This window comes from Acidovorax sp. PRC11 (assembly GCF_031844105.1).
Classification (GTDB): domain Bacteria; phylum Pseudomonadota; class Gammaproteobacteria; order Burkholderiales; family Burkholderiaceae_C; genus Paracidovorax.
The window spans coordinates 1-55,214 of the sequence record NZ_JAUZUQ010000005.1; the positions used below are offsets into that span (position 1 = coordinate 1).

50 protein-coding genes, 1 other RNA gene, 2 pseudogenes and 1 riboswitch (1 of these 54 running past the window's edge) are annotated in these 55,214 nt (G+C 70.1%); of the genes and pseudogenes, 43 read left to right on the forward strand and 10 right to left on the reverse strand.

Going from position 1 to position 55,214, the window contains the following annotated elements; translation table 11 throughout:
- The 7 genes from Q9R47_RS07005 to rnpB form a co-directional block, all read left to right on the forward strand.
- The coding region (locus Q9R47_RS07005; protein WP_311232488.1) for a hypothetical protein at positions 1-552 on the forward strand (552 nt) is incomplete at its 5' end.
- A complete protein-coding gene (locus Q9R47_RS07010; RefSeq protein ID WP_311232489.1) occupies positions 536-754 on the forward strand; it encodes a hypothetical protein in 219 nt (72 codons plus the stop codon). The genes Q9R47_RS07005 and Q9R47_RS07010, both read left to right, overlap by 17 nt.
- Before the next feature lies 1 nt (position 755).
- The gene (locus Q9R47_RS07015; RefSeq protein ID WP_311232490.1) at positions 756-1,181 is read left to right on the forward strand and encodes a hypothetical protein; all 426 of its coding nucleotides are present in this window, start codon (positions 756-758) and stop codon (positions 1,179-1,181) included.
- 46 nt (positions 1,182-1,227) lie between these two features.
- Positions 1,228-1,659: a hypothetical protein gene (locus Q9R47_RS07020; RefSeq protein WP_311232491.1), complete on the forward strand. Its 432-nt coding sequence runs from the start codon at positions 1,228-1,230 to the stop codon at positions 1,657-1,659.
- Entirely contained in the window at positions 1,640-2,386 is a 747-nt protein-coding gene (locus Q9R47_RS07025) for a hypothetical protein (RefSeq protein WP_311232492.1), read from the forward strand. The genes Q9R47_RS07020 and Q9R47_RS07025 overlap by 20 nt, the downstream gene beginning before the upstream one ends.
- A 143-nt stretch (positions 2,387-2,529) precedes the next feature.
- Complete coding sequence (locus tag Q9R47_RS07030; protein ID WP_311232493.1) at positions 2,530-2,931, forward strand: hypothetical protein; 402 nt, start codon at positions 2,530-2,532, stop codon at positions 2,929-2,931.
- 9 nt (positions 2,932-2,940) lie between these two features.
- Positions 2,941-3,278: RNase P RNA component class A (gene rnpB, locus Q9R47_RS07035), an RNA gene on the forward strand.
- Between the two features lie 84 nt (positions 3,279-3,362).
- On the opposite strand, the gene Q9R47_RS07040 is transcribed toward rnpB, so the two are convergent.
- From Q9R47_RS07040 to Q9R47_RS07060, 5 genes are all read right to left on the reverse strand, one after another.
- Entirely contained in the window at positions 3,363-4,712 is a 1,350-nt protein-coding gene (locus Q9R47_RS07040; protein WP_311232494.1) for a M48 family metallopeptidase, read from the reverse strand.
- Between the two features lie 16 nt (positions 4,713-4,728).
- Positions 4,729-5,970, reverse strand: a complete 1,242-nt coding sequence (locus Q9R47_RS07045; RefSeq protein WP_311232495.1) for a YjgN family protein — start codon at positions 5,968-5,970, stop codon at positions 4,729-4,731.
- Positions 5,971-6,148: 178 nt separating this feature from the next.
- On the reverse strand, positions 6,149-6,949 hold the full coding sequence (locus Q9R47_RS07050; protein ID WP_311232496.1) for an rRNA pseudouridine synthase: 801 nt from the start codon (positions 6,947-6,949) through the stop codon (positions 6,149-6,151).
- A complete protein-coding gene (locus Q9R47_RS07055) occupies positions 6,942-8,615 on the reverse strand; it encodes an MBL fold metallo-hydrolase (protein ID WP_311232497.1) in 1,674 nt (557 codons plus the stop codon). The genes Q9R47_RS07050 and Q9R47_RS07055 overlap by 8 nt, the downstream gene beginning before the upstream one ends.
- A gap of 79 nt (positions 8,616-8,694) precedes the next feature.
- Positions 8,695-10,020, reverse strand: a complete 1,326-nt coding sequence (locus tag Q9R47_RS07060) for a flavin-dependent oxidoreductase (protein ID WP_311232498.1) — start codon at positions 10,018-10,020, stop codon at positions 8,695-8,697.
- A gap of 63 nt (positions 10,021-10,083) precedes the next feature.
- On the opposite strand from Q9R47_RS07060, the gene Q9R47_RS07065 reads away from it, so the two are divergent.
- The 3 genes from Q9R47_RS07065 to chrA all read left to right on the forward strand — a co-directional run bounded on the left by Q9R47_RS07065 (position 10,084) and on the right by chrA (position 13,234).
- Positions 10,084-10,665: a MarR family transcriptional regulator gene (locus Q9R47_RS07065; protein WP_311232499.1), complete on the forward strand. Its 582-nt coding sequence runs from the start codon at positions 10,084-10,086 to the stop codon at positions 10,663-10,665.
- A gap of 72 nt (positions 10,666-10,737) precedes the next feature.
- Positions 10,738-11,760, forward strand: coding sequence for a Bug family tripartite tricarboxylate transporter substrate binding protein (locus tag Q9R47_RS07070; protein ID WP_311232500.1), 1,023 nt, complete (start codon positions 10,738-10,740; stop codon positions 11,758-11,760).
- A gap of 115 nt (positions 11,761-11,875) precedes the next feature.
- Positions 11,876-13,234: a chromate efflux transporter gene (chrA, locus tag Q9R47_RS07075; protein ID WP_311232501.1), complete on the forward strand. Its 1,359-nt coding sequence runs from the start codon at positions 11,876-11,878 to the stop codon at positions 13,232-13,234.
- 22 nt (positions 13,235-13,256) lie between these two features.
- On the opposite strand, the gene Q9R47_RS07080 is transcribed toward chrA, so the two are convergent.
- Positions 13,257-13,970 (reverse strand): glutathione S-transferase N-terminal domain-containing protein, encoded by a 714-nt coding sequence (locus Q9R47_RS07080; protein WP_311232502.1) that lies wholly within the window; start codon positions 13,968-13,970, stop codon positions 13,257-13,259.
- 113 nt (positions 13,971-14,083) lie between these two features.
- Here Q9R47_RS07080 and dapF point away from each other — a divergent pair, with 113 nt between their 5' ends.
- From dapF to Q9R47_RS07100, 4 genes are read left to right on the forward strand one after another with little or no spacing between them, the layout of a single operon-like run.
- Entirely contained in the window at positions 14,084-14,962 is an 879-nt protein-coding gene (gene dapF / locus Q9R47_RS07085) for a diaminopimelate epimerase (RefSeq protein WP_311232503.1), read from the forward strand.
- A complete protein-coding gene (locus tag Q9R47_RS07090; protein ID WP_311232504.1) occupies positions 14,959-15,660 on the forward strand; it encodes a DUF484 family protein in 702 nt (233 codons plus the stop codon). Before dapF ends, Q9R47_RS07090 begins: the two co-directional genes overlap by 4 nt.
- A gap of 19 nt (positions 15,661-15,679) precedes the next feature.
- A complete protein-coding gene (locus Q9R47_RS07095) occupies positions 15,680-16,699 on the forward strand; it encodes a tyrosine recombinase XerC (protein WP_311232505.1) in 1,020 nt (339 codons plus the stop codon).
- 47 nt (positions 16,700-16,746) lie between these two features.
- Positions 16,747-17,934 carry a class I SAM-dependent methyltransferase gene (locus Q9R47_RS07100; protein WP_311232506.1) on the forward strand — a complete coding sequence of 396 codons (1,188 nt, stop codon included), beginning with the start codon at positions 16,747-16,749 and terminating at the stop codon, positions 17,932-17,934.
- Here the strand turns inward: Q9R47_RS07100 and Q9R47_RS07105 are convergent.
- Positions 17,900-19,297: a diguanylate cyclase domain-containing protein gene (locus tag Q9R47_RS07105; protein WP_311232507.1), complete on the reverse strand. Its 1,398-nt coding sequence runs from the start codon at positions 19,295-19,297 to the stop codon at positions 17,900-17,902. The two genes, Q9R47_RS07100 and Q9R47_RS07105, sit on opposite strands and share 35 nt — an antisense overlap.
- A 197-nt stretch (positions 19,298-19,494) precedes the next feature.
- On the opposite strand from Q9R47_RS07105, the gene Q9R47_RS07110 reads away from it, so the two are divergent.
- The 25 genes and pseudogenes from Q9R47_RS07110 (at position 19,495) to Q9R47_RS07230 (ending at position 49,894) form a co-directional block, all read left to right on the forward strand.
- Positions 19,495-20,574, forward strand: coding sequence for a GTP-binding protein (locus Q9R47_RS07110; RefSeq protein WP_311232508.1), 1,080 nt, complete (start codon positions 19,495-19,497; stop codon positions 20,572-20,574).
- Positions 20,575-20,871: 297 nt separating this feature from the next.
- Positions 20,872-21,369, forward strand: a complete 498-nt coding sequence (gene dksA, locus Q9R47_RS07115) for an RNA polymerase-binding protein DksA (protein WP_311232509.1) — start codon at positions 20,872-20,874, stop codon at positions 21,367-21,369.
- Positions 21,370-21,494: 125 nt separating this feature from the next.
- Complete coding sequence (locus tag Q9R47_RS07120) at positions 21,495-23,321, forward strand: STAS domain-containing protein (RefSeq protein ID WP_311232510.1); 1,827 nt, start codon at positions 21,495-21,497, stop codon at positions 23,319-23,321.
- A gap of 127 nt (positions 23,322-23,448) precedes the next feature.
- On the forward strand, positions 23,449-23,997 hold the full coding sequence (gene hslV / locus Q9R47_RS07125; protein ID WP_311232511.1) for an ATP-dependent protease subunit HslV: 549 nt from the start codon (positions 23,449-23,451) through the stop codon (positions 23,995-23,997).
- Positions 23,998-24,112: 115 nt separating this feature from the next.
- Positions 24,113-25,429, forward strand: a complete 1,317-nt coding sequence (gene hslU, locus Q9R47_RS07130) for an ATP-dependent protease ATPase subunit HslU (RefSeq protein ID WP_311232512.1) — start codon at positions 24,113-24,115, stop codon at positions 25,427-25,429.
- Positions 25,430-25,837: 408 nt separating this feature from the next.
- Complete coding sequence (mraZ, locus tag Q9R47_RS07135; protein ID WP_311232513.1) at positions 25,838-26,266, forward strand: division/cell wall cluster transcriptional repressor MraZ; 429 nt, start codon at positions 25,838-25,840, stop codon at positions 26,264-26,266.
- Between the two features lie 5 nt (positions 26,267-26,271).
- Positions 26,272-27,204 (forward strand): 16S rRNA (cytosine(1402)-N(4))-methyltransferase RsmH, encoded by a 933-nt coding sequence (gene rsmH, locus Q9R47_RS07140; RefSeq protein WP_311232514.1) that lies wholly within the window; start codon positions 26,272-26,274, stop codon positions 27,202-27,204.
- The gene (ftsL, locus tag Q9R47_RS07145) at positions 27,201-27,542 is read left to right on the forward strand and encodes a cell division protein FtsL (protein WP_311232515.1); all 342 of its coding nucleotides are present in this window, start codon (positions 27,201-27,203) and stop codon (positions 27,540-27,542) included. The genes rsmH and ftsL overlap by 4 nt, the downstream gene beginning before the upstream one ends.
- Positions 27,539-29,284, forward strand: a complete 1,746-nt coding sequence (locus Q9R47_RS07150; protein WP_311232516.1) for a penicillin-binding protein 2 — start codon at positions 27,539-27,541, stop codon at positions 29,282-29,284. The genes ftsL and Q9R47_RS07150 overlap by 4 nt, the downstream gene beginning before the upstream one ends.
- Positions 29,281-30,873 carry a UDP-N-acetylmuramoyl-L-alanyl-D-glutamate--2,6-diaminopimelate ligase gene (locus Q9R47_RS07155; protein WP_311232517.1) on the forward strand — a complete coding sequence of 531 codons (1,593 nt, stop codon included), beginning with the start codon at positions 29,281-29,283 and terminating at the stop codon, positions 30,871-30,873. The genes Q9R47_RS07150 and Q9R47_RS07155 overlap by 4 nt, the downstream gene beginning before the upstream one ends.
- Positions 30,870-32,354 carry a UDP-N-acetylmuramoyl-tripeptide--D-alanyl-D-alanine ligase gene (murF, locus tag Q9R47_RS07160; RefSeq protein WP_311232518.1) on the forward strand — a complete coding sequence of 495 codons (1,485 nt, stop codon included), beginning with the start codon at positions 30,870-30,872 and terminating at the stop codon, positions 32,352-32,354. Before Q9R47_RS07155 ends, murF begins: the two co-directional genes overlap by 4 nt.
- Positions 32,345-33,523, forward strand: coding sequence for a phospho-N-acetylmuramoyl-pentapeptide-transferase (gene mraY, locus Q9R47_RS07165; protein ID WP_311232519.1), 1,179 nt, complete (start codon positions 32,345-32,347; stop codon positions 33,521-33,523). Before murF ends, mraY begins: the two co-directional genes overlap by 10 nt.
- Positions 33,520-35,538, forward strand: coding sequence for a UDP-N-acetylmuramoyl-L-alanine--D-glutamate ligase (gene murD, locus Q9R47_RS07170; RefSeq protein ID WP_404977113.1), 2,019 nt, complete (start codon positions 33,520-33,522; stop codon positions 35,536-35,538). The genes mraY and murD overlap by 4 nt, the downstream gene beginning before the upstream one ends.
- Positions 35,539-35,741: 203 nt before the next feature.
- Positions 35,742-36,725 (forward strand): annotated as a pseudogene (ftsW, locus tag Q9R47_RS07175) (putative lipid II flippase FtsW); the annotation flags it as partial.
- Positions 36,710-37,959: pseudogene (gene murG / locus Q9R47_RS07180) on the forward strand (undecaprenyldiphospho-muramoylpentapeptide beta-N-acetylglucosaminyltransferase); the annotation flags it as partial. The pseudogenes ftsW and murG, both read left to right, overlap by 16 nt.
- Positions 37,956-39,383, forward strand: a complete 1,428-nt coding sequence (gene murC, locus Q9R47_RS07185; protein WP_311232522.1) for a UDP-N-acetylmuramate--L-alanine ligase — start codon at positions 37,956-37,958, stop codon at positions 39,381-39,383. The pseudogene murG and the gene murC, both read left to right, overlap by 4 nt.
- On the forward strand, positions 39,383-40,387 hold the full coding sequence (locus Q9R47_RS07190; RefSeq protein ID WP_311232523.1) for a D-alanine--D-alanine ligase: 1,005 nt from the start codon (positions 39,383-39,385) through the stop codon (positions 40,385-40,387). Before murC ends, Q9R47_RS07190 begins: the two co-directional genes overlap by 1 nt.
- Entirely contained in the window at positions 40,384-41,256 is an 873-nt protein-coding gene (locus tag Q9R47_RS07195; RefSeq protein ID WP_311232524.1) for a cell division protein FtsQ/DivIB, read from the forward strand. The genes Q9R47_RS07190 and Q9R47_RS07195 overlap by 4 nt, the downstream gene beginning before the upstream one ends.
- Before the next feature lie 22 nt (positions 41,257-41,278).
- Positions 41,279-42,508 carry a cell division protein FtsA gene (ftsA, locus tag Q9R47_RS07200; RefSeq protein ID WP_311232525.1) on the forward strand — a complete coding sequence of 410 codons (1,230 nt, stop codon included), beginning with the start codon at positions 41,279-41,281 and terminating at the stop codon, positions 42,506-42,508.
- A gap of 185 nt (positions 42,509-42,693) precedes the next feature.
- Positions 42,694-43,929 (forward strand): cell division protein FtsZ, encoded by a 1,236-nt coding sequence (gene ftsZ, locus Q9R47_RS07205; RefSeq protein ID WP_311232526.1) that lies wholly within the window; start codon positions 42,694-42,696, stop codon positions 43,927-43,929.
- 156 nt (positions 43,930-44,085) lie between these two features.
- The gene (lpxC, locus tag Q9R47_RS07210; protein ID WP_311232527.1) at positions 44,086-45,009 is read left to right on the forward strand and encodes a UDP-3-O-acyl-N-acetylglucosamine deacetylase; all 924 of its coding nucleotides are present in this window, start codon (positions 44,086-44,088) and stop codon (positions 45,007-45,009) included.
- A gap of 10 nt (positions 45,010-45,019) precedes the next feature.
- Entirely contained in the window at positions 45,020-45,196 is a 177-nt protein-coding gene (locus Q9R47_RS07215; RefSeq protein ID WP_311232528.1) for a hypothetical protein, read from the forward strand.
- A 61-nt stretch (positions 45,197-45,257) separates the two neighbouring features.
- Positions 45,258-45,366, forward strand: a riboswitch (TPP riboswitch).
- 171 nt (positions 45,367-45,537) lie between these two features.
- Positions 45,538-47,379 carry a phosphomethylpyrimidine synthase ThiC gene (thiC, locus tag Q9R47_RS07220; RefSeq protein WP_311232529.1) on the forward strand — a complete coding sequence of 614 codons (1,842 nt, stop codon included), beginning with the start codon at positions 45,538-45,540 and terminating at the stop codon, positions 47,377-47,379.
- A gap of 217 nt (positions 47,380-47,596) precedes the next feature.
- Positions 47,597-49,228 carry a methyl-accepting chemotaxis protein gene (locus tag Q9R47_RS07225; protein WP_311232530.1) on the forward strand — a complete coding sequence of 544 codons (1,632 nt, stop codon included), beginning with the start codon at positions 47,597-47,599 and terminating at the stop codon, positions 49,226-49,228.
- Positions 49,229-49,327: 99 nt separating this feature from the next.
- The gene (locus tag Q9R47_RS07230; RefSeq protein ID WP_311232531.1) at positions 49,328-49,894 is read left to right on the forward strand and encodes an RcnB family protein; all 567 of its coding nucleotides are present in this window, start codon (positions 49,328-49,330) and stop codon (positions 49,892-49,894) included.
- A 7-nt stretch (positions 49,895-49,901) separates the two neighbouring features.
- Here the strand turns inward: Q9R47_RS07230 and ruvC are convergent, their stop codons facing one another.
- From ruvC to Q9R47_RS07245, 3 genes are read right to left on the reverse strand one after another with little or no spacing between them, the layout of a single operon-like run.
- Positions 49,902-50,450 carry a crossover junction endodeoxyribonuclease RuvC gene (gene ruvC, locus Q9R47_RS07235; protein ID WP_311232532.1) on the reverse strand — a complete coding sequence of 183 codons (549 nt, stop codon included), beginning with the start codon at positions 50,448-50,450 and terminating at the stop codon, positions 49,902-49,904.
- Positions 50,451-50,460: 10 nt separating this feature from the next.
- Positions 50,461-51,465: a phosphatidate cytidylyltransferase gene (locus tag Q9R47_RS07240; protein ID WP_311232533.1), complete on the reverse strand. Its 1,005-nt coding sequence runs from the start codon at positions 51,463-51,465 to the stop codon at positions 50,461-50,463.
- Between the two features lie 3 nt (positions 51,466-51,468).
- Entirely contained in the window at positions 51,469-52,182 is a 714-nt protein-coding gene (locus Q9R47_RS07245; RefSeq protein WP_311232534.1) for a lysophospholipid acyltransferase family protein, read from the reverse strand.
- Between the two features lie 372 nt (positions 52,183-52,554).
- On the opposite strand from Q9R47_RS07245, the gene Q9R47_RS07250 reads away from it, so the two are divergent.
- The 4 genes in view from Q9R47_RS07250 to Q9R47_RS07265 are tightly spaced (at most 55 nt apart) and all read left to right on the forward strand, a layout consistent with a single transcriptional unit that may run on beyond the window.
- Positions 52,555-53,454 carry a tripartite tricarboxylate transporter substrate-binding protein gene (locus Q9R47_RS07250; RefSeq protein ID WP_311232535.1) on the forward strand — a complete coding sequence of 300 codons (900 nt, stop codon included), beginning with the start codon at positions 52,555-52,557 and terminating at the stop codon, positions 53,452-53,454.
- Positions 53,451-53,828: a cupin domain-containing protein gene (locus tag Q9R47_RS07255; RefSeq protein WP_311232536.1), complete on the forward strand. Its 378-nt coding sequence runs from the start codon at positions 53,451-53,453 to the stop codon at positions 53,826-53,828. The genes Q9R47_RS07250 and Q9R47_RS07255 overlap by 4 nt, the downstream gene beginning before the upstream one ends.
- On the forward strand, positions 53,825-54,634 hold the full coding sequence (locus Q9R47_RS07260; RefSeq protein WP_311232537.1) for an aldolase/citrate lyase family protein: 810 nt from the start codon (positions 53,825-53,827) through the stop codon (positions 54,632-54,634). Before Q9R47_RS07255 ends, Q9R47_RS07260 begins: the two co-directional genes overlap by 4 nt.
- Before the next feature lie 55 nt (positions 54,635-54,689).
- On the forward strand, positions 54,690-55,214 hold the 5' portion of the coding sequence (locus tag Q9R47_RS07265) for an IclR family transcriptional regulator C-terminal domain-containing protein (protein WP_311232538.1). 354 nt of this gene lie beyond the right edge of the window; the window shows 525 of its 879 coding nt (coding positions 1-525); it begins with the start codon at positions 54,690-54,692; its stop codon lies beyond the right edge, outside the window.

The window sequence follows — 55,214 nt, forward strand, 5'->3', positions numbered from 1 at the left end:
AGGTTTACGGTGATCGAGGAGGGGACGGGGGCGGGGGGGTATACGATTGAAGGAGGTAGTAATGGAGGATACCGCGAGCATCTGACGAGTGAGCCTGGCGTGCGCCTACTTAATGTTTACGGGGTAGGCTCACCACCGTCGACATATGAAGCACCTTTGCTGGCCAATATCTATGAAATAACTGTTTTGGCTATCTATTCCGCTGTTAATACAGTGGCGGAAGTGATCGATTGTTATAAATCGCAAATTGTTGAAGCGTTTCTTTTTATCCTGCTGGTTTTGGCTGTTGCTATATTGGTTACAGCACTCACGGCAGGATTCGGTCTTGGGCCAGCGGTAGTGGCGGTAACGGCAACCATGGCGACTACTATCGCCAACGCATCTTCAAAGAAGGGCCCCGGCTGTGAGTTGCCGAAAATGCGGCTAGCTTCAGGTAAGTCCAAGAGAATCTGGGGAAATCACCTTTCAGACGTTGGGGTATCCGATGGAAGGCCAAGCTGGAGTTGGTGTGACTACACGGCAGGTAAGGGGCGGAATGACGTATTTTTTTGAAAATCGACCAAGCTGGTTTGTCGCCGGGATTGATTTGAGGGGGGTGATTATTTCTATGAGTATTTGCATAAAAAAATATCCACCCTTTGGAACAAATGGTGAGCCCAGGCAGCAGATTTGCTCGCCGCAGCAAATGGAGTACAACGGTCGATATTATCGACTTGATCTTGAAAACATCCGCGGTATTAATCTGAAGGAATGAAATGGGTGCACTGGAATATTATAAGAAAATTTTTATGGAAATGAATGATGGAGACGCGACATCCGTTGCTGATTTTGTCGATAAAGTTCGACTTGGGAGTATTTCACGATCCGAGGTCGATGAGGTGGTCGATTATATTGTGGCGAGTTATGAAGATGTTGACGACGGTTTGAAAGCAGCTGTGCTTCTAACTTTGTTCCAGATGAATTCCGAATTTGGATATAAATTGTCAACAAAGGAGTTGCCAGAAGCGATCGATAGATTTTCTATCGATTCGGAGTATCTTTATTTGGTCGTTTCTGTGATTGTGAAGTGTAAAGGGTTGTCCATCACTTTGACTCAAGATGGTTTTGATAGAAATATGAAAATTGCATTTGCCTTGATAAATGGGGTAAATGTTTGTGATTTTCTTAAAAAATATAATTAAATTATTTAATTTAGAGTTAAATGTGGTTTGATGATTTGAGGTGTGAATGAATATATTTGAAAATTATGATGCGGCGATCGAACTAGCTACAAAAAAAGATTTTTTTCAAATAGATCTGGTTTTAGAGCATTTCGAAAGGAATTACCTTAAATCGAAAGAGGCTGAGCAATTTATAGATTACGTGCTTGAGAAATATGTTGCTCTTGATGCCTCTGTGAAAAAACATCTGTTGAATGCGTTTTTGAGGATAGATATGAAGGCTGCCTGCAGGCTTGCAGAGAAAGATTTGGCAACTGCTTATCGGCAATTCAGGTGGAGTGGCGAGAGCATCCATCAAATTCTTTCCATCATGGCCCAGATGGAAGGAGTCAAACTTCCTACCATTTCCCTTGATTACAACCAGAACATGGCGATGGCTTCGGCCGTGCTGGGCGGTGCGAGCCTGAAACGGGTGTTGCATGACCAAGCCCAGCGCTAGCCCGAACGAAGCCATTGCCGCCGCCCGTGCCAAGCTCGCGGAGGCCGACAAAATGGCCATACTCGCGTTCGGCCATGTTTCACAGCGGCTGTTCGCCATTCACAACCTCTACCCTTTCGCCGAAGGGCTCAGCGCGTTCCCGTCCGATGAGAACCTGGAATGGGCTAGGGCCATCGCGGCACTTCCGGCTGACGGGTTGGAGGTGTGGGTCCGGCAACAAGGCGGATGCCGTCTTCTCGCAGCCGATGCCGAGCATCTTGCAGATCCAGATGAGCACCCTGGCGGGCCAGTGCATGACGGTGCGCCGTGCTCCTGCATCGCGGAATTCCAGGCCATCATGGAGCCTGAGCTTCTGGACGGCTCCATGCCAGGCGGGCTCGATGAATGGATCGAGCAGGCCTGCGAGGGCCGTTTTGTTCCCGGAGCGGAAGCCGTGGCGTTGGCGCGGCATATCGCCCGGAACTTCGACCGTTATGGATGGGAAGTGCAATCGAGCGTGCTTTTCTTTCTCGGCAAGATCGCCCCGTCCGTGGCGTGCGAGGTGGCGCTCGAGGGCTTGGGGCGCGTGCATGTGCGCGCCTTCTCCTGCTTCGAGGAGCTCAAACGCCTCGTCGATCTGATGTTTCTCCACGGGGAAGCGACTGGCCGCGAGGCGCCAGTGGATGTCGATGGGTACTTCCAGGCTGCCTACCTGCTGCTGCATCCGCCCCGGCAGCCGGCGCCATGAATCTGCTGCGGTTCCTGCTGCAGGCGGGCGGCGAAGGCTTCAAGGCCGTGGAGTTTTCGTCTGCGGCGGTAAATGCCGGTATTCCCATGGGAGCCGTTGCCCACGTCCGGAAGCCGCCGGTTGGGCCGGCCATGGATTCCGGTGTGCCGGGCACTGGGGGCGATGCCTTCCTGCTGTGGCGATCCACCAAGGTGGACTATGCGGTATCCAGGCAACAGTATCGGGCGCAGCAGGCGTTCGGCGCGCCGGAATTCCTGCAGTCCTGGAAGAGGGAGGAAGAGGCCATCCTGGACCACCTGGGCTGGATGGCGGACCGGCTGCCGCGCGTGTCCGATTACTGCGACGGCGCATCCTTCCTGCTGCTGAAACTGATCTACGGCGAGGAAGAGGGCGGTGCCGGCACCACGGGGTGGTTGTATTCGGCCGCGCTCATGCAGATGCTGGCCCGCATGGGTGCGGGGATGGAGGCGGACCAGGAACTGGTGGACGTCCATTTCGCCCGCGTGGAATCGGGCTCGTCCTCTTGCTCCTCCTCTCGGCGATAATCCCCCCGTGAAGCGCGCCAGACCGCCGCTGGTGCACGTGCCGAAAGGCCGCACTGGAGGAACGTCCGGACTGCACAGGACGGCGTAGCAGCTAACGGCTGCCCACCGCGAGGTGAGGATCAGAGCAACAGAGACGAGTCCGGAAGGAGTGCCGCAAGGCAGACCAGCCGGGGTGAAACGGGCAATCTCTACGCGCAGCAATACCAAGTAGGCCAGCGTTGACGTGGTTCCGCGGAGCTGGCGGGTAGGTAGCATCGAGCCGGGTGGGCGACCCCCGGCCCAGAGTAATGGCGGTCACATGCGGGCAACCGCATGCACAGAATCCGGCTTATCGGCGCGCTTCACACTTTTGGCTTCCCCGCGCGCCTGTGCCCTGCAGGCGCCGCCGCGCGCCGGGCGGCACCCACTTCCCCCATTCCATTTCCGTCCATTCAGGGCCGTGCGCAATGCGGCGCATGGCCGGCGCGCAGTTCGGCGGCGCGCTGCTCGGTGCCCGGATGGGTGGCGAGCAGGCCCATCCAGGCGCTGTCGCCGCTCTCCTCGCGCGCGGGCTCCTGGCGCGTGGCCGGACTGCTGCCCGCGTCGCGCGGGGGTGCTGCGGCCACGTCGGCGGCCTCGCCGGTGGCACCTGCCGGGCCGTCCTTCCGCGCTTTTTTCTCCGTATCGGAGTCGGCGGCACCGTTCTTTTTCTCTTTCGACTCCTTCCGCTGCTCCTGCGCGATGGCCAGCAGAAGATCCGCCATGGGCGCGGTGGGCAGGCGCGCGCGGTCCATCAGCGCAAGGGCGTAGCAGTCGGCCTCGCGCTCATGCGCGCGGCTGTAGGCCAGGCCGGTGACGAGGGCGCCGCCGGTGGACAGCAGGCTGGACACGTCCCCCAGCGCCAGGCCCAGGCCGATGTTGAGCACGCCCTGTTCGACGACGGTGCGCGTGGTGTGACGGTGCACGACGTGGCCGATCTCGTGGGCGAGCACGCCGGCCACGGCATCGTCGCCCAGGCCCCGGCGGGAGGCGGTTTCCGCGAGGCCGTCGGTGACGACGACGGTGCCGCCGGGCAGGGCGAAGGCATTGGCGCCCAGGCCGCGGCGGAACTCCAGGCGCAGCACGGGCGCGTAGCCGGCATAGCGCTGCGGGGCCGTCGGCACGTCCCGCGCGAGCGCGTCGAAGCGGGCGCGCAGCGCCTGCTGGCGCTCCGGGGCGAGGCGGGAGGGCTTCAGCAGATCGCCGTCCATGCGCTCCAGGGTTTCGCGGGCCAGGGCGGTTTCCCAGCCCAGGGGCACGGCCCGCGTGAGCTGGGTGGCGAGCCACGGCGTGCCGTAGCGGTAGAAGAGCACCAGCAGCAGCACGGAGGCGAGCAGCACCACGGCCAGCACGCCCCAGCGGGCCTGCATGCGCTGGGCGATGCCCGCGCGGTGGCCGGCGGCCTGCAGCGCCGCATGCCAGCGCGCGATGCCGTCGCCCGCGATCTCCAGGCTGCCGCGTTCGCCCAGGTCCACCGCCAGGCGCGGCGGCGGGCGGCGCGGGTTCCAGGCCTCGGGCCAGTCCACCGCATCGGGGGCGAAGTATTCCGTCGCGCCGCCCTCGGCACCCACGGGGTGCAGCGTGAGTTCGGGGCCGCGCGGCCCGGGGGCGATGGCAGCGAGCACGGCGCGGCCCTGGCTGCTGCGGCCGTCGAACCAGCGCGCGGGCACGGGCTGCGGCGCCCCGCTGGAGGCCGGCGCTGCGGGGCCTGCGGCCTGGGCGGAAGCGCTCCCGGAGTCTGGCGGCGGCGCGGCAGCGGTCATGGCGGGCAGGGGCCGTTCAGCCGATCAGGTCCAGGCCGGCGGCATCGGCCAGCGCATCGCCCACGCCGTTCTGCTGTTGCCGCTGGAGTTGACCCGCCAGCTGGTCCACGCCGCCCTTGACGTGCAGCGTGACGGATTCGAGCTTCATGCGGTATTCGCTCACGCGCGCGAACGGGCGGTAGAAGCCCAGGGTGAGCAGCGTGAGCACCAGGTTCTTGATGCGCAGCGCGACGAAACTGCGCGCCCGCAGGCGGCATTTGAAGCGGGCCATGTGGCTCACGCCGATCTGGTTCCAGGTGATCTGGAACATCCGCGCCTCGCGGTAGGCGCGCGCCGGCGCGGAGACCAGCAGCGCCATGAAGGTGAAGAAGACGATGCCGAAGAGGATGAGCAGGAACAGCCACGGTCCCATTCCCCGGGTCTTGCCGGACAGCAGTGCCAGCGAGCCGCCGAAGGCGGCGCCCACGGTGGCGCCCATGACCGCCACGGTGAGCAGGAATACGCCCAGGGTGGCGAGCCAGACCTTCACGAAGTCCATGTAGACCGGCTTCCAGCGGCCGGGTTCGGTGCCCAGGCGCGACTGCAGCACCAGCATGCTGCGGTAGTTGTATTCGAGCCGGATGGCGCACAGCACGGTGAGTACCAGGGTCAGTGCGAGCAGTCCCCACATGGCACCCGTCACCTGCGGCAGCTTGCGGCCGGAGGCGCCTGCCACGGGTTCCGGCGCGAGCGCATGCAGCCCGTAGAACAAGGTCAGCCACAGGGCAGCGATGGCGAACACCGGCCAGCTCGCGGTATAGACCTGTCGCCACCCGGCGTTGAACTGCAGGCGCAGGCCGCGCCAGCGCGTGTTGCCGAGGCGGAAGCGCATGGCGCTGCCCCAGATCAGCGGGGCGAGCGCCGCGCCCGCGATGATGAAGAGCGCCACCGTGGTGTCCTGGCCGGTGCGGGCCGCGATCTGGTAGGCGGCGGTGAGCACCAGCAGCACGATGAAGCCGAACACCATGCGGCGCTGCTGCGCGGTGAATTCGAGCGGGCTGCCGGCCACCAGGGTGTGGCCGTAGAAGTACTGCACGGTGCGGCGCCGCGCCCATGGGGTGTAGAAGCCCAGGGTCACGATGCCCAGCAGCACGTTGACCAGCCAGACGCGGAAGTATTCGCCGCCGCTGCCGGTGAATTCCAGCGGATGCGGTTCGATGTGCTGCGGCGAGAACGATGACGGCATGCGGCCCGCGCGGGGCTCGGCGTGCATATCCATGGTGTGGGCTCCCCCTCGAAGAGGCGGGCAGTGTAGCGCGCGCCGGGCGCGCGGCGCGCAGGCTGAGAGCCGCTGACAGAAACCAGCGAAGCGGTTCTGGCGAGGCGCCGCATCGCAGGCAGTACGAGTAGTACGACAAGATGTGGCAACGACGCCAGAAGGGTTCTGTGAGCGGCTCTTAGAAGCGTTCCCAGGGCAGCAGGTAGCGCCACTGGCCTTCTGGCACCTTGGCGAGGGATACGCTGCCGATGCGCAGGCGCTTCAGGCCCACCACCCGCAGGCCCACGGCCTCGCACATCGCGGGGATCTGGCCGGGGCGGATGCCCTTGAGCGCGAAGCGCAGCCGTGTCTCGTTCTGCCAGCTCACCCGGGCGGGCGGCAGGGGCCGGCCGTTGAACTCCAGCCCCCGGCAGAGGCGTTCAAGGCCGCCTTCTGCGATGCGTCCTTCGACGGTGGCGAGGCATTCCTGTTCGAGCAGTTCGATGTCTTCGGCCAGGCGGCGCGCCATGCGCCGGTCCTGCGTGTAGACCACGAGCCCGGTGGCCGCGGACGCCAGCGGCGTGAAGCACTCCTGCTGCCGGAAATGCCGCTGCAGCACCCGCACGGGCGGGCTGTCGCCCACGTACCGGTGGCCCGGCTCCAGCAGCGCGACGGCGTCGGGGGCTCCGTCTCCGCGCGCCTGGCGCGGATCGCCCGCGGGCCCGTGGCCGATGCCGGCCTCCCAGCCGGCGGGCTTGTGCAGCAGGATGGTGACGGGCGGCGCTTCCTCGGCCTTCGCGTTCGGCGCGACCGTGACGTCCTGGTCGGGGCGGACGCGGGCGCCCGGCGCTTCGGTCATCCGGCCTTCCACCTGCACCCAGCCGCCCTCGATGAGCCATTCGGCCTCGCGGCGGGAGCAGCCGCGCATCTCCGCGACGCGCTTCGAGAGGCGGATGTGGCCGGCGTCCGCCGCGCCGCTGTCGTGGGACGAATCATGCATGGCCGGCCTCCAGGGTGCGCAGGCGATCGACGTGGGCGAGCAGGGAGCGCTGCGCCACGGGCCACAGCCGCTCGGGCACGTCGCCATAGGCATGGCGCACCCAGTCCTCGGTGCTGCCCTCGGGCAGCGCCTGCATGGCGGCCAGCACCTTGGCCTCGCGCGCGAGCCGGTGCGCCTTCAGCCGGGCGATCGCCCCGCGCGCACCGGCGATCGCATAGCCGTGCGCCGGCAGGATGAAGTCGACGCGGTGGCGTTCGCAGAGCGCGTCCAGCCGGTCGAGCGAGGCGAGGTAGTCGTCCATGTTGCCGTCCGGCGGGTCGATCACGGTGGTGCTGCCGTTCAGGATGTGGTCGCCGCTGAACAGCAGGCCGTCCTCGCGCAGCAGCAGGCACAGGTGGTTGGCGGCATGTCCGGGAGTGTGGGCCACCTCCAGGGTATGCACAACGACGCCTTCCAGCCGCTGGCCGCTGAGCGTGAGCAGTTCGCCGTCGGCCAGGGCGCGGTCGGGAGTGAAGCGGGCGGCCGCGCGCGCCGTCGGCGCCGAAGGCAGGCCCAGCACGGGCGGGCGCGGTCGGCCCGCGGCGGCCACGCGGGCGGCCAGCGGGGTGGCGCCCGGGGCGTGGTCGGCGTGGGAATGCGTGCAGACGATGGCGCGGATGTCGCCGCCGGCCGCATGCCAGAGGCGTTCGAGGTGCACCTCGTCGGCCGGGCCGGGGTCGATCGCGATGTAGCCGGTGGACGGGTCGCCGACCAGGTAGCTGTTGGTGCCGGGCCCCGTCATCGCGCCCGGGTTGGCCGCGGTCAGGCGCTGCACGTTGCGCAGCAGCGGCACCGGGCGCTCGGGCTGCCAGTCGAGCGGGTGCACGATCTGTCCATGGGGGCAGACCAGGGCGAGTTCGCCGTACGGCGCCTCGTGCTCCATGTAGCGCGCCTCGCGGCCCGCGAGCAGGCCGGCGCGCGGGCAGCTGGTCCAGAGCGGCTGCTCGTGGGCCACGGCCGCGAGCACCGCGTCGGCGCTGGCGAACTCCGCCAGCCGCTCCAGCGTGCGGATGGTCGGGAAGATCATGAAGAACTGCCCGGCCGCATGCCGGTCCAGCGCATCCCGCGGCCGCACCCAGACGGGCTCGAACTGCTCCGTTTCGTCGGCCACGGGCTCCTGGCCCTGCGGCATGCGCGCGACCAGGAAGGGCACGTCGAAACGCTTGGGCAGGTCGCGGTCGGCCGTCCAGTGCGCGAGCAGGAACACCGCGTCGGCCGCCAGCCGCAGGCCGCGCGCGGCGCATTGCGCAACGAAGGGCGCGGCACGGTCGAGCGCGGCGATGTCCCGGGCGTCGGCGAAGCGGCCGTCCGCATGCCGCGCGAGCAGCACGCCCAGTTCCTCGAAGCTCTCGCGGATGGCCGCGACGGCCTGGGTGACGCGCTCGCCGGCCTGCGCGGGGCGGTGGTCGACCTGGGCATGCGTGGCGGGCTCTGCGTCCTGCGCGTCGATGGCGCCGCCGGGAAACACGTAGGCGCCCGGCGCGAAGCTGGCCTGCGCCGAGCGCCGCGTCATGAGCACTTCGAGGCCGGCGCCGCCGGGCGCGTCGCGCAGCAGCAGCACGGTGGCCGCAGCGCGCGGGGCGGCGGGCTCGCGGTGGGGATGGAGTTGTTGGGAGAGGCGGGGCATCGGGGGATTATCGGCAGCGGCCGCCGGCCGCGCGAGAGGGCCGACCGCAGGCCCCCGCGCCGCAGGGGCATGGGCGCGTTCAGGCGGCCGGCTGCGGCGCCGTCTGCCGGTGGCCCGCGGCAGCCTTGTAGCTGCGCACCCAGTCGGCGAGCAGCGCCGGATCGAGCACGTCGCCGATGCGCTCGAAGCCCTGCGGCGCACGTTCTTCCACCATGTCGAGGATCGCGTCCAGGCCTTCCGCGCGGTTGAGTTCCACGATGCGCGCGGTCATCGGCCGGCGGCCTTCCTCGTAGGCGTCGAGCGCGGCGGGCAGGTCGTGCGGGCAGGCGGCCAGCGCGTCGGCGATGGCGCGCGCGTCCAGCAGCGCCTGGGTCGCGCCGTTCGAGCCGATCGGGTACATCGGGTGGGCCGCGTCGCCCAGCAGCGTCACGCCGCGGCCCTGGCGCCAGCGCGGCAGCGGGTCGCGGTCCACCATGGGCCATTCGAGGATCTGCGTGGCCTGCGCGATCAGGCCCGGCACGTCCACGAAGCCGAAGCGCCAGGTGCCGAAGGTGGGCAGCAGATCGTCCACCGAGCCGGGGCGGCTCCAGTCCTCGCGTCCGGGCGCCGTGAGGCCGCCGCCGAAGCCGTCCTCGCGCAGCCGGCGGTCGGCCACCCAGTTGATCAGCTGCAGGCCGTCCCCGCGCGGCGGCGCGATGGGGTAGACGACGAATTTCGCGCGGCGGTGGCCGGCCTGCACCATGGTGCGGCCGTCCATGAACGGGCGGGCCCAGGTGGTGCCGCGCCACATCATCATGCCGTTCCAGCGCGGCGCGCCTTCATGGGGGTGGAACTGGCGCCGCAGCGCCGAATGGATGCCGTCCGCCCCGATCAGCAGATCGCAGCGCAGCGTGGCGGTGCCTCCGGCCGCGAGGTCGGCCTGCGCCAGCATGCGGCCGTCCGCCTCCTCGGTGCAGCCGGTGATGCGCAGGCCGGCGCGCACCCGGTCTGCGCCCAGGCGCTGCAGGCAGGTATTCCACAGCAGCATCTGCAGCTCGCCGCGGTGCACGCTGTACTGCGGATGGCTGTAGCCGGCCTCGGTGCCGCGCAGGTCTTCGAAGATCGGCTGGCCGTGCCGGTTGGCGAACACCAGGGCGCGGGTGCGCACGGCCATGGCGTCGAGCGCGGGCAGCAGCCCGAGGCTGTCCAGCACGTCCACCGCATGCGGCAGCAGGTTGATGCCCACGCCCAGCGGCTGGAGCCGCGCCGCGGCCTCGCAGACCTTCACCCGGTGCCCCTGGGCGGAGAGCGCGAGCGCGGCGGCCAGGCCACCGATGCCGCCGCCGGCGATCACGATGTCCAGCGGGCGCGGAGTGACTGCGGCGGGCCCGGAAGAGGCTGCGGCAGGGGAGGAGGGAAGGTTCATGGCGGTGCTGTCTCCGGGTAATGCCGCTTGACGCGGATCAAATCGCACGCCTATTGTTGCGCCATGCAACAACCTTCCCGATCCGCAGAAACCCGGAGGCGCGGCGCGCGTTCCGCTGCCGGTGCCCCGGCGCGTGCCGCGCAGGCCGCCACGCCCGCCCGTGCGCCCGCGCGCGCCGCCGATGCGCCGGAAGGTTCGCTGCGGCCGCTGCCGGGGCTGCGCTACGGCGTGCTGGACTCGCTCATGGGCTATGCGCTGCGCCGCGCGCAGAACGCGCTCTACCTGGATTTCCAGCGCGCGGTGGGCGACGACGTGAGCCCGCAGCGCTTCGCGGCCCTGGTGCTGGTCGTGGGCAACCCGGGCCTGCGCCAGGGCCTGCTCGCCGAGGCGATGGGCCTGCACCGCAGCGGCGGCATGCGCCTGGTGGACTGGCTGCACGCGCAGGGCTGGGTGCGCCGCGAGGCCGATCCGCAGGACCGCCGCTCCTGGCTGCTGCACCCGACGCCGGAGGGCGCGGACGCGCTGCAGGCGCTGTCCGCCCGCGTGCGTGCGCACGATGCGGCGCTGGTCGCCGCGCTCGGCCCGGAGGGCGCGGCGCTGCATCCGCTGCTCGACCGCCTCGCGCGCGCCGCGCCCGGCGGCTGACGATCCCCACGCCCCCGCCGGCACGGGCTCTGCAGTGCGGCATGATCCGAACCATACAAGGAGACGACGACCATGGCATTCCATCCCCCGCGGGACACCGCGCTTTCTTCCCTGCCGACGGGCATCCGCCGGCGCGAGGCCGGCATCGCCCTGGCCGGGCTGTGCTTCGGCGCGGCCGGTCCCGTTGCCGCGCAGCAGGGCGTGCAGCGCGTCGTGGTGGGCTTTCCCGCCGGCGGCTCGATCGACGTGGTCGCGCGGCGCCTGGCCGAGAGCTGGCGTGCCCGCACCGGCGCGACCACCGTGGTCGAATCCCGCGTGGGCGCGGGCGGGCGCATCGCGCTCACGGCGCTGAAGGACGCGCCGCCGGACGGGCAGATGCTGGTGCTGAGCCCGTCGTCCATGCTCACGATCTACCCGCACGTCTACAAGCGCCTGCAGTACAAGCCCGCCACGGATTTCACGCCCGTGGCGCCGGTCGCGCTCTCCACCTGCGGCTTCATGGTGGGGCCCAAGGTGCCCGAATCGGTGAAGACGCTGCGGCAGTTCTCCGACTGGTGCAAGGGCCGCCCGGAGCCCGAAGGCTACGCGTCGCCGGCGGCGGGCGCGATGCCGCACTTCATCGGCAACCAGTTCGCGCGCGCCGCGGGCATCGCGCTCACGCACGTGCCCTACCGCGGCGCGGCGCCGGGGCTGCAGGACCTGATGGGCGGGCAGGTCGCCTCGGGCTGCTTCAGCGTGGGCGACTGCCTGCCGCACATTCCCACGGGCCGCGTGCGCGTGCTGGCCGTGAGCGACGTGCGCCGCTCGCGCTTCCTGCCGGACGTGCCGACCTTCGCCGAGCAGGGGTTCAACGGCATCCAGGGCGTGGAGAGCTATGGGCTCTACCTGCCCGCGCGCGCCTCCGCCGCCGTGGTGGAGCGCTGGGCCGATGCGGCCCGGCAGGCGGTGCAGGAGCCGGCCGTGGTCGAGGCGTTCGCCAAGCTCGGCTTCGAGCCCGCCTCCGGCACGCCCGAGGAATTCGCGCGCCAGCTCGCCCAGGAGCGCGACCGCTGGGCGCCGGTGGTGGCGGCCTCGGGGTTCTCGTCGGAGGAGTGACCGCCCGCGCCCGCACCGCCGCCCCCTCCGTCCGCGCGCACCGGAGCGCGGCGAACCACGGGTGGGGCGGGATGTCCTGGCCCAGCTCGGCCCGGCTCCGCGAGAATCCGCTCCCATGGCTTCCACGCGATCTTCCGCCGCCGACGGCGCCCCTCCTTCCGCCGTGTCCCTGCGCGAGGCCCTGCGCTTCTGGTGGAAGCTCGGCTGGATCGGCTTCGGCGGCCCGGCCGGGCAGATCGCGCTCATGCACGCCGAGCTGGTGGAGCGCCGCCGCTGGATCTCCGAGAAGCGCTTCCTGCATGCGCTGAACTACTGCATGCTGCTGCCTGGGCCCGAGGCGCAGCAGCTCGCCACCTACCTCGGCTGGCTGCTGCACCGCACCTGGGGCGGCATCCTGGCGGGGGTGCTCTTCGTGCTGCCCTCGCTGTTCATCCTGGTGGCGCTGGCCTGGCTGTACATGGCGCACGGCGACGCCCCCGCGGTGGCCGGCTTCTTCCATGGCATCAAGCCGGCCGTGACCGCCATCGTGGCGCAGGCGGCCGTGCGGATCGGATCGCGGTCGCTGCGCAATGGCTGGCTGGGGGCCATCGCCGTGGGCGCGTTCGTCGCGCTCTTCGCGTTCGACGTGCCGTTCCCCGCCATCGTGGCGTCCGCTGCGCTGCTGGGCCATGCCGGCGGCAGGCTGCGGCCGGCCGCGTTCGGTGCCGCGGTCGCGGCCGCGCCGGTGCCGGGGCAGGCGCGGGAGCAGGGCCGCGCGCTGATCGACGACGACACGCCCGTGCCCGCCCACGCGCGCTTTTCCTGGCGGCGGGCCGGCCGCGTGCTGCTCGCGGGGGCCGGCCTCTGGCTGCTGGCCATCGGCGGCCTGGGGGCCGCGTTCGGGGCCGATGCCGTGCTGGTCCGGATGGCCTGGTTCTTCACCAAGGCCGCGCTGATGACCTTCGGCGGCGCCTACGCGGTGCTGCCCTACGTCCACCAGGGCGCGGTCGAGCACTTCCAGTGGATCACCGCGGCGCAGATGATGGACGGCCTGGCGCTGGGCGAGACCACGCCGGGGCCGCTCATCATGGTGGTGTCGTTCGTCGCATTCGTGGGCGGATGGGCGCGCGCGCTGTTCGGGCCGGAGGCCCTGCCGCTCGCAGGCGCCACGGCCGCGGCGGTGGTCACGTTCTTCACCTTCCTGCCGTCCTTCGTCTTCATCCTGCTGGGCGGCCCGTTCATCGAGTCCACGCGCGGCAACCTCCGGCTCGCGGCACCCATGGCGGGCATCGCGGCCGCGGTGGTGGGGGTGATCGCGAACCTGGCGGTGTTCTTCGCCCTGCACGTGTTCTGGCCGCAGGGCCTGCACGCCGGCCCGGACGTGCACGCGCTGCTCATCGGGCTGGCGGCGGCGGTGGCGCTGATGCGCTGGCGGGTGGGCGTGGTCCCGGTCATCCTCGCCGCGGGGCTCGCCGGGCTCGTGGCCGGCCTCTGAGCGGCCGCGGGCGCGGCCCGCTTCAGGCCCGCGCGGGAATCTCCAGCCCGCGCGCCACGGCGGGCCGCGCCACGAAGGCGTCCAGCACCCGGCGCACATGCGTGAACCGGTCGAACTCCACCAGCTCGCCCGCCTCGTAGAAGCCCACCAGGTTGCGCACCCATGGGAACACCGCGATGTCGGCGATGGAGTAGTCGTCGCCCACCAGCCAGGCGCGGCCGTCCGCCAACTGCCGGTCCAGCACGCCCAGCAGGCGTTTGCTTTCGGCCACGTAGCGGTCGCGCGGGCGCTTGTCCTCGTAGTCCCTGCCGGCGAACTTGTGGAAGAAGCCGAGCTGGCCGAACATGGGGCCGACGCCGCCCATCTGCCACATCAGCCACTGCAGCGCCGCGTAGCGCTGCGCACCCGCCGGGGCCAGGAAGCGCCCCGTCTTGTCGGCCAGGTAGACCAGGATGGCACCGGATTCGAACAGCGCCAGCGGCTGGCCCCCCGGGCCGTTCGGGTCCAGGATGGCCGGGATCTTGTTGTTGGGATTGAGCGAGAGGAATTCCGGCGAGGTCTGGTCGTCCTGGTCGAAGCGCACCAGGTGCGGCTCGTAGGGCAGGCCGGTCTCCTCCAGCATGATCGAAACCTTCACGCCGTTGGGCGTGGGCAGCGAATAGAGCTGCAGGCGGTCGGGATGGCGGGCGGGCCATTTGCGCGTGATGGGGAAGGCGGCGAGCACGTCGTCGGTCATCGGAACTCCTCTTGTGCGGATGGGACGGATGGGGCGCCATCATCGCGCGGCCCGCCGGCCCTTGCCGGCGCGGGGCCATGCCGGGTCCGCCGGGCGCAACGATAATCGTGCGGATGCAGATCCGCTTCACCAAAATGCAGGGCGCGGGCAACGACTTCGTCGTACTCGACGAAACGCGGGGGCGCCTGGGCCTCACGCCCGCCCAGTACCGCTTCATCGCCGACCGCCACTTCGGCGTCGGCGCCGACCAGATCCTCACCGTGCGGCCCTCGCCGGCCGACGGCATCGATTTCGAATACGTCATCCACAACGCCGACGGCGGCGAGGTGGAGCAGTGCGGCAACGGCGCGCGCTGCTTCGCCCGCTACGTGCGCGACAAGGGCCTGACGGACAAGGACACCATCCGCGTGCAGACGCTGGCCGGCGTGATCGCGCCGCGCCTCACCGACGACGGCCGCGTCACGGTCGACATGGGCCGCCCGCGCTTCGCGCCCGAGGCACTGCCCTTCGATGCCTCGGGCCTGGAGCCGGCGGCGCAGGGCGCCGGGCAGACCTGGCCGCTCGAGCTCGGCGCCGGCCAGGAACGCGAGACCGTCCAGGTCGCGACCGTGTCCATGGGCAACCCGCACGCCGTGCAGCTGGTGGACGACGTGGACACCGCCCCCGTGGCGCGCACCGGGCCGCTCATCGAGGGCCACGCGCGCTTCCCGCAGCGCGTGAACGCCGGCTACCTGCAGATCGAAGACCGCGCCCGCGTGCGCCTGCGCGTCTACGAGCGCGGCGCCGGCGAAACCCTGGCCTGCGGCACCGGCGCCTGCGCGGCCGTGGCCGCCGGCATCCGCCTGGGCCTGCTGGATGCGCGCGTGGACGTGCGCACGCGCGGCGGCCTGCTCACCATCGCCTGGAGCGGCGACCCGGCCGAGTCCCTGTTCATGACCGGCCCGGCCACCACCGTCTTCGAAGGCCAGATCGACATTCCCGACGCACCATGACCCATCCGCATTCCCCCGCCCAGGCCGTCCCTCCCATCACCGAAGAGGACATCGCCGAGTTCCTCGCCAACAACCCGGGTTTCTTCGAGCGCCACGCCGAGCTGCTGACCGGCGTCGTCCTCACCAGCCCCCACGGCCAGCGCGCCGTGAGCCTGCAGGAGCGCCAGGCCGAGATGCTGCGCGAGAAGATCAAGGCCCACGAGCAGCGCATCATGGAGATGGTCCGCCACAGCAACGAGAACACCGCCATCGCGCAGAAGATCCACCAGTGGACGCGCGAGCTGGCGCAGGCCGGCGACCCTGCGCTGCTGCCGGGCGTGGTGGAGCAGGGCATCCGGCGGCTGTTCGACGTGCCGCAGGCCGCGCTGCGGCTCTGGGACCTCGCCGCCCCCCACGCCGGTGCGGCCTTCGCGCAGGGTGCGAGCGCCGACGCGCGCTCTTTCGCCACCTCGCTCACGCAGCCGTTCTGCGGCCCGAACCTCGGCTTCGAGCCCGCGGGCTGGCTGCCCGATCCGGCCGCGGCGCAGTCGATCGCGCTGCTGCCGCTGCGCCAGGGCGCCCTGGACGGCAACGCGCCGGCCTTCGGCCTGCTGGTGCTCGGCTCGCACGACCCGCAGCGCTTCGCGGCGGAGATGGGCACCGATTTCCTGGTGCGCATGGCCGAGCTGGCGAGTTCCGCGCTCTCGCGCCTGCGCTGAAGAACCGCGCGCCGCAGGAATGGCTTCTCCGCCCGCCGATGCGCGCCCCGCTGCGCAGGCCCCCGGGCCGGACGCGGCGGCCGCGGCCGATCCCCACGTGCTGCGCTACCTGGAGCATGTGCGCGTGGAAAAGCGCCTGGCGGCGCGCACCGTCACGCTCTACACGCTCGACCTCGGCAAGCTGTCCGCCTTCGCGCAGGAGGCCGGGCAGCCGCTGCTGGGCCTGCAGACCGCGCACATCCGCCGCTTCGTGGCGCAGATGCACGCCAAAGGGCGCGGCGGCCGCGGCATCGCACTGATCCTCTCGGGCTGGCGCGGATTCTTCGCCTGGGCCGCGCGCCAGGGGCTGGTGCCGCACAACCCGGTGCAGGGCGTGCGTGCGCCGCGCGCGCCCAAGCCGCTGCCCAAGGCGCTGGGCGTGGACGATGCGGTGCGGCTCGCGGAGTTCGAAGGCTCGTCGGGCACGGACCCGTGGCTGGAGGCGCGCGACGCGGCGATGGTCGAACTGCTCTACGGCTGCGGCCTGCGCGTGGGCGAACTCGCGGGGCTGGACGCCGTGCCGGGCCCGGACACGCAACGCGATGGCCGCGGATGGATCGATCTGGAAGCCGCCGAGGCGCACGTCTTCGGCAAGGGATCGAAGCGGCGCAGCGTGCCGGTGGGCTCGGCGGCACTGGCGGCCGTGCAGGCCTGGCTGGCCGTGCGGCTGCAGCCCTTCGGCGGCGCGCAGTCCGCCCGGGCGGACGCCGCCCTGTTCCTCGGCCGCCGCGGCGCGCGGCTCACGGGCCAGTCCATCTGGTCGCGCCTGCGGCAGCGCAGCCAGCTCGCGGGTCTCTCCACCCCCGTCCATCCGCACATGCTGCGGCACTCCTTCGCGAGCCACCTGCTGCAGTCCAGCGGCGACCTGCGCGCCGTGCAGGAGCTGCTGGGCCACGCCAACATCACCACCACCCAGGTCTACACGCGGCTCGACTTCCAGCACCTGGCCAAGGTCTACGACGCCGCCCATCCGCGCGCGCGGCGCAAGCCGCAGGAGTAGGGCGCTCCGCTCCGCCGGCGTTCCGCTCCGGGGGACAATACGCCCCCATGAAAACCCTCCGCCTGCGCCCCGGCAAGGAACGCTCCCTCCTGCGCCGCCATCCCTGGATCTTCGAATCGGCCATCGCCAAGGGCGGCGGCGACAGCGGGGAGACCGTGCGGGTGGAATCCGCGGACGGCCGCTTCCTCGCCTGGGCAGCGTTCAGCCCGACCTCCCGCATCCGCGCACGCGCCTGGAGCTTCGACGAGGCCCAGCGCATCGATGCCGCCTTCTTCACCGCGGCCGTCGCCCGGGCCGTGCGCGCGCGGCAGCGCTTTGCCATCGAGAGCGACGGCGTGCGGCTGGTGCACGGCGAATCCGACGGACTGCCCGGGCTCATCGTGGACCGCTACGGCGACACCCTGGTGGCGCAGTTCACCAGCGCCGGCACCGAGCGCTGGAAGGCCGTGCTCGCCGATGCCCTGCTCGCGGCCACCGGGCTCGCGAAGCTGTACGAGCGTTCGGATGCGAGCGTGCGGCAACTGGAAGGCCTGGAGCCCGCCACCGGCTGGCTGCGCGGCGACGGGCCCACCGAGCTGTCCATCCGCGAACACGGCTGGCGCCTCACCCTGGACATCGCCGAGGGCCACAAGACGGGCTTCTACCTCGACCAGCGCGACAGCCGCCACCGGTTCTCGGAGGCGGTGCGCCGGCTGGGCGCGCGCAGCGTGCTCAACTGCTACTGCTACACCGGGGGCTTCACCGTGGCGGCGCTCGCGGGCGGCGCGGAGCACGTGACCTCGATCGACTCGTCCGGCCCCGCGCTGGAGCGCGCCCGGGCCCATGCCGCGCTCAACGGCTTCGACGCCGGCCGCACCGAATTCCTCGATGCCGACGTGAACGCCTCGCTGCGGCGCCTCCTCCAGGAGGGCCGCCGCTTCGACGCCATCGTGCTCGATCCCCCGAAGTTCGCGCCCACCGTCGCGCATGCCGAGCGCGCCGCGCGGGCCTACAAGGACATCAACCGCCTCGGCCTGCAGCTGCTCTCGCCCGGCGGGCTGCTCTACACCTTCTCGTGTTCCGGCGGGATCAGCGCCGACCTGTTCCACAAGATCGTGGCCTCGGCCGGCGCCGATGCGGGCGTGGACGGCTACATCCTGGAGCGGCTCGGCGGCGCGCCCGACCACCCCATGACCCTCGAATTCCCCGAGGGCGAATACCTCAAGGGGCTGGCGGTGATGCGCAAGGGGGACTGAGGGGCGCCACCGGCCCGGCCTCGCCCGGTGCCGCCATCTCGACGCGGCCGCGGCCGCCGCGCTTGGCGGCGTAGCAGGCGGCATCCGCCTCGGCCAGCAGCGTCTCCGGCGTTTCCTGTCCGCCGCCGAACGGCCGCACGCCGATGCTCGCGCCGATCCGGAATGTGTGCTGGGCTGCATGGAACGGCTCGCCGCGCAGCACGTCCACGATCTGCAGGCCGACGTCCCGGGCCCCATGCCGGCTGCAGTGCCGCAGCAGCACCACGAATTCGTCGCCGCCCAGCCGCACCAGCGTGTCGTCGCCGCGCACGCACCGTCGCAGCCGGCCGGCCACCTGGCAGAGCACCTGGTCGCCCGCCGCATGGCCGGCTTCGTCGTTCACGGCCTTGAAGCCGTCCAGGTCGATGAACAGCAGGGCATGGGGCCCGGAATGTACCGACAGCTCCTGGATGCTGCCGGCCAGGCCCCGCCGGTTGAGCAGCCCGGTGAGCACGTCGTAGCGCGTCTCGGTGCGCAGCTGCTCGGCCAGCACCCGCAGCTGCTGCTCGCTTTCGCGGGCGCGCAGTTCCGCGGCACGCAGTTCGCTCTCGTGGCGCTTCACCGCGGAGATGTCGGTGTGCAGGGCATAGTTCTGGCCGCCGGCGCTGCGGTTCATGGCCACCCGCATCCAGCGGTGCCCCGGCAGCGGCACCTCGAACGGAGCCCCGGCGAAGTAGGCCGCATCGTGCAGGGCCGCGGCGAGGTCCTGCGCCCGCTGCCGGCGCTCGTCCGGGTCGGGTGCGGCATCCCAGAGCCGCTGCACGATCTGCACGTAGGTCTGCTGCTCCAGCGCCGAGCCGGAGGGCAGGCCGTACAGCAGCACGAAGTGCTCGTTCGCGAACAGGATGCGGCCCTCGTCGTCCAGCACCGTCGCGGCCTCGCCGACGTCCTCCAGCATCTGCCGCGTGCCGGACGACGGCAGCTGCGCCTGGCTGTCGGGCAGCACGTCCAGGCCGGATGGCTCGCTCGCATGCGCGACGTGCTGCCAGACGCGCACCCGCCAGCCGCCGGCCTGCGGCACCGCGGCCACGCGCAGCCAGCGCCCCCGGTGCTGGAACACGAAAGGGCGCGTCTGCGTGCGGTGGCGGACCAGGCCGTCGGCGATGAACCGGTCGATGTGGGGCAGGTCGTCGGCCGGCAGCCGCCCGAGGTAGAAGCGCCTCAGGTTGTCGGCATAGGGCTCGCCTGCGTGGACGTGGCCCTCGTGCTCCGGGAAGAAGCGCAGGAACGACGGATTCCAGAGGACGGTGCGCTCCCCGGCATCGAACACGCACATGGCGATGCCCAGGGATTCCAGCAGATCGGCGGTCAGGCGGAAGTCCATGGCCTGGGGTGGGAGGAACGACAGGGAGCGGATCGGAAGGACGATTCCATGGAACACCACTATGTAACAACTGCCGCGTCGGCGATGGGAACAGATGGCGGCCGTCCTTGCTGCTGTCGGGGCTTGACAGCCTCGCTAAACTTTTGCCATGGCGTTCCGCACCGGCGCGCCGCATTTCGCCGAAAGCATTCCAGACCATGTCCCTCATTCCCGTCACCATCCTCACCGGTTTCCTCGGCTCGGGCAAGACCACCCTGCTCAAGCGCGTGCTCACGGAGGCGCACGGCCAGAAGATCGCCGTCATCGAGAACGAGTTCGGGGAGGAGAACATCGACAACGACATCCTGGTGACGGATTCCAAGGAGCAGATCGTGCAGATGAGCAACGGCTGCATCTGCTGCACCATCCGCGAGGACCTGCGCGAGACGCTGCAGCTGCTGGCCGCCAAGCGCCGCAAGGGGATGCTGGAGTTCGACCGCATCGTGATCGAGACCACCGGCCTGGCCGACCCGGGCCCGGTGGCGCAGACCTTCTTCATGGACGAGGAGATCGCCGAGACCTACCTCATCGACTCCATCCTCACCCTGGTGGATGCCAAGCACGCCGCCCAGCAGCTGAACGACCGCCAGGAGGCGCGCCGCCAGGTGGGCTTCGCCGACCAGATCTTCCTCTCCAAGACCGACCTGGTGCCGGCGGAGGAGACCGACGCGCTGATCCACCGCCTCAAGCACATGAACCCGCGGGCGCCGATCAGGGCGGTGCATTTCGGCGAGGTGCCGATCGCCGAGGTGCTCGACCTGCGGGGCTTCAACCTGAACGCGAAGCTCGACATCGACCCCGACTTCCTGAAGGAAGAGGACGGCCACGACCACGCGCATGGCCACGACCATGAGCACCACGACCACGACCATGCGCACGGCGAGCACTGCAGCCATCCCTCGCACCAGCACGGCGGCCATGGCCACCACCATCACCACGACGACGACGTGAAGAGCTTCGTCTACCGCGCCGACCGCCCGTTCGATCCGGCCAGGCTGGAAGACTTCCTGGGCGCGATCGTCAACATCTACGGCCCCCGCATGCTGCGCTACAAGGGCGTGCTGCACATGAAGGGCACGGAGCGCAAGGTGATCTTCCAGGGCGTGCACCAGCTCATGGGCAGCGACCTGGGCCCGCAGTGGGCGGAGGGCGAGAAGCGCCAGAGCAAGATGGTCTTCATCGGCATCGAGCTGCCGCAGGACATCTTCCAGCAGGGCCTGGAGCAGTGCCTGGTCTGACGGCTGCCGGGGGCGGCTTGTAGGATAAGCGCCACTTCTCGCTCCCCGGCCGTGCGGACGCGGGATCGGCCGATACAATCGCGCCCCGGCAAAAACGGCAGGGAACCACCGCCGCACCGACCGCTTTCGCGGCACAGCGCGGCACGGGTGGGAACCGGATTTGCCGCACCGCCGTTCCATCGTCGTGGAAACCGCCGGACGTGGGAGGTGGACTTCTTCCCGTTTGGATCAATTGACCGTACCATCCACGGCACCGTCGCCGGCCCCCCCGCCGGCGCAGCCAGCCCATTAAATACCATGCCTACGACCCTGCAAGCGCAAACGCCCGTCACGGCCGCCAAGAAAGACCCGAAGCTGGCCAACAACTGGAAGACCAAGCCGGCCGAGGAGCTGACCGACGCCGAGGTGCTTTCCATGCCCGACGGCGAGTACATGAACGAGAAGCAGCTGGCCTTCTTCCGGCACAAGCTCGTTCAGCTCAAGCAGGACATGCACAACAACGCGGGCGAGACGACCGAGCACCTGCGCGAGGACACCGTGGTGGTGCCCGACCCGGCCGACCGCGCCACGATCGAGGAAGAGCACGCGCTGGAGCTGCGCACGCGCGACCGCGAGCGCAAGCTGCTCAAGAAGATCGAGCAGTCCATCGCGCGCATCGACGCGGGCGACTACGGCTACTGCGACGAGACCGGCGAGCCGATCGGCGTCGGCCGCCTGCTGGCCCGGCCCACCGCCACGCTCTCGCTCGAGGCGCAGCAGCGCCGCGAACTCAAGCAGAAGATGTTCGGTGACTGAGACGGTGTAAGCTCGGTCGTGCGGAGGGTGCGTCCCGCAGGCTCCGCCGGCATTCCGCCTTTCGCCATCTTCCGCCCGGCCGCCGCCAGCGCGCCGCGGCGAGCGCCCGGAGCCACGACCCGCCCATGAGCAAGGAAGAATCCTCCCGCGGCCTGTTGTCCAAGGTGGTGCGCTTCGTGCGCAATCCCACCGTCAACTGGAACGAACTCGATTCGATCGACGAGGACCGGGAGAGCCAGTACAGCAAGCAGGTGCTCAAGGAAATGATCGAGCGCAAGCGCCGCAACGACTTCGTGCGGCGCCGTGAATTCGATCAGCTGCGCAAGCTGCGCCAGCGGGAGGCGCTGCACGGCCAGCAGTCGGAGGACCCCGCCGCGCGCGCTTCGTTCTTCCATACCAGCATCACTTCGCCGGACGACCGGGCGGTCACGCTCAAGAAGATCGACGAGATCGAGGCGCAGATGTCGCAGCAGTGGTGGAAGGGCAAGCAGTCCTCCGGCGCCACCTCGCCCGGTACGCTCGCGCCTCCCCCACCGGCCGCGCCTGGTGCCGCCGAGGCCGATGCCGACATCGACGCCGTGCACGCCCGCGCATTCGCCCCGACGGCGCCGGCGAGCCTGCCGGCCCACCTCGCGCAGGCGGGCGTGCAGCCGCTTTTCTCCGGAGAGAGCATCGCGCCGCCCGCAGCGGATTTCGGCGCCGCCACGGAGCCGCTGCCCTATCCGGGAGCTGCCGCGTCCGGCGCGTCCTTCCCGGTGTCCCCGCCGCTGCTCACCGAACGCGCCGAGCCGCAGTACGCGCCGGCCCCTGCGGCGCAGCCCGAGCCCTTCGTGCACGAGCCCGATCTCGAAGAGGCCGCCATCCTTTTCGCCAACGGCGACCATGCCGGCGCCGAGGCGGCCCTGCTCGACGTGCTGCGGCAGCACGAGGGCGACGGCCCGGAGCGCCAGGCCGAATTCTGGATGGCGCTGTTCGATCTCTACCGCGCCATCGGCGAGCACGAGCGCTTCGAATCCCTGGCGATCGATTTCGCGGCGCGTTTCGGCCGGTCGGCGCCCCTGTGGTTTTCCGTTCCCGAACTGCTGGGCCTGCAGGTGGCCGCGCCATCGGCGCCGCTGCCGGCTTCCGCGTCCGCCGGCGCCGCGGCGCCGGCGCGCGAATTCGTGTGGAACGCGCCCTCCGTGCTCGCTCCCCAGTCGGTGGCGGCGCTGCAGGCATCCGTCGCGCGGGCCGCGGCATCCCCCTGGACGTTCGTCTGGACGCGCCTCATGTCCATCGAGGAACCGGCCCTGCCGGCCCTCGCGCAGCTGTTCGGCCGGTGGGCGGACGGCACCGACGCCATCGTCTTCAAGGACGTGGATGCCTTGTCCAGCCTGCTCGAAGCCCGCACCCCGTCGGGCGACCGGGGCGTCGCCCCCGACTGGTGGCGCCTGCGCATGGCCGCGCTCCGGCTGATGGGGCGTCCCGACGAATTCGAGCTGGTCGCCCTCGACTACTGCGTCACCTACGAAGTCTCGCCCCCGTCCTGGGCGGCATCCCGGTGCAGCTATTCGGACGACGGCGGCACGGCCGGCGGATCGGCCGCACCGTCCGGCGCGGCGGGTTTCGAGGCCGACGCCTTCTCGTCGGGCTTCGGCGAGCCGTCCTCCCGGCCCTCGGGGCTGGAGGAAGCCGCGCCCGCGGCGATGCTGTCCGGGCACATCGAAGGCGACGCCACCCCCATGCTGGAGCCGCTGGAGGCGCACATGCGCGCCGGCGTGCCCTTCGCCATCGGCTGCGACCGGCTCGCGCGCGTGGATTTCGCGGCCGCCGGCTCGGTCCTCAACTGGACGGCCGCCCACCAGGACCAGGGCCACGTGGTGCAGTTCACCCAGATGCCGCGGCTGGTGGCCGTGTTCTTCAACGTGATCGGCATCAACGAGCACGCGCTCATCGTGCCCCGCCGCAACTGAGGCAACCGGCCCGGCCACCGAGGCCCGGGAGCGGCCCGCGGAACCCGGCGAGGCGGTTGCGGCGAGGCGCCGCGTCGCAGATACTCCGCTGTTGCAATCCGGGCGCCCGGCCCCACCTCCGGACGCTATGGAACAGTTTCACGGCACCACCATCCTCAGCGTCCGCCGCCAGGCCGCGGACGGCACCATCCAGGTCGCCATCGGCGGCGACGGGCAGGTCACGCTCGGCAACATCGTCGTCAAGGGTTCGGCGCGCAAGGTGCGCAAGCTGCACCACGGCCGGGTGCTCGCGGGCTTCGCTGGCGCCACGGCCGACGCCTTCACGCTGTTCGAGCGCTTCGAGGCCAAGCTGGAGAAGCACCAGGGCCACCTGACGCGCGCCGCCATCGAGCTCACCAAGGACTGGCGCACCGACCGCGTGCTGCGCCGCCTGGAGGCCATGCTGGCCGTGGCGGATGCCAGCGCCTCGCTCATCATCACCGGCAACGGCGACGTGCTGGAGCCCGAGCAGGGCATCGTCGCGATCGGCTCCGGCGGCGCCTATGCGCATTCGGCCGCCAAGGCGCTGCTGAACCACACCGAACTGTCCGCCGAGGAGATCGTGCGCAAGTCGCTCGCCATCGCGGGCGAGCTGTGCATCTACACGAACATGCACCACACCGTGGAAACGCTCTGACCCCCTGGCGCCGCGGCGCAGACCCCGTCGCGCGCGGTGGGCCGTTCCTGCCTGGCCCGCCCGCCGCCCTTCCTTCCGGCCGCTTCCCGGCCCCGTTCCGCACCGAGTGACCCCCATGTCGTCCATGACCCCCCAGGAAATCGTCTCCGAGCTCGACCGCCACATCGTCGGTCAGTCGGGCGCCAAGCGCGCCGTCGCGATCGCGCTGCGCAACCGCTGGCGCCGCCAGCAGGTCGAGGCCGGCCTGCGCCAGGAAATCACCCCGAAGAACATCCTCATGATCGGCCCCACCGGCGTGGGCAAGACCGAGATCGCCCGGCGCCTCGCGCGGCTGGCGGATGCGCCGTTCATCAAGGTGGAGGCCACGAAGTTCACCGAGGTGGGCTACGTCGGCAAGGACGTGGATTCGATCGTGCGCGACCTCGTCGAGGTGGCGGTGAAGCAGACCCGCGAGACCGACATGAAGAAGCTGCGCGCCCGCGCGGAGGATGCCGCCGAGGACCGCATCCTGGACGTGCTGGTGCCCTCCGCCCGCACCGGCGAGCAGCCGGCCGACAACACCGCCCGCCAGGTGTTCCGCAAGAAGCTGCGCGAAGGCCAGCTGGACGACAAGGAAATCGAGATCGACCTCGCCGACGCCCGGCCCCAGCTCGAGATCATGGGCCCGCAGGGCATGGAGGAGATGGCCGAGCAGCTGCGCGGCATGTTCAGCCAGATGGGCCAGGAGCGCCGCAAGGCCCGCAAGCTGCGCATCGCCGAGGCGCTCAAGCTCCTCACCGACGAGGAGGCCGCCAAGCTGGTGAACGAGGAGGACGTGAAGACCCGCGCGCTGCAGAACGCCGAGCAGAACGGTATCGTCTTCATCGACGAGATCGACAAGGTCGCCACGCGCCAGGAGGCGGGCGGCTCCGACGTGTCGCGCCAGGGCGTGCAGCGCGACCTGCTGCCGCTGGTCGAGGGCACCACCGTGAGCACCAAGTACGGCATGGTGAAGACCGACCACATCCTCTTCATCGCCTCGGGCGCCTTCCACCTCGCCAAGCCCAGCGACCTGATTCCCGAACTGCAGGGACGCTTCCCGATCCGCGTCGAGCTGGAGTCGCTGTCGGTCGGCGACTTCGAGGCCATCCTCACCCAGACGCACGCCTCCCTCGTGAAGCAGTACGAAGCCCTGCTGGCCACCGAGGGCGTCACGCTGGAATTCGTGCCCGAGGGCGTCACGCGGCTGGCGCGCATCGCGTTCGAGGTGAACGAGCGCACCGAGAACATCGGCGCGCGGCGCCTTTCCACCGTGATGGAGCGGCTGCTGGACGAGGTGAGTTTCGACGCCGCGAAGCTGTCCGGCCAGACCGTGCGGATCGATGCCGCCTACGTGGACGGGCGCCTGCAGAGCCTCAGCCAGGACGAGGATCTTTCGCGCTACATCCTGTAAGAAGCGCTCTTTTCCTACAGACGAGCGGGAATTTCGCAAGAAATTCCCGCGCCCTCCGCTGCCGCCCGTGCATTCCACTGCCGGGCGGCAGCTTGGCTTTTGCGCCACATTCCGGCCTCCATGGGGAAGGAGGCGGACGGGTCCCGCGAAGTCCCTGCCGGCTGGTTACTCTCAGGTATCACATGCATACGGATCGCTAAGTGCTTATCCATCAAGGGATTTTGCCTCCCAAGGATTTTGTCAATCGGCGCTAAGTTGTTGATTTCATTGCAATACTTTGTTGCACCCGGACCGCTGGTCGGGACTTTTCCTGCTACAGTGCAAAAAAGTGCAATTAAGTGGTGAAAAGTGCCCTCCGAACCCGTTTCCGCGGGATGCGGCGGCGACAACATTGTCGGGATCTGATCGGTGTTTCAAGGGGCGTCATCGCTGAGTCTGGATGCAAAGGGTAGGCTTTCCGTGCCCACCCGGCATCGTGACGTCCTGAGCGCCACCGCTGCCGGCCAGCTCACCATCACCAAACACCCCCACGGCTGCCTCATGGTCTTCCCCCGCCCCGAATGGGAGAAGTTCCGCGAGCGCATCGCCGAGCTGCCGATGTCCGCCCAGTGGTGGAAGCGCATCTTCCTGGGCAACGCGCAGGACGTGGACATGGACGGCACCGGCCGCGTGCTCGTGGCGCCCGAGCTGCGCCAGGCGGCCGGCATCACCCGCGACGCCATGCTGCTGGGCATGGGCCACCATTTCGAACTCTGGGACAAGGCCACCTACGAGGCCCAGGAGGCCCAGGCGATGCAGGGCGAGATGCCCGAGGCTTTCAAGGACTTTTCTTTCTGAAGGCCATGGCTGATACCGCTCTCATGCACACCACCGTCCTGCTGGACGAGGCGGTCGATGCCCTGCTCGGGGGCGCCGGCCCCGCGCCTTCGGGCGTCTTCGTCGACGCGACCTTCGGCCGGGGCGGGCATTCCCGCCGAATACTGGAGAGGCTGGGGCCGGATGGCCGCCTCGTGGCCTTCGACAAGGACCCCGAGGCGATCCACGAAGCAGCGCGCATCACCGATGCGCGCTTTTCCATTCGGCACGAAGGTTTTCGCCATATGGCCGAGCTGCCGGAGCGCAGCGCCGCCGGCATCCTCATGGATCTGGGCGTGAGTTCGCCGCAGATCGACAGCCCCGGCCGGGGCTTCAGCTTCCGCTTCGACGGCCCCCTCGACATGCGCATGGACACCACGCGCGGCGAGAGCGTGGCCGACTGGCTCGAGACGGCCGAAGTGGGGCAGATTGCGGAGGTGATTCGTGAATACGGTGAAGAACGGTTTGCTGGCCCCATTGCAAAGGCGATTGTTGCTCGGCGCGCGGAGCGCGGCCCGCTGCGCACCACTTCCGAGCTGGCCCAGCTCGTGGCTGGCGCGGTCAAGACCCGCGAAGCCGGGCAGAACCCCGCCACCCGGACCTTTCAGGCTCTTCGGATTTTCATCAACGCCGAGCTGGAAGAGCTGCAGGCCGCGCTAGAGGCGTGCCTGCGCGTGCTGGCGCCGGGCGGCCGGCTCGCGGTGATCAGCTTCCATTCGCTGGAAGACCGCATCGTCAAGCAGTTCATCGCGCAGCATTCGAAAGAGGTCTACGACCGCCGCGCGCCCTTCGCCGCGCCGCAGCCGATGCGGCTGAAGGCGCTGGAGCGCATCAAGCCGGGCGCCGCCGAGGTCGAGGCCAACCCGCGCGCGCGCAGCGCCGTGATGCGCGTGGCCGAGCGTACGGAGGTGCCGGCATGACGCGCCTGAGCCTCGTGCTGCTGCTGGGCGTGCTCGCCAGCGCGCTCTACCTCGTGCACACGCAGTACGAATCGCGCCGCCTCTTCACCGAGCTGGACCGCGCCATCGCCGAGTCGCGCCGCCTGGAGACCGAACACCAGCGCCTGCAGGTCGAGAAGCGGGCCCAGGCCACGCCGCTGCGCGTCGAGAAGCTCGCGCGCGACCGGCTGCAGATGCGCACGGCCACGCCCGCGATCACCCAGTACGTGGCCGGCGACGGCACGCCCGTCGTGACGGCGGCCGCGCCCATGGCCGGCGCCTCCGTCAGCGCGGCGGCACCGCGGGGAGCGCGCCGATGAGCCGCAGCGTGCTCTACACCTCCAGCCCGCTGCTGGCGAGCAAGACGCCCGTCTGGCGCAGCAAGTTCATCGTCGCCATGGTGGCGCTGGGCTTCCTGGCGCTCGCCGGGCGCGCGGCCTACGTGCAGGTGATCGGCAACGACTTCTTCCAGCGCCAGGGCGAGGTGCGCTTCGCGCGCACGCTGGAGCTGCCCGCCAACCGCGGGCGCATCCTGGACCGCAACGGGCTCATCCTCGCCTCCAGCGTGCCCGCCGCCAGCATCTGGGCCATTCCGGAAGACGTCGAGCAGGACAAGCCCGAGGTGCAGGCCAAGCTGCCCCAGCTGGCCAAGCTGCTGGAGATGCCGCTGCCGGCCCTGAAGGCGAAGCTGGCCGACGAAGACAAGACCTTCGTCTGGATCAAGCGCCAGCTCGACTGGGAGGTGGGCCAGCAGATCGCCGCGCTCGACATCAAGGGCATCTACCAGCGCAAGGAATACCGGCGCCAGTATCCCGAGGGCGAATCCGCCGCGCACGTGGTGGGCTTCACCAACGTGGAAGACCACGGCCAGGAGGGCGTGGAGCTCGCCTTCGACAAGGACCTGGCCGGCAAGGCCGGGTCGCGCCGCGTCATCAAGGACCGCATGGGCCGCGTCGTGGAAGGCGTCGGCGCCGAGGTGCCGCCGGTGGACGGCCGGGACATGCAGCTGTCGATCGACAGCAAGGTGCAGTTCTTCGCCTACCAGAAGCTGCGCGACCAGGTGGCGCTGCACAAGGCCAAGGCCGGCAGCGTGGTGGTGATCGACGCGCACACGGGCGAGCTGCTGGCGCTTGCCAACTACCCGAGCTACGTTCCCGACAAGCGCCAGAACCTCACCGGCGAGCAACTGCGCAACCGCGCCATCACCGACGTGTTCGAGCCCGGCTCCACGATGAAGCCGTTCACCATCGGGCTCGCGCTGGAGACCGGCCGCGTGCGGCCCGACACCATCGTCGACACCAACCCCGGGCGTGTCACGATCACGGGCTCCACCATCTCCGACACCCACAACTACGGGGTGCTCACCGTGGAGGGCGTGATCCAGAAGTCCAGCAACGTCGGCACCACCAAGATCGCCATGCAGATGCCGGCCAAGGAGATGTGGGAAACGTTTTCCGCCGCCGGCTTCGGCCAGAAGCCGCAGATCCACTTCCCCGGCGTGGTGAGCGGCCGGCTGCGCCCCTACAAGACCTGGCGTCCGGTGGAGCAGGCCACCATGTCGTACGGCTACGGCCTCTCGGCCAGCCTGCTGCAGATGGCGCGCTCCTATACGGTGTTCGCCAACGACGGCAAGATCATTCCCGCCACCATGCTCAAGACCGGCGAGCCCGCCGTGGGCGTGCCGGTGTTTTCCCCGCGCACCGCCACGCAGATCCGCAAGATGCTGCAGATGGCCGCCGGCCCCGGGGGCACGGGCCAGCAGGCGCAGACCGTGGGCTACTCCGTCGGCGGCAAGTCCGGCACGGCGCGCAAGCAGGTCGGCAAGAGCTACGCCTCCGGCAAGTACCGCGCCTGGTTCACGGGCATGGCGCCCATCGAGAAGCCGCGCATCATCGTCGCCGTGATGATCGACGAGCCCAGCGCCGGCTCGTTCTACGGCGGCGCCGTGGCCGCGCCGGTGTTCAGCGAAGTCGTGCAGCAGACGCTGCGCATGATGGGCGTGGCCCCGGACATGGCCGTGAAGCCCCGCATCGTCGCCAACAGCGTCGAGGAGTCGCTATGAACGAGATCGAGCCCGTTCCCGAGAACCCGACCCCGCCGCTGCTCGGCTCCGTGCCCGAGGCGCTGGAATGGCTGCGCGCGCGCATCGGCGCCGGCAGTGGCACGCTGCGCACCGACAGCCGCCAGGTCGGGCCCGGCGACGCGTTCATCGCCTGGCCGGGCGCCGCCACCGATGGCCGCATGCACGTGGGCGAGGCGCTCGCGCGCGGCGCGGCCGCCTGCCTCGTCGAGCGCGAAGGCGTGGAAGCCTTCCGTTTCGGGGCCGAGCGCGTCGCCGCGCTGCGCGACCTGAAGGCGGCCACCGGCCTGCTGGCGTCCGACTGGTTCGGCATGCCCACGCAGCGGCTGGACGTGATCGCGGTGACGGGCACCAACGGCAAGACCAGCACCACCTGGTGGCTGGCCGATGCGCTCAACCTGCTGGCCGGCGCCGGCCTCGCGCCCCAGGGCGGCTGCGGCCTGGTCGGCACCCTGGGCGTGGGCATGCCGCCCGAGCTGGAAGGCACGGGCCTCACCACGCCCGATCCGGTGCGGCTGCAGCGCGCGTTCGCCGGTTTCGTGGCGAACGGCCTGGGCGCCTGCGCCATCGAGGCATCCTCCATCGGTCTCGCGGAGCACCGCCTCGCCGGCATGCGCATCCGCGTGGCCGTGTTCACCAATTTCACGCAGGACCACCTCGACTACCACGCGGGCATGGCGGCCTACTGGCAGGCCAAGAGCGCGCTGTTCGACTGGCCCGGCCTGCAGGCGGCCGTGGTGAACATCGACGATCCGCGCGGCGGCGAACTGGCGGACACGCTCGCGCAGCGCCCGCTGGACCTCTGGACCACGTCGATCACCGGCCCGGCCCGGCTGCAGGCCCGCGACATCGCCTGGGGCGAGGGCGGCCTGCGCTTCACGGTGGCCGAAGGCGTGCAGGCCCACGTGCTGCAGACGCGCGTGATCGGCCACTACAACATCCACAACCTGCTGGCCGTGGTCGCGTCGCTGCGCGCGATCGGCATCCCGCTGGAGCACGCGCTCTGGGCCTGCGCGCAGCTCGCGCCCGTGCCCGGCCGCATGGAACTGCTCCACGAGCCCGGCCGGCCGCTGGTGGCCGTGGACTACGCCCACACGCCCGATGCGCTCGAGCAGGCCCTGCAGGCACTGCGGCCCGTGGCCGCGCAGCGCGGCGGGCGCCTGTGGTGCGTGTTCGGCTGCGGCGGCAACCGCGACCGCGCCAAGCGCCCGCTCATGGGACGCATCGCCCAGCACCGGGCCGACGCCGTGATCGCCACCAGCGACAACCCGCGCAACGAAGACCCCGGCGCCATCCTGCACGAGATCCTGCTGGGCACCGTGGCGGGCACGACCGTGCAGGTGGAGCCCGAGCGGGAGGCCGCCATCGCGCGCGCCATCGCCGAAGCGGACGCGCGCGACGTGGTGCTGATCGCCGGCAAGGGACACGAGGACTACCAGGAGACCGCGGGCGTGCGCCGTCCGTTCTCCGACGCCGCGCAGGCGCGCGCCGCGCTGGCGCTGCGCCCCGCCGCGCCCACCGCGCCCACCGCGCCCACCGCGCACGCCGCAGGCCCGGGAGCCGCCGCATGAACGCCTCGGCGACGATGCTCACCCTGCAGGAGGCGCATGCCCTGGTGCAGGCGCGCATTCCGCAGGCGCGCCTCGTGGGCGCGACCGGATCGCAGCAGCCGCCGCCACTCCGCCGCGTGCACACCGACACGCGCACCCTGCAGGCCGGCGACCTGTTCGTGGCGCTGCGGGGCGAGCGCTTCGACGCCAACGATTTCCTCGCCCAGGCGCGGGATGCCGGTGCCGCGGCCGCGCTCGCCCACCCGGGCCGCCTCGCTGCCGCGGGCCTGCCCGGCATCGAAGTGCCCGACACCCTGGCGGCGCTGGGCGCCCTGGCCACGGGCTGGCGTGCGCGCTTCGATCTGCCCCTCGTCGGCGTGACGGGCAGCAACGGCAAGACCACGGTCACGCAGATGATCGCGTCGGTGCTGCGCGCCTGGAAGGGCGAGGCCGCATTTGCAACGCAAGGCAACTTCAACAACGACATCGGCGTGCCGCTCATGCTGCTGCGCCTGCGGGCCGCGCACGAGGCCGCGGTGATCGAGCTCGGCATGAACCACCCGGGCGAGATCGCCCTGCTGGCCGGCATGGCGCGGCCCACGGTCGCGCTGGTCAACAACGCGCAGCGCGAGCACCTCGAATTCATGCACACCGTGCAGGCGGTGGCGGAGGAAAACGGCTCGGTGCTCTCCGCGCTGCCACCGGACGGCGTGGCCGTGTTCCCGGCCGCGGATGCCTATGCACCGCTCTGGCGCGGCCTGGCCGGCGCGCGCCGCTGCCTCACCTTCGCCGACCAGGCGGGCGTGGCGGCGGACGTGCGCTGCACTCGTGCCCGCTGGGAGGCCGGCGCCTGGAGCGTACAGATCGACACGCCGCAGGGCGCGTTCGGTGGCACGCTGCGCATCGCGGGACGCCACAACGTGGCCAATGCCCTGGCCGCCACGGCCTGCGCGCTGGCCGCGGGTGCACCGATCGACGCCATCGCACGCGGCCTCGCGGCCTTCGAACCCGTCAAGGGGCGCTCGCGCGCCTTCGTCGCCACCGTGGCGCCGCCGGGCGGAGCGCCGCGGCGGATCACGGGGGTGGACGACACCTACAACGCCAATCCCGACTCCATGCGCGCGGCCATCGACGTGCTGGCCGAACTGCCCGGCCCGCAACTGCTGGTGATGGGCGACATGGGCGAGGTGGGCGACCAGGGCCCGCAGTTCCATGCGGAGGCGGGGGCGCATGCGCGCGGGCGCGGCATCGGCCGGCTGTTCGCGCTGGGAGCGCTCGGCATTCACGCCGTGCAGGCCTTCGGGCCGAACGCACGGCATTTCGACGACATGGCATCGCTGCTCGAAGCGGTGCGCAAGGCCGCACCCAAGTCGGGCAGCGTGCTGGTGAAGGGATCGCGGTTCATGAAGATGGAACAGGTGGTGCAGGCGCTGGAAGCGCCGGAAGTGCCGGACGTATCGGCGCAGGGCCACCATCGGCAGGGAGGCGTCGCATGCTCCTGATGCTCTCCCAGTGGCTGCAGGGCCTGTCGCCCGAATTCGGCTTCTTCCGCGTCTTCCAGTACCTCACGTTCCGTGCGGTGATGGCGGCCATGACGGCGCTGCTCATCGGCCTCGTGGCCGGCCCGAAGGTCATCCGCATGCTCACCGCGCTCAAGATCGGCCAGCCGATCCGCGGCTACGCGATGGAGTCGCACCTGTCCAAGAGCGGCACGCCCACCATGGGCGGCGTGCTCATCCTGGGCGCGATCGCCATCTCCACGCTGCTGTGGTTCGACCTCTCGAACCGCTTCGTCTGGGTGGTGCTGGCCGTCACCCTGGGCTTCGGCGCGATCGGCTGGGTGGACGACTGGCGCAAGGTCGTGCGCAAGGACCCGGAGGGCATGCGCTCGCGCGAGAAGTACTTCTGGCAGTCGGTCATCGGCATCGTGGCCGCGCTCTACCTGGTGTTCTGCATCTCCGAGAACTCCAACGCCCGCGTGTTCGAGCTGTTCGTCACCTGGATCCAGTCGGGCTTCTCGATGGACCTGCCGCCCCAGGCGGGCCTGCTGGTGCCGTTCTTCAAGGAAGTGAGCTACCCGCTCGGCGTGCTCGGCTTCGTGATCCTGACCTACCTCGTCATCGTGGGGTCGAGCAATGCGGTGAACCTCACCGACGGCCTCGACGGCCTCGCGATCATGCCGGTCGTGATGGTGGGCGCGTCCCTCGGCGTCTTCGCGTACGTGACGGGCAGCGCGGTCTATTCCAAATACCTGCTCTTCCCCTACATCGCCGGCGCGGGCGAGCTGCTGATCTTCTGCTCGGCGATGGCCGGCGCGGGGCTCGCGTTCCTGTGGTTCAACACCCATCCGGCGCAGGTCTTCATGGGCGACGTGGGCGCGCTCGCGCTCGGCGGCGCCCTGGGCACCATCGCCATCATCGTGCGCCAGGAGATCGTGCTGGCCATCATGGGCGGCATCTTCGTGGTCGAGGCGCTCTCGGTGATGCTGCAGGTCACCTGGTTCAAGTACACCAAGCGCCGCTACGGCGAAGGCCGGCGCCTGCTCAAGATGGCGCCGCTGCACCACCACTTCGAGAAGAGCGGCTGGAAGGAAACGCAGGTCGTCGTGCGGTTCTGGATCATCACCATGCTGCTGTGCCTGATCGGCCTCACCACCCTGAAGCTGCGATGAACCCGATCGACCGCGACCGCCTTTCCATGCCCGACGGCAGCCTTCCGGATGCCGGGGCGGAGCCGTTGCCGCTGGCCCATGGGGTTGCCGGCGTCGTCCCGCCTTCGGACGCCATGCCGTCGCCGGTGGAGGAAAGCGGCGAGGTCGATGCCTCCGCTGACGTGGCTGAAGTTCCGGACCCGGCTCCGGCAGCCGGTGGCACGCAGTCCGCTGCTCCCGCCCCCGTCTCCGCCGTGGATGCCGCAATGGCCGGGATCGACATGACCGCGCCGCGGGTGTCGGCCGCGCAGCAGGCCGCGGAGTTCGTGGCCCGCATCTTCGCCGACGTGCAGCCGGAGAGCGAACAAGCACCTGCCGCGGCGGACCGCGACCAGCCCGCTGCGGCGCAGGCCGATACCGAAGCCGGCGCCGCGAGCGTGGATGGCGACGCGCCGGCCGTGCCGGAGCAGGACGCCGCCGCGGTGCCGCAGGGCCGGCCCGCCGACACGCTGCGTCCGCTGGCCGGGCAGCGCATCCTCATCCTCGGCCTGGGCGCCTCGGGCCTGGCCATGGCCCGCTGGTGCGTGCGCTGCGGCGCCGACGAGGTGACCGTGGCCGATACCCGCACCGCGCCGCCGCAGCTCGCCGCCCTGCAGGCCGAGCTGCCGCAGGTGCGCTTCGTGCCGGGCGCGTTCGATGCCGCGCTCGTGCAGGGCCGTGCGCTGCACGCGGTGTACCGCTCGCCGGGCCTCTCGCCCGACACGGTCGCGCCGGTGTTCGTGGCCGCGGGTGCGGAAGGCATCGCCACGGGCGGCGAGCTGGGCCTGTTCGCGATGGCGCTCGCCGCGCTGAAGGCATCGCACGGCTATGCGCCCGCGGTGCTCGCCATCACCGGCACCAACGGCAAGACCACCGTCACCTCGCTCACCGGCCTGCTGGTGGAATGCGCCGGCCGCTCGGTGGCCGTGGCCGGCAACATCGGCCCGACGCTGCTGGACACCCTGGGCGAGCGGCTCGACGGCGACGCGCTCCCCGACGTGTGGGTGCTGGAACTCTCCAGCTTCCAGCTCGACGGCGCCACCGGCTTCGAGCCCACCGCGGCCACGGTGCTCAACGTCACGCAGGACCACCTCGACTGGCACGGCGACATGCCCGCCTACGCGAATGCCAAGGCCCGCATCTTCGGGGCATCCGGCCTCATGCTGCTCAACCGCGACGATGCCACCGTCATGGCGATGCTGCCGCCGCCCGTGCGCGTGAAGCTCCAGAAGCCCCAGTTGCGCGCCCACGTGACCTTCGGCGCCGACATGCCCCAGCGCCCCGGCGACTTCGGCATCGAGACCGTGAACGGCATGGCGTGGCTGGTGCGGGCGCTGGAGGCCGACGAGACGGCCAAGCGCACGCGCGGCCGCGCCGAGGAAGACCTGCACATCCAGCGCCTGATGCCGGCCGACGCGCTGCGCATCCGCGGCCGCCACAACGCCGTGAACGCACTGGCCGCTCTGGCGCTCGCGCATGCCGCCGGCTGCGCCCTGGCGCCGATGCTGTACGCGCTGCGCGAATACCGCGGCGAGCCGCACCGCGTGGAGCCCGTGGGCCGCGTGAACGAGGTCGAATACTTCGACGACAGCAAGGGCACGAACGTGGGCGCCACCGTGGCCGCGCTCGGCGGCCTGGGCGCGGAGCGACGCGTCGTCGTCATCCTGGGCGGCGAGGGCAAGGGGCAGGACTTCTCGCCGCTGGCCATGCCCGTGTCGCGCTACGTGCGCGCGGCCGTGCTGATCGGCCGCGACGGCCCGCAGATCCGCGCCGCGCTGCGGGACGCGGGCGTGCCGCTCGTCGATGCCGCCACGCTGCCCGAGGCCGTGCGCCTGGCCGCGCAGCGGGCCCATGCTGGCGACGCCGTGCTGATGTCGCCCGCCTGCGCGAGCTTCGACATGTTCCGCAACTACGAACACCGCGCCGAAGTGTTCCGCGAGGCCGTGCAGGTGCTCGCGCAAGAGGCCGGGCAGGCACTGGAAGGGGGGCTCGCATGAGCGCCGACGCAACGGTTTCCCGCGGATGGCGCCAGCGCATGTCCGGCTGGTTCGGCGGTGGCGACGCACCCGCGGCCGACGTGCTGCCCGTGCGCGTGGGCGGCACGGAATACCGCCAGATCACGACCACGCCGGCGCGCGTGCTCGGCTTCGACCAGGCGCTGCTCTGGGTCGTCGTGGCCCTGCTGGCCTGGGGCCTCGTCATGGTGTATTCGGCGTCGATCGCCATGCCGGACAACCCGCGCTTCGGCAAGATCGCGCCCACCCACTTCCTCATGCGCCACATCTTCGCGCTGGGCATGGGCTTCGTCGCCGCGCTGCTGACGTTCCAGGTGCCGATGTCCGTCTGGGAGCGCGTCGCGCCGTGGCTGTTCATCGCCTCCATCCTGCTGCTGGTGGCGGTGCTCGTGCCGCACGTGGGCACGGTGGTGAACGGCGCGCGCCGCTGGCTGTCGCTGGGCATCATGAACTTCCAGCCCTCCGAACTCGCGAAATTCGCGGTGGTGATCTACGCGGCCGACTACATGGTGCGCAAGATGGAAGTGAAGGAGCGCTTCTTCCGCGCCGTGCTGCCGATGGGCGTGGCGGTAGCGGTGGTCGGCGTGCTGCTGCTGGCCGAGCCCGACATGGGCGCTTTCATGGTGATCGCCATCATCGCCATGGGCATCCTCTTCCTGGGCGGCGTGAACGCGCGCATGTTCTTCCTGATCGCGGCCGTGCTGGTGTTCGCCTTCGCCGTCATGGTGATGGGCAGCCCGTGGCGCCGCGAGCGGATCTTCGCCTACCTCGACCCGTTCAGCGAGGCGCACGCGCTCGGCAAGGGCTACCAGCTCTCGCACTCGCTCATCGCCATTGGCCGCGGCGAGATCTTCGGCGTCGGCCTGGGCGGCAGCGTGGAGAAGCTGCACTGGCTGCCCGAGGCGCACACCGACTTCCTGCTCGCGGTGATCGGCGAGGAATTCGGCCTCATGGGCGTGCTCATGGTGATCGTGCTCTTCTTCTGGATGACGCGCCGCATCATGCACATCGGCCGCCAGGCCATCGCGCTCGACCGCGTGTTCGCCGGCCTCGTCGCGCAGGGCGTGGCGATCTGGATGGGCTTCCAGGCCTTCATCAACATGGGCGTGAACCTCGGCGCGCTGCCCACCAAGGGCCTCACCCTGCCGCTCATGAGCTTCGGCGGCTCGGCCATCCTCATGAACCTCGTGGCGATCGCGGTGGTGCTGCGCGTGGACTATGAAAACAAGCACCTCATGCGCGGAGGCCGCGTATGAGGTGCTTGTTTCGCCAAAACAAGCACTCGCCGCGCGCCAGCGCGGCGGGGCGCGCAGCGCCGATGAGGGGAGGGCGCGTATGACCACCCCCAGGACCGCCCTCGTCATGGCCGGCGGCACCGGCGGCCACATCTTCCCCGGCCTGGCCGTGGCCGAAGAGCTGCGCGCGCGCGGCTGGACCGTGCACTGGCTCGGCACGCCGGGCAGCATGGAATCGCGCATCGTGCCGCCGCAGGGTTTCGCCTTCGAGCCGATCGATTTCTCGGGCGTGCGCGGCAAGGGCCTGCTCACGCTGGCGCTGCTGCCGCTGCGGCTGCTGCGCGCGTTCTGGCAGGCGCTCGCGGTGGTGCGGCGCGTGCGGCCGGACGTGGTCGTGGGGCTGGGCGGCTACGTCACCTTCCCGGGCGGCATGATGGCCGTGCTCTGCGGCAAGCCGCTCGTGGTGCACGAGCAGAACTCGGTGGCCGGTCTGGTCAACAAGGTGCTGGCCGGCGTGGCCGACCGCGTCTTCACCGCCTTCCCCGACGCGCTGCGCAGGGGCGCCTGGGTCGGCAATCCGCTGCGCACCGCCTTCACGCGCCAGGCCGGCCCGCAGGAGCGCTTCGCCGGCCGCAGCGGCCCGCTGCGCCTGCTGGTGGTGGGCGGCAGCCTGGGCGCCAAGGCGCTGAACGACATCGTGCCGCAGGCGCTGGCGCTGATTCCGGCGGACCGGCGTCCGGTGGTTACCCACCAGAGCGGCGCCGCCCAGATCGACGCCCTGCGCGCGAACTACGCCGCCGCGGGCGTGGAGGCCGCGCTCACCCCCTTCATCGACGACACCGCCACCGCGTTCGCCGAGGCCGACCTCATCGTCTGCCGCGCCGGCGCGAGCACGGTGACCGAGATCGCCGCCGTGGGCGCGGCGGCCGTGTTCGTGCCGTTCCCGCATGCGGTGGACGACCACCAGACGGCCAATGCCCGGTTCCTCGCCGACGCCGGCGGCGGATGGCTCGTGCAGCAGCGCGACCTGTCCGCTGGATCGCTGGCGCAATTGCTACAAAATACGGAGCGCGCAGCGCTGTTGGAGCGCGCGCTGAAAGCCAAGACAATGCAGAAGATCCACGCCACCCGCGAGGTGGTGAACGCGTGCGAGGAGCTGGCCTCGTGAAGCACGCCATCCGCCACATCCATTTCGTGGGCCTCGGGGGCGCCGGCATGTGCGGCATCGCCGAGGTGCTGTTCAACCTGGGCTACGAGATCTCGGGCTCGGACCTCGCCGACAGCGCCACGCTGCGGCGCCTCTCGGCGCTGGGCATCTCCACCCACGTGGGCCATGCGGCCGCGCACATCGAGGGCGCCGACGCGGTGGTCACCTCCACCGCCGTGCAGGCCGACAACCCCGAGGTGCTGGCCGCGCGCGAGCGCAAGATCCCGGTGGTGCCGCGCGCGCTGATGCTCGCCGAGCTGATGCGTCTCAAGCGCGGCATCGCGATCGCCGGCACCCACGGCAAGACCACCACCACCAGCCTCGTGACCAGCGTGCTCGCGGAAGCCGGCCTGGACCCGACGTTCGTGATCGGCGGGCGCCTCAACAGCGCGGGAGCGAACGCCAAGCTGGGGCAGGGCGACTACATCGTGGTCGAGGCCGATGAATCCGATGCCTCGTTCCTCAACCTGCTGCCCGTGATGGCGGTGGTGACGAACATCGATGCCGACCACATGGAGACCTACGGCCACGACTTCGGCCGGCTCAAGTCGGCCTTTGTGGACTTCCTGCACCGCATGCCGTTCTACGGCACGGCCATCCTCTGCACCGACAACCCCGCGATCCGCGAGATCCTGCCCGACGTGACCTGCCCGGTCACGAGCTACGGCTTCTCGGAGGACGCCCAGGTGCGCGCCGTGGACGTGCGGGCCGACGCGGGCCGCATGCGCTTCCGGGTGCAGCGCCGCAACGGCGTCACGCTGCCCGACCTCGACGTGGTGCTGAACCTCGCGGGCGAGCACAACGTGCTGAACGCGCTCTCGGCGATCGCCGTGGCGGTGGAGCTGAACGTCCCCGACGAGGCGCTGCTGCGCGCGCTCGCGCAGTTCAAGGGCGTGGGCCGGCGCTTCCAGCGCTGGGGCGAGCTGCCCGCGCAGGGTGGCGGCACCTTCACCCTCATCGAGGACTACGGCCACCACCCGGTGGAGATGACGGCCACGATCGCCGCGGCGCGCGGGGCCTTCCCGGGCCGCCGCCTGGTGCTGGCCTTCCAGCCGCACCGCTACAGCCGCACGCGCGACTGCTTCGAGGATTTCGTGAAGGTGATGGGCAGCGCCGACGCGGTGCTGCTCACCGAGGTGTATGCGGCCGGCGAGACGCCGATCGTGGCGGCGGACGGCCGCTCGCTCGCCCGCGCCGTGCGCGTGGCGGGGCAGGTGGAGCCCGTCTTCGTGGACGACGTGGCGGAGCTGCCCCGGCGCATCGCGGACAACGCGCGGGCTGGCGACGTGGTGCTGTGCATGGGAGCCGGCTCGATCGGCGCCGTGCCCGCGAAGGTGGTGGACATGCTGCGCACGGACGTGCCGGCGATGCAGGAGGGTCGGTGATGGCCGCGGGCTTACCTGAAACCGAAATCGACGTGCGCGCGCTGGGCAAGGTGGCCGTGCTGATGGGCGGCGACTCCGCCGAGCGCGAAGTCTCGCTCATGTCCGGCGGCGGCGTGCTGCAGGCGCTGCGCGCGCGCGGCGTGGACGCGCATGCGTTCGACCCCTCGCAGTCCGACCTCTCGGAACTCAAGAGCCACGGCTACACGCGCTGCTTCATCGCGCTGCACGGCCGCCACGGCGAGGACGGCACGGTGCAGGGCGCGCTGGAGCTGCTGCGCATTCCGTACACCGGCCCGGGCGTGATGGCGTCGTCCATCGCCATGGACAAGATCATGACCAAGCGCATCTGGCGCTTCGAGGGCCTCTCGACTCCCGACTGGCGCCTGGTGTCGAGCGCCTCGGAAACCGCGCAGGCGTTCAAGGAACTGGGCTCGCCGATGATCGTCAAGCCCTCGCGCGAGGGCTCCACCATGGGGCTCACCAAGGTCACCTCCCCGGGGCAGTGCGAGCAGGCCTACCTGCTGGCCTCGCGCTACGACCCCGAGGTGCTGTGCGAGGAATTCATCGAGGGCGAGGAAACCACCTGCCCCGTCCTCGGCCAGGGCGCGCAGGCGCGCGCGCTGCCGGTGATCCGCATCGTGGCGCCCGAGGGCAACTACGACTACCAGAACAAGTACTTCACCGACGTCACGCAGTACCACTGCCCGAGCGGACTGCCCGAGGACGAGGAGCGCGAGATCCAGCGCATGGTGCTGCAGGCCTTCCGCACGCTGCAGTGCCGCGGCTGGGCACGCGCCGACATCATGATCCGCGCGCGCGACCGCAAGCCCTTCCTGCTGGAGATCAACACCTCGCCCGGCATGACCGGCCACTCGCTGGTGCCGATGTCGGCGCGCGCCACGGGCATGAGCTACGAGGAGCTGTGCGTGCGCATCCTCGCGAGCGCGTCGCTCGATGCCGAGCAGGGCCGCCAGCCCGCGGCGGGACGGACGGGAACGCCATGACCACGACGACCTCGCTGCCCGCACCGCTGGACGTGAAGCTCATGAACTGGACCGCCGCGGTCCTGTTCGTGGGCTGCGCCGCGGCCGTGCTGGTGGCGGCGGGGTCCTGGGCGCGGCACCATCCGATGTTCGCGATCGGGCGCATCGTGGTGCAGGGCGAGCTGGTGCACAACAACGCGGTCACGCTGCGCGCCAACGTCGGGCCGCACCTCGTGGGCAATTTCTTCACCATGGACCTGGCCGCGGTGCGCGAAGCCTTCGAGCAGGTGCCGTGGGTGCGGCGCGCCATGGTACGCCGCGAGTTCCCCAACAGCCTGCGGGTCGAGCTGCAGGAGCACGACGCCTTCGCCTACTGGGGACCCGAGGAGGGATCGACGCTGCTGAGCACCCGGGGCGAGGTGTTCGAGGCCAGCCCGGACGACGTGGACGAGGACGAACTGCCGCGGCTGCAGGGCCCCCAGGGCCAGTCGGCGGCGGTGATGCAGATGTACCAGCGGCTCGCGCCGATCGTCGAGCCGCTGGGTGCGCGCCTCGCGACGCTGGAGCTCTCCCCGCGCGGCAGCTGGCGCGGCTCGCTCACCAGCGGCGCGTCGCTCGAACTGGGCGGCGGCTCGCCGGACGACGTCGAGATGCGGACCCGGCGCTTCGTGCGCACGCTGGCGCGCGTGACGGCCCAGTACGGCCGCCGGGCCGACGCGCTGGAATCCGCGGACCTGCGTCATCCGGACGGCTACGCCATGCGTTTGCGCGGCGTGACCACCGTCGAGGGCGACGTGCCGCGGGCGGCGCCGCGCGCAGCCGCGCGGCGTCCGGCGGGCGGGAGCAGCAGCAACAACGGCGCGCGGCGCGAGCCTCCGAGGAATCGCTGACACAAGTCAGGACACACAAGATATGGCACGAGAATACAAAGACGTGGTGGTGGGGCTGGACATCGGGACGGCCAAGGTGATGGCCGTGGTGGCCGAGGTGCTCCCGGGCGGAGACCTGAAGCTGGCCGGCCTGGGCGTGGCGCCGAGCAACGGCCTCAAGCGCGGCGTGGTGGTCAACATCGACGCCACGGTGCAGAGCATCCAGCAGGCGCTGAAGGAGGCCGAGCTGATGGCCGACTGCAAGATCCAGCGCGTCTACACCGGCATCACGGGCAGCCACATCCGCGGCCTCAATTCGAGCGGCATGGTGGCCGTCAAGGACAAGGAGGTCACCCCCGCCGACGTGGCGCGCGTGGTCGAGACGGCCAAGGCCATCAACATCTCGTCCGACCAGCGGCTGCTGCTGGTGGAGCCGCAGGAATTCGTGATCGACGGGCAGGACGTGCGCGAGCCCATCGGCATGAGCGGCATCCGCCTGGAGGCCAAGATCCACATCGTGACCGGCGCGCAGAGCGCGGCCGAGAACATCATCAAGTGCGTGCGCCGCTGCGGCCTGGAGGTCGAGCAGCTCATGCTGAACCCGCTCGCCTCCAGCCAGGCGGTGCTGACCGACGACGAGCGCGAACTCGGCGTGGCCGTGGTGGACGTGGGCGCCGGCACGACCGACGTGGCGATCTTCACGGGCGGCGCCATCCGGCACACCGCCGTGATCCCGATCGCGGGCGACCTGATCACCAGCGACATCGCCATGGCGCTGCGCACGCCCACCAAGGACGCCGAGGACATCAAGGTCGAGAGCGGCTACGCCAAGCAGCTGCTGGCCGACCCGGAAGCGCAGGTGGAAGTGCCGGGCCTGGGCGACCGCAGCCCCCGCATGTTGTCCAAGCAGGCGCTGGCCGGCGTGATCGAGCCGCGCGTGGAGGAGATCTTCTCGCTCGTGCAGCAGGTGATCCGCGAATCGGGCTACGAGGAAGTGCTGTCGTCGGGCATCGTGCTCACGGGCGGCAGCGCGATCATGCCGGGCATGGTGGAGCTGGGCGAGGACATCTTCCTCAAGCCCGTGCGCCGCGGCATTCCGAAGTATTCCAGCGCGTTGTCCGACATGGTGGCCCAGCCGCGTGCTGCTACCGTCATGGGTTTGCTCGAGGAGGCGCGGCAGGCACGCCTGCGCGGCTTCAAAGTGGCGCAGAAGAGCGGCTCGGTGAAAACGGCCTTCGGTCGGTTCAAGGACTTCATCGTCGGGAACTTCTGACATGTACGTCCCTCTGCACCGGCTCGCCCGTGGAAGTCCTTCCGGCCGCTACCGCCACCGATGGCCCAGTACCGGTCCCCCGGGCGCGTGTTTCTGCAGCGCCCCACCGTTTTTTTTGACAACCTCATCGGCCACAGCGGCCGACCGTACATCGCACGTAAAGACCAGGATCTAGGAGCACCAGCATGACCATCGAAATGATCGAAGCCGAAGAGTTCAACCAGGGCACGCAGATCAAGGTGATCGGCGTCGGCGGCGGCGGCGGCAATGCCGTCGAGCACATGATCGCGCGCCAGGTGCAGGGCGTGGAGTTCGTCTGCGCCAACACCGACGCGCAGGCGCTCACCCGCAGCAGCGCGCACCGCGTGATCCAGCTGGGCCACAGCGGCCTGGGCGCCGGCAGCAAGCCCGAGAAGGCGCGCGAGGCCGCCGAGGCCGCGCAGGAGGACATCCGCCAGGCCATCCAGGGCGCGCACATGCTCTTCATCACCGCCGGCATGGGCGGCGGCACCGGCACCGGCGCCGCACCCGTGATCGCGCGCGTGGCCAAGGAGATGGGCATCCTGACCGTGGGCGTGGTCACCAAGCCCTTCGAGTGGGAAGGCGGCCGCCGCATGCAGAACGCCGACAATGGCCTCTCCGAACTGGAAGCCAACGTCGACTCCCTGATCGTGGTGCTCAACGAGAAGCTGCTGGAAGTGCTGGGCGACGACATCACCCAGGACGAGGCCTTCGCGCACGCCAACGACGTGCTGAAGAACGCCGTGGGCGGCATCGCCGAGATCATCAACGAGTACGGCCACGTGAACGTCGACTTCGAAGACGTGCGCACCGTGATGGGCGAGCCCGGCAAGGCCATGATGGGCACCGCCGTCGCGAGCGGCCCCGACCGTGCCCGCATCGCCGCCGAGCAGGCCGTGGCCTGCCCGCTGCTGGAAGGCATCGACCTGTCGGGCGCCAAGGGCGTGCTGGTGCTGGTCACGGCCGCCAAGGGCAGCCTCAAGCTGTCCGAATCGCGCCTGGCGATGAGCACCATCAACGCCTACGCGTCGCCCGATGCGCACGTCATCTACGGCGCGGCCTACGACGACAGCCTGGGCGACGACATCCGCGTGACCGTGGTGGCCACCGGCCTGTCGCGCGCCAACGCGCGTCGCCAGCCGATCTCGGTGGTGCAGGGCGGCCTGCGCACCGGCACCGACAACCTCGCCTACCAGGTGCCGATCTCGGGCGCGACCGTGGGCGTGGCCAGCGGCCTCGTGGGCGGCGGCGCGGCTTCGCAGACCGACTACGGCAACATGGCGGTGCCCAGCGTCTGGCGCACCAACCGCACGCAGGCCGCGGCCCGCGTGGACGCGCTGTCCTCGGGCGGCATGGACGATCTCGAAATCCCCGCGTTCCTCCGCAAGCAGGCCGACTGATCGGCCCCCCTGGGGCTTGTCCTCGGGTCGCCGCTGGCCGCTCCGCTCCTTTCCGGGAGCCGGGCGGCCTTTTTGTTTCCGTTGGTGACCTCTGCGCTATGGAAGCCATAGCCATGGATGCGCACAGGGATGGGAGCCGCCACCTAAAATCGGCGGATGCTCCAGCAACGCACGATCAAGACCCTCACCCGCGCCGTGGGCGTGGGCCTGCACAGTGGACAGCGGGTCGAGCTCACGTTGCGTCCGGCCGCGCCGGACACGGGCATCGTGTTCCGCCGCATCGATCTGCCCGAGCCCGTGGACATTCCGATCCGCGCCGAGTCCGTGGTGGATACGCGCATGGCCTCCACGATCGGCGTGGGCGGTGCCAAGGTGCACACCGTCGAGCACCTCATGTCTGCATGCGCAGGCCTGGGGCTCGACAATCTGTACATCGACATCACGGCCGAGGAAGTGCCGATCCTCGACGGCTCCTCCGCGTCGTTCGTGTTCCTGCTGCAGAGCGCCGGCGTGGTGCTGCAGAACGCGCCCAAGAAATTCATCCGCGTCACGCGCCCCGTCGAGGTGCGCGAGGGCCAGGGGCAGCAGCTCAAGTGGGCGCGCCTCGAGCCCTACCACGGCTACAAGCTGCGGTTCGAGATCGACTTCGCGCACCCGGCGGTGGATTCCACCGGCCAGAGCGTGGAGTTCGACCTGGGCGCGGGCAACTACACGCGCGACATCGCCCGTGCCCGCACCTTCGGTTTCACGAAGGATGTGGAAATGATGCGCGCGAGCGGGCTGGCGCTGGGCGGCGGGCTCGACAACGCGATCGTCATGGACGACTACAAGGTGCTGAACGCCGACGGCCTGCGCTACGACGACGAGTTCGTGAAGCACAAGATCCTCGACGCCATCGGCGATCTCTACATCGTCGGCCGGCCGCTGCTCGCGGCCTACAGCGCCTTCCGGTCGGGCCATGCGATGAACAACCTGCTGCTGCGCGAACTGCTGGCCCATGAAGACGCATGGGAGATCGCGACCTTCGAGAGCGAGCGGCAGGCGCCCAAGGGCTTCGCCATGCCCGTCCAGGCCTGGTGAGGCGGCGGCGATGCTGCTGTTCCGCGGGCTGTTCTTCTTCCTGCTGCTCCTGGCGGTGGTGTGCTTCGTGTTCTACATGGGCACCGGGCAGCCGCGCTACAAGCGCTACGGCATCGTGATCGTGAAGTGGACCGTGCTCTCGGCCTTCGCCTTCTTCGCGGTGCTGGCGCTCGAGCGCTTCCTCTGACGTTCCTTGCCCGGTGCCGCTGCGGCGCGGCGTGACACGGCCGGGCATCGCTCCTATACTCGCGCCTGCTCCGGGGTGCACGTATGGCGTGCTGAGATGGCGGACCTGACCGCCGGAACCGCGAACTTGATCTGGTTAGTACCAGCGTAAGAAGAGCTGCAGCCGGGATTCCCGCGCCTGCAGGCGAAGGCCCCAGCCGGCGTTCGCCTGGCCGCCACGCGCCATCGCCCCGTCCCCGGGGCCGAGGGCCGCGCAGCGGGCGCCTCCGCAAGGGGGCCGGGGGCGGCCACACCTGGTCTCATGCGGAGCACATTTCCATCCAACCGAGGAGATTGCCCGCCATGAATGCCCCCGACAAGTTCGCCCAGCTGCTCTCGCTGACCCGCGAACCCTTTCCCGCCTCCACCAAGAACTACATCACGGGCAGCCGCCCGGACCTGCGCGTGCCGGTGCGAGACATCGCGCTCACCAACGGCGAGCAGGTCAGCGTGTATGACACCTCCGGCCCCTACACCGACCCGGCCGCGGTGATCGACGTGCGCCGGGGCCTCGCCAGCGTGCGCGGCGGCTGGATCGAGGGCCGCGGCGATACCGAGCGCTACCAGGGGCGCCCGCAGCAGGCGCTGGACGACGGCAGCAAGTCCGAAGACGCCGCCCGCCTTGCCGTGCTGCGCGCCGAGGCCGCCGCCCTGCAGCGCGCGCCCCTGCGCGCCAGGAGCGGCGCCAATGTGACGCAAATGCACTACGCCAGGAAGGGCATCGTCACGCCCGAGATGGAGTACGTGGCCCTGCGCGAGAACGGCCGCCGCGAATGGATGGCGCAGTACCAGCAGGACGCGGCACGCGAGCAGCGCCTGGCGGGCAACCCGCTGGGCGCCAGCATCCCGAAGATCATCACGCCCGAGTTCGTGCGGGACGAAGTGGCGCGCGGCCGCGCCATCATCCCGGCCAACATCAACCACCCCGAGGTCGAGCCGATGGCCATCGGGCGCAACTTCAAGGTCAAGATCAACGCCAACATCGGCAACTCGGCCGTCACCTCCAGCATCGAGGAAGAGGTCGAGAAGCTGGTCTGGGCGATCCGCTGGGGCGCGGACAACGTGATGGACCTCTCCACGGGCAAGAACATCCACACCACGCGCGACTGGATCGTGCGCAACAGCCCCGTGCCCATCGGCACCGTGCCGATCTACCAGGCGCTGGAGAAGGTGGGCGGCATCGCCGAGGACCTGACCTGGGCGATCTTCCGCGACACGCTGATCGAGCAGGCCGAGCAGGGCGTGGACTACTTCACCATCCATGCCGGCGTGCGCCTGGCCTTCATCCACCTGACGGCCGGGCGGCGCACGGGCATCGTCTCGCGCGGCGGCTCCATCATGGCCAAGTGGTGCATGGCGCACCACAAGGAGAGCTTCCTCCACGAGCATTTCGAGGACATCTGCGACATCATGAAGGCGTACGACGTGTCCTTCAGCCTGGGCGACGGCTTGCGGCCCGGCTGCGCGAGCGACGCCAACGACGAGGCCCAGTTCGCCGAGCTGCGCACGCTGGGCGAGCTCACGCAGGTCGCCTGGAAGCACGACGTGCAGACCATGATCGAAGGCCCCGGCCACGTGCCCCTGCACATGATCCAGGCCAACATGACCGAGCAGCTCAGGACCTGCCACGAGGCGCCGTTCTACACCCTGGGGCCGCTGACCATCGACATCGCCCCGGGCTACGACCACATCGCGTCGGCCATCGGCGCGGCCATGATCGGCTGGATGGGCACGGCCATGCTCTGCTACGTGACGCCCAAGGAGCACCTGGGCCTGCCCGACCGCGACGACGTGAAGCAGGGGATCATCGCGTACAAGATCGCCGCGCATGCGGCCGACGTGGCCAAGGGCCATCCGGGCGCCCGCGCCCGCGACGACGCGCTCAGCCAGGCGCGCTTCGACTTCCGCTGGCAGGACCAGTTCAACCTGGGGCTCGACCCGGAAACGGCGCAGGAATACCACGACGAGACGCTGCCCAAGGACTCGGCGAAGGTGGCGCACTTCTGCTCCATGTGCGGGCCGAAATTCTGCTCGATGAAGATCACGCAGGAAGTGCGCGACTTCGCCGCCCGGGGCCTGCAGGAGAAATCCGAGGAATTCCGCAGCGGCGGCGGGGAACTCTACGTGCCGATCCAGCCCGCCTGACGGCAGCGGGCCTGCGGCGTGGGCCGTGCTCCACCAACGCGACAGTGGTTACGCCCGTGTTGCGCGATGATCAACCCGGCAGGAAAAGCCACCCCGTGGTTTCCCTGCCGGCTGCCTGGGTGCGCCGCCCTATAGTGGCGCCCCGGCGGCCCACGAGGCTGCTTCGGGATGGGCGCAGTTATTGCATGTGCCCGTGTAACTGTTTGTAGAGGACACCATGAATACCCTGGGACGCCTGTCGATACGCGCGCGCCTGTATTTCGGCACGATCTTTTCCCTGGTACTGCTCGTCATCATCGGGGGCCTGGGGTATCTGGCCCTCGACCGCACGCGCGACACGCTGCAGGAACTTTTCTCGCAGCGCGTGCAGACGCTCACGGACATGGCCGACCTGCGCACGACGCTCGGCACGCTGCGCCGCACCGAGAAGGACATCATCCTCAACTTCAACAACTCGGTGGAGGTCTCGGCCCAGCGCGAGGCGTGGACGAAAACGCTCGCCGCGCTGCGCAAGAGTCTGGCCGACGTGCGGCAGGTGCAGGCGGGCGATGCGGATTTCGTGGCCGCCATCGACAAGGCCCTCGGCGAGATCCAGCAGTATGAAGCCGGCATTTCTCCGATCTTCGAGCAGATCGAGCGGGCGCAGCTCGACGGTGCCGGCGGCGCGGCCTATGCCGAGCGGCTCAAGGGCCACATGGAGACGACCGACCAGCTGCTCGCGAGCCTCGCCAAGAGCGCGCGCGAGAAGATGGACGAGGCCCGCGGAGGCATGGATGCGCGCACGGCCACCATGTCCGCGGTGATCGGCCTGGGGCTGGTGCTGGCCCTGGCGGTGCTGATCCCGCTCACGTTCTTCAGCGTGCGCTCCATCACGCGGTCGCTGGCCCAGGCCCGCGCGCTCGCCGAACGCATCGCCGGCGGCGACCTCTCGCACGAGGTGCGCCCCGCTCAGATGGACGAGGTCGGCCAGCTCGTCGTGGCCATGGGCCGCATGCAGGACGCGCTGCGCGGCCTGGTGCGGCAGGTGCAGGAGGCGTCCGGCAACATCTCGACGGCGAGCACCGAGATCGCCACCGGCAACCACGACCTGAGCCAGCGCACCGAGCAGACCGCCGCCAACCTGGAGGAGACCGCGTCCTCGATGGAGATGCTCACCGGCACCGTGCAGCAGAGCACCCAGTCGGCGCAGCAGGCGAGCGATTTCGCCTCCACCGCGGCCGAGGTGGCCGCGCGGGGCGGCAGCGTGGTTTCGCAGGTCGTGGCCACGATGGGCCAGATCACCGAAAGCTCGCGCCGCATCGCCGACATCACGGGCGTGATCGATTCCATCGCCTTCCAGACCAACATCCTGGCGCTGAACGCGGCCGTGGAAGCCGCCCGCGCGGGCGAGCAGGGACGGGGCTTCGCGGTGGTGGCGGCCGAGGTGCGCACGCTGGCCCAGCGCTCGGCGGCGGCGGCCAAGGAAATCAAGGAGCTGATCGGCTCGTCGGTGGAGCGCGTGGAGAGCGGCTCGCGCCTCGTGGGCCAGGCCGGCGCGACGATGACCGAGATCGTGGACAGCGTGCGCCGCGTCTCGGAGATGATCTCGGAGATCACCGCCTCGTCGGCCGAGCAGAGCGACAACATCGGCCAGATCAGCCAGTCCGTGAGCCAGCTCGACCAGATGACGCAGCAGAACGCTGCGCTGGTGGAGCAGTCCACCGCGGCGTCGGAGTCGCTGCGCGAGCAGGCCGTCCAGCTGCTCGGCGCCGTGCGCCGTTTCCAGCTCGACGAGGGCGGCAGGGCCGTCTCCGGCGCCGTGGACATGCTGCCCGCCTCCCGGAACGCGGCGGCGCTGCTGCCGCGGTAGGCATGGCCCCCAGGGCGGCCCGCGGCGGCCGCCCACGCGTTGTTACGACCGCACGGCCGTGCCGGTGATACCCTGCGGCTTTTGCGACAGAGCATCGCCATGACCACCTCTTCCGACCTTCCTTTCGCGGCTTCTGCAGGAATGCCCGCCCGGCGCCTGCGGACCTTCGGATCGGCGCTGGCCGTGGGACTGTCCGCGCTGTGCGCGCAGGCCCAGCCCTTCGACGGGGTGCCGGGCCGCGAGCGCGAGTCCGCCCGTGGTCATGGCTACGGACACGGGCCTGGCCATGGGCCCGGACCCGGCTACGGCCGCGGCCCCGACCACCACCGGGGCGGGCCAGGGTACTACGGACCGCAGCCCGGCCCGCACCACGGGGGGCCGCCCCCCGGCTGGCAGGGCCACCACGCGAAGCCGCGGCACCACCACCCCGGCCCGCCGCCCCATGCGCAGGCCCACGGCCGGCGCCATGGCGCGGGGCCGCACCACGACTGGTACCGCGGCAGCCGCGTGCCGCCGATGTACCGCTCGCACCATTACGTGGTGCAGGACTGGCGCATGCACCACCTGGCTCCCCCGCCGCGCGGCTACCACTGGGTGCAGAACGGCCCCGACTACCTGCTGATCTCCCTGGGCTCCGGCGTCATCGCGCAGATCGTGTTCCGCTAGCGATCCGCTACAAAGTCCTTCCGCCGCGGTACATCGCGTGCTGGCGGCGGTTGAGCGTGGTGACTTCCCCGAGCCTCGCCATCGCCGCGCCCGCGTGGGCATGGGTGATGGCCAGGCCCAGGGCGTCGGCCGCGTCGGTGCCCGGCAGGCCGGGCAGCTGCAGCAGCCGGCGCACCATCTCCTGCACCTGCGACTTGGCCGCGCGGCCGTTTCCCACCACCGCCTTCTTCATCTGCAGGGCGGTGTACTCGGCCACGGGCAGGCCGCTCGCCACCAGCGCCGTCAGGCACGCGCCGCGCGCCTGGCCGAGCAGCAGGGTGGATTGCGGGTTCACGTTCACGAAGACGATCTCGACCGTGGACGCGTCGGGCTGGTAGCGCGCGGCCACCTCGGTGATGCCGTCGAACAGGATCTTCAGGCGGCCGGGCAGGTCGCCCAGGGCCGCGCCCGTGGTGCGGATGGTGCCGCTGGCCACGTAGCTCAGGTGGTGCCCGTCCACGTCCACCACGCCGAAGCCGGTGGTCTGCAGGCCGGGATCGATGCCCAGGATTCTCATGAGGTGCCGTTCAGAGGCCGAAGTACCAGCGGGCCGAATGGAAGAACACCGGGCCGGCGAAGCACAGCGCGTCCACGCGGTCCAGCAGGCCGCCGGCGCCGGTGGTGGATTGTCCCTGCAGGCCCCAGCTGGTCACGCCGCGGTCGCGCTTGAGGGCCTTCATCACCAGGTGGCCGAGGGTGCCCGCGAGGCAGGCCAGCAGCGCCATGCCGAGCGCCTGCCCGACCTTGAACGGCGTGATGAACGACAGCGCCACGCCGGCCAGCCCGCCGATCGCCACGCCGACGCTCCAGCTCAGCCACTGGAAGCTCTGGCTCACCTGCGGGGCCACGGGACGGTGCGGAAAGCGCCGGCCCAGCAGATGCTGGGCGATGACGCTGGTCTGCACCACGGCCACGAGGAAGAAGACCAGGAAGGCGCCCCGGCCCTCGTAGTTCGGGAAGTCGAGCAGCAGCAGCGCGGGCACGTGGCTCATGCCGTACACGCAGACCATGATGCCCCACTGCAGCTTGGCATTGCGCTCCAGGAAGCGTTCCGGATCGTTGGCCAGCGCGCTCGCGACGGGCAGGGCCAGGAAGACGTAGACCGGGATGAACACCGTGAGCAGGTCGAACTTGCGCATCCCCACGATCGCGAACTGCAGCGGCAGCACGACGAAGAACGCCAGCGCGAGGCTGCGGTGGTCGCCGCGCCGCGTGGGCGAGAGCGTGATGAACTCGCGCAGCGCCAGGAAGGAGACGATGGCGAAGAGCACCGTGGCCACGGTGTCGCCCAGGGCCCATCCGACCCAGAAGACCGTCGCCATGACCCAGGACGTCTTGAGCAGGCTCCAGAAGCGGCGCCACTCCTGCTGGTGCACTTCGTGCGCGGCCTGGTCCTCGGGTCCGGGGCCGCGCGCCTCGTGCAGGGTCTGGAAGAACGCATAGAGCGTCACCAGCGACAGCAGCCCGAACATGGCCACGAACAGCGCGCCGATCTGCTGCGTGGTGGTGAGGTGGCGCAGGAAGTCCATCATGGCTCACACCTCCCGCAGCGCGATCACCGCGCGCCGGGCGCGGTCGAGGAAGGCGCGGCGCTCCTCGCCGGGCGCCAGTTCTATGGGGGCGCCGAAGGTCACGGAGCACAGGATGGGCACGGGCACCACCTCCCCCTTGGGCATGACGCGCTGCACGTTGTGGATCCAGGCGGGCACCAGCACCACCTGCGGGAACATCTGCGCGAGCCGGTAGAGCCCGGACTTGAAGGGCTGGGGCTCGTCGCCGTGGCCGCGCGTGCCTTCGGGAAAGATCACGATCGAATCGCCGCTCTCGAGGGCCTGCACGAGCGGCGCGAGCGGATCGCCTTCCGGCAGGGCGGCGCGCAGCGCCTCGGGATCGGGCGTGCCGGCGGCGGGAGACGGTGCGGGCGCGGGCATGGCCGGTGCCTCGCCGGCGGGCTGCGGCGCGGGCGTGCCCGAGACCCGGTCCACGTACACCGCATTGAACACGGCGGTGGTGATCCATTGCCGGAAGGGCGTCTTGGTCCAGTAATCCCGGGCGGCGATGGGCCGGGTGATGCTGCGAAGTTCCTGGGGCAGGGCGGCCCAGATCATGACCAGGTCGGCATGGCTCTGGTGGTTGGCGAAATAGATGCGTTGCTCGGCCTTGGGCGGGCACCCGTACCACCGTGCCTGGGAGCCGGTGAGGAAGCGCACCAGCCCGAGCAGGAAAAGGCTCATCAACTTGGACAGCATGCCCGGAATCATACGGGGCGCGCCGGCCTCCGCTTCCTCCGGCGGCGTGGCGCCGGCGGGTGGGGATTTCCCTGGTCCCGCGCTGCGGTAAAGCGCATGATCCGTGGAATGGGACGGCATAGTTCCATTCTCCGGAATCCGGAAAGTTCGCCGACCATTCGGCGAATCCGGCTTCTAGACTTCCGCTACAAGGAATTCAAAATGTTTTTTGGATCTTTTTCATCATATTTATCAAAAGAAGGGGCCCGTTCCATGTCAGTCCCCCACCTGCTGTCCCGTCGAAAAGCGCTTGCTTTCTGCGTTGCGGGCTCATCCTTGCCGTGGGCGGCGTTCGCGCAGGGCCCCCAGGCAGGCGGTGCGGGTGCTGCAGGAATGGAATTCCCGGTCAGGCCGGTGCGCCTGATCGTGCCGTTCGCGCCTGCCGGATCGACGGACATCCTCGCCCGGCTGCTGTCGAAGCACCTGTTTCCCGGCAGCGGCCAGCCGGCCGTGGTCGAGAACGTGGCCGGCGCGGGGGGCAACCTGGGCGCAGCCGTGGTGGCGCGCGCGCCGGCGGACGGCTACACGCTCGAGATCGGGGCCATGTCCACCCATGCGATGAACGGTAGCCTCTACCGCCAGCTGCCGTTCGATCCGATGAACGACTTCGACACCGTGGCCATGCTGGCCTACGCGATCAACGTGATCGCGGTGTCCGCCAGCCTGCCGGTGCACACTTTCCCGGAACTGCTGGCCTACATCCGCGCGAACCCCGGCAAGATCAATTACGCCTCCGGCGGCATCGGCACCCACAACCATCTCACCCTGGCGCTGCTCGCCAAGACCGCCGACCTGGACATCGTGCACGTGCCCTACAAGGGCGGCGGCCCCGCCGTGGCAGCCCTCGTGCAGGGCGAATGCCAGATGTTCGCGGGAGGCGCCTCGCTGCTGCTGCCGCACGCGCAGGCCGGCAAGATCCGCCTGCTCGCCGTCACCGAGAAGAACCGCACCGACCTGCTGCCCGGCGTGCCCAGCGTCTCCGAGACGCTCAAGGGCTTCGAGGTGACCAACTGGTACGGCGTGTTCGCGCCGCGCGGCCTGGAGGCCGGGCGCCGGGCGCAGCTCAATGAAGAAATCAACCGCATCACCGCGCTGCCCGAGATCGCCGAGCGCTTCAAGGGCCTGGGCATGGTGCGCTCCCCGCTGTCGCCACTGCAACTGCGCGCCGTGCTGCAGGCCGACCACGACCTGTGGTCGCGCACCATCCAGGCCCTGCGCATCGCCCCCGAATGAACCCACCACCCCCCACCCCCCTCCCGCCCGAGGCGGCAGCCGCCCTGCACAGCGTCGACTGGAGCACGCTGGAATGGCAGCCCGTGCGCCGCGGCATCGAGCGCAAGGCGTTCGGCAGCGACCAGGTGACGCTGGCGCTGCACCGCCTCATGCCCGGCCACGAGCCCCGTCCCCACGCCCACCCGAACGAGCAGGTGATGTACATCCTCGCGGGCGTGCTGGACGTGCACGTGGACGACCGCGTGGTGCGGCTGGGGCCCGGAGGGCTGCTGCTCATACCGCCCAACGTGCGCCATTACGGGGTGGTGGTGGGGGACGAGCCGGTGCTCAACCTCGACGTCTTCACGCCCGCGCGGCCGGAATACCTCGCATGACCACCGCACCCGGCTTCCCCGGTGCCGACGCGTCCCCGCCGGCCCGGCTGCGCCAGCGCATCCTGGCGTGCGACCGGCTGCTCGCGACCTTCGTCAAGACGACGTCGCACCAGACCGTCGAAGTGCTGGCCGCGACCGGGCTGGACACGCTCGTGCTCGATGCCGAGCATGCGCCCTTCGGCCCCGAGAGCCTGGACCGCAGCCTGCTGGCCGCCCATGCCTGCGCACTGCCCGTGCTGGTGCGCGTGCCGTATCCGCGCGCCGCGGCCGTCCAGCAGGCGCTGGACCTGGGCGCGGCGGGCGTGATGGTGCCCCACGTGGACGACGCCCGCATCGCCGCCGAGGTGGTGCGCGCCGCCCGCTACGGGCAGGGGGGCGCGCGCGGCTTCAGCAATTCCTCGCGTGCCGGCGGCTACGGTGCCCGCGGCATGGCGGAGCACCTGCGCGCCAGCGATGCGCACACCACCGTCATCGTGCAGATCGAGAGCGCCCAGGCCGTGGCCGAGGCGTCCGCGATCGCCGCCGTGCCGGGGGTGGACTGCCTCTTCGTCGGCCCCGCGGACCTCGCCGTGTCGCTCGGCGCGCAGGGCCTGGACGATCCGCGCGTGGCCGATGCGGTCGCCGCCGTGAGCGCTGCCGGGCGCGCCCGGGGCCGTGCCGTCGGCTGCTTCGTGCCCGACGTGCGTGCCGTGCCCGCGCTGGCGGCGCAGGGCATTTCCTTTTTCGTGGTCGGGTCCGACCAGGCCCTGCTGCGCCGCGCGGCGCAGCAGGTCATGGCGGACGCGATCGAATCCGAGGCGGCCTGAACGCGGTCCGCATGCATTCCGGCTGCATCCCCCATTTCCACGGAGAAAACACCCCATGAGCACCGAAGTCCGTTCCGTACAACGTGCGCTGCTGATCCTGCGCGTGATGAACGAGCGCTCCACCTGGAGCCTGCAGGAGCTGCACCAGCGCACGGGCCTGGCCAAATCGACGCTGCACCGCCTGCTGGGCACGCTGGAGTACGAGAAGTACGTCCGCAGCGATCCGCACGCCTATGGCCAGTACCAGCTCACGCTGGCGGTGAGCAACCTCAGCAGCGGCGTGAACGAGAAGCTGCGCCTGGCCGAGCTGGCCGCGCCGCTGATGATCTCCGCCACGCGGCAGATCAAGTGGCCGCTCTCGCTGGCCGTGATCGACGGCCACCAGATGCGCGTGGTGTTCTGCACCATGCCCTACAGCCCCTACGCGATCCGTCCGTCGAGCCTGGGTCGCCGCTACGACCTGATCCCCTCGGCCCTGGGCCGCGCCTACCTGGCCTACTGCACGCGCGCCGAGCGGCGCATTCTGGTGGAGGCGGCCAACACCCATGGCGAGCCCCACCAGAAGATCACCGACATGTGG

What these genes read in the sequence shown, in the direction of transcription:
- Q9R47_RS07100 (WP_311232506.1), top strand. Translation starts at nt 16,747, where the DNA reads ATGAAAACCCTCCGCCTGCGCCCCGGCAAGGAACGCTCCCTCCTGCGC.
- dapF (WP_311232503.1), top strand. Translation starts at nt 14,084, where the DNA reads ATGCAGATCCGCTTCACCAAAATGCAGGGCGCGGGCAACGACTTCGTC.
- Q9R47_RS07190 (WP_311232523.1), top strand. Translation starts at nt 39,383, where the DNA reads ATGGCCGCGGGCTTACCTGAAACCGAAATCGACGTGCGCGCGCTGGGC.
- Q9R47_RS07095 (WP_311232505.1), top strand. Translation starts at nt 15,680, where the DNA reads ATGGCTTCTCCGCCCGCCGATGCGCGCCCCGCTGCGCAGGCCCCCGGG.
- Q9R47_RS07080 (WP_311232502.1), bottom strand. Translation starts at nt 13,970, where the DNA reads ATGACCGACGACGTGCTCGCCGCCTTCCCCATCACGCGCAAATGGCCC.
- ruvC (WP_311232532.1), bottom strand. Translation starts at nt 50,450, where the DNA reads ATGAGAATCCTGGGCATCGATCCCGGCCTGCAGACCACCGGCTTCGGC.
- ftsZ (WP_311232526.1), top strand. Translation starts at nt 42,694, where the DNA reads ATGACCATCGAAATGATCGAAGCCGAAGAGTTCAACCAGGGCACGCAG.
- dksA (WP_311232509.1), top strand. Translation starts at nt 20,872, where the DNA reads ATGCCTACGACCCTGCAAGCGCAAACGCCCGTCACGGCCGCCAAGAAA.
- murD (WP_404977113.1), top strand. Translation starts at nt 33,520, where the DNA reads ATGAACCCGATCGACCGCGACCGCCTTTCCATGCCCGACGGCAGCCTT.
- ftsA (WP_311232525.1), top strand. Translation starts at nt 41,279, where the DNA reads ATGGCACGAGAATACAAAGACGTGGTGGTGGGGCTGGACATCGGGACG.
- Q9R47_RS07015 (WP_311232490.1), top strand. Translation starts at nt 756, where the DNA reads ATGGGTGCACTGGAATATTATAAGAAAATTTTTATGGAAATGAATGAT.
- Q9R47_RS07010 (WP_311232489.1), top strand. Translation starts at nt 536, where the DNA reads ATGACGTATTTTTTTGAAAATCGACCAAGCTGGTTTGTCGCCGGGATT.
- Q9R47_RS07225 (WP_311232530.1), top strand. Translation starts at nt 47,597, where the DNA reads ATGAATACCCTGGGACGCCTGTCGATACGCGCGCGCCTGTATTTCGGC.
- rsmH (WP_311232514.1), top strand. Translation starts at nt 26,272, where the DNA reads ATGGCTGATACCGCTCTCATGCACACCACCGTCCTGCTGGACGAGGCG.
- Q9R47_RS07070 (WP_311232500.1), top strand. Translation starts at nt 10,738, where the DNA reads ATGGCATTCCATCCCCCGCGGGACACCGCGCTTTCTTCCCTGCCGACG.
- mraY (WP_311232519.1), top strand. Translation starts at nt 32,345, where the DNA reads ATGCTCCTGATGCTCTCCCAGTGGCTGCAGGGCCTGTCGCCCGAATTC.
- Q9R47_RS07215 (WP_311232528.1), top strand. Translation starts at nt 45,020, where the DNA reads ATGCTGCTGTTCCGCGGGCTGTTCTTCTTCCTGCTGCTCCTGGCGGTG.
- Q9R47_RS07255 (WP_311232536.1), top strand. Translation starts at nt 53,451, where the DNA reads ATGAACCCACCACCCCCCACCCCCCTCCCGCCCGAGGCGGCAGCCGCC.
- Q9R47_RS07120 (WP_311232510.1), top strand. Translation starts at nt 21,495, where the DNA reads ATGAGCAAGGAAGAATCCTCCCGCGGCCTGTTGTCCAAGGTGGTGCGC.
- Q9R47_RS07090 (WP_311232504.1), top strand. Translation starts at nt 14,959, where the DNA reads ATGACCCATCCGCATTCCCCCGCCCAGGCCGTCCCTCCCATCACCGAA.
- Q9R47_RS07040 (WP_311232494.1), bottom strand. Translation starts at nt 4,712, where the DNA reads ATGACCGCTGCCGCGCCGCCGCCAGACTCCGGGAGCGCTTCCGCCCAG.
- Q9R47_RS07245 (WP_311232534.1), bottom strand. Translation starts at nt 52,182, where the DNA reads ATGCTGTCCAAGTTGATGAGCCTTTTCCTGCTCGGGCTGGTGCGCTTC.
- Q9R47_RS07060 (WP_311232498.1), bottom strand. Translation starts at nt 10,020, where the DNA reads ATGAACCTTCCCTCCTCCCCTGCCGCAGCCTCTTCCGGGCCCGCCGCA.
- Q9R47_RS07045 (WP_311232495.1), bottom strand. Translation starts at nt 5,970, where the DNA reads ATGGATATGCACGCCGAGCCCCGCGCGGGCCGCATGCCGTCATCGTTC.
- Q9R47_RS07105 (WP_311232507.1), bottom strand. Translation starts at nt 19,297, where the DNA reads ATGGACTTCCGCCTGACCGCCGATCTGCTGGAATCCCTGGGCATCGCC.
- ftsL (WP_311232515.1), top strand. Translation starts at nt 27,201, where the DNA reads ATGACGCGCCTGAGCCTCGTGCTGCTGCTGGGCGTGCTCGCCAGCGCG.
- Q9R47_RS07055 (WP_311232497.1), bottom strand. Translation starts at nt 8,615, where the DNA reads ATGCCCCGCCTCTCCCAACAACTCCATCCCCACCGCGAGCCCGCCGCC.
- Q9R47_RS07065 (WP_311232499.1), top strand. Translation starts at nt 10,084, where the DNA reads ATGCAACAACCTTCCCGATCCGCAGAAACCCGGAGGCGCGGCGCGCGT.
- chrA (WP_311232501.1), top strand. Translation starts at nt 11,876, where the DNA reads ATGGCTTCCACGCGATCTTCCGCCGCCGACGGCGCCCCTCCTTCCGCC.
- hslU (WP_311232512.1), top strand. Translation starts at nt 24,113, where the DNA reads ATGTCGTCCATGACCCCCCAGGAAATCGTCTCCGAGCTCGACCGCCAC.
- hslV (WP_311232511.1), top strand. Translation starts at nt 23,449, where the DNA reads ATGGAACAGTTTCACGGCACCACCATCCTCAGCGTCCGCCGCCAGGCC.
- Q9R47_RS07110 (WP_311232508.1), top strand. Translation starts at nt 19,495, where the DNA reads ATGTCCCTCATTCCCGTCACCATCCTCACCGGTTTCCTCGGCTCGGGC.
- Q9R47_RS07240 (WP_311232533.1), bottom strand. Translation starts at nt 51,465, where the DNA reads ATGATGGACTTCCTGCGCCACCTCACCACCACGCAGCAGATCGGCGCG.
- Q9R47_RS07230 (WP_311232531.1), top strand. Translation starts at nt 49,328, where the DNA reads ATGACCACCTCTTCCGACCTTCCTTTCGCGGCTTCTGCAGGAATGCCC.
- thiC (WP_311232529.1), top strand. Translation starts at nt 45,538, where the DNA reads ATGAATGCCCCCGACAAGTTCGCCCAGCTGCTCTCGCTGACCCGCGAA.
- Q9R47_RS07150 (WP_311232516.1), top strand. Translation starts at nt 27,539, where the DNA reads ATGAGCCGCAGCGTGCTCTACACCTCCAGCCCGCTGCTGGCGAGCAAG.
- Q9R47_RS07260 (WP_311232537.1), top strand. Translation starts at nt 53,825, where the DNA reads ATGACCACCGCACCCGGCTTCCCCGGTGCCGACGCGTCCCCGCCGGCC.
- Q9R47_RS07025 (WP_311232492.1), top strand. Translation starts at nt 1,640, where the DNA reads ATGACCAAGCCCAGCGCTAGCCCGAACGAAGCCATTGCCGCCGCCCGT.
- Q9R47_RS07020 (WP_311232491.1), top strand. Translation starts at nt 1,228, where the DNA reads ATGAATATATTTGAAAATTATGATGCGGCGATCGAACTAGCTACAAAA.
- murF (WP_311232518.1), top strand. Translation starts at nt 30,870, where the DNA reads ATGAACGCCTCGGCGACGATGCTCACCCTGCAGGAGGCGCATGCCCTG.
- Q9R47_RS07250 (WP_311232535.1), top strand. Translation starts at nt 52,555, where the DNA reads ATGGAATTCCCGGTCAGGCCGGTGCGCCTGATCGTGCCGTTCGCGCCT.
- lpxC (WP_311232527.1), top strand. Translation starts at nt 44,086, where the DNA reads ATGCTCCAGCAACGCACGATCAAGACCCTCACCCGCGCCGTGGGCGTG.
- Q9R47_RS07155 (WP_311232517.1), top strand. Translation starts at nt 29,281, where the DNA reads ATGAACGAGATCGAGCCCGTTCCCGAGAACCCGACCCCGCCGCTGCTC.
- Q9R47_RS07195 (WP_311232524.1), top strand. Translation starts at nt 40,384, where the DNA reads ATGACCACGACGACCTCGCTGCCCGCACCGCTGGACGTGAAGCTCATG.
- Q9R47_RS07050 (WP_311232496.1), bottom strand. Translation starts at nt 6,949, where the DNA reads ATGCATGATTCGTCCCACGACAGCGGCGCGGCGGACGCCGGCCACATC.